The organism is Hyalangium ruber, assembly GCF_034259325.1.
GTDB lineage: Bacteria > Myxococcota > Myxococcia > Myxococcales > Myxococcaceae > Hyalangium_A > Hyalangium_A rubrum.
This window is the reverse complement of the sequence record NZ_JAXIVS010000011.1, coordinates 173,015-230,111: the sequence shown is the minus strand read 5'-3', so window position 1 is coordinate 230,111 and position 57,097 is coordinate 173,015. Positions and strand designations below refer to the sequence as shown.

The window sequence follows — 57,097 nt, the reverse complement described above, 5'->3', positions numbered from 1 at the left end:
CGCTGTATCGACGAACAGGCGTCTCGGATTCAGCTCTGGACCCACGAAACCGGGACTCCAGAGATGGTCGGTAAGTACTTCTCCGTGCGTGACATGCGCATCGACAAGACCAAAGTGGGAAGCGCCAAGGTGTTTCGTCCTGAGGGTTGGACGGTCGTGCTCATCGTGTCCGAGGAGATCAAGGACGCACTGGAGCGCATGGGCGCCACAGGAACGAGGTTCGACGAGGTCTAACTCCGCTACCTCGCGCACGGTGAGGAGCGGCACCACCGGCCGCACCACGGCCAATCGAAGCCGTGGAAACGGTGCTAACCGCCGACGTCTCCCGCCTCTGAGGCGCACCCGTCTTTTCCGCAGGTTGCGAACCGGTGCCAAGGGCTGCGAGCCCTTGCCAACCCACCCGGCTCATAACCAATGGGTCCCTGGTTCGAATCCAGGAGGGCCCACTCCCCTTCCCTCGTGCCTCCGCCGGGCCTTCTCAGGCCCGCGCTGGAGACTTCGAGGGCTCCTCCTCGTCGCGCCCATGCACGGTCGCCACCGGGCTGGTGGCCTCTACCGCGCTGAATGGCTCGAGGATCTTGTAGGTGTGGCTGGCGCCTCTCGGGACGAGCCAGGAGTCACCGGGGTTGAGCAGCAGCACCTGCCCCTCGAGGTGCAGCTCCGCGCGGCCCTTCAGCACGTACCCTACCGTCTCGTACTCACGCGCGACGGCGGGCTTGGGCTCGCCCGGCTGCTCGTCCTCCCACAACCTCATGGACACGCGGATGCCCGAGGCGAGGTACTTCTGCCCCATCTCCCCTCGGGGAGAGTGGCGTGCTTCAACCTTCTTGACGCTGGTGTCCCCCATACCTCGTCTCCTTCCCGGTCACGGTGTCGTCTGCTGAACGCACTCGATGGGAAGGTAAGGAAGGCGGGAGGAAAGGTACGGCGAAGGGTGCCCGGCTGCTCCCTCCTCGGAGGAAGGGAGCAGGGGCTCGACCTTTAGAACCCCTCAGGCAGCGGCTGCGGTCCGGGGATGATGCCGGCGATGTCCGGATCGACCCCCTCCTGACCGGGCTGCGTGACGCGCTCGGACTTCTCCTTCTTGCGCTGCTCGCGCCGAGCGTCCTTCTCCTTGTTCTTCTCTTTGCGGGCCAGTTCCTTCTGGCGCTTCGACATTCCGGGATGTTGCGGCACGGTGCCCTCCTTTGAGCGGCGCTGCGTCGATAGAAAACAAGAGGCCCAGCCCTTCGGGAGGGCCGGGCCTCGGTAAAGTAAGGCCGGAGAGTGCCGGTTATCAGCCGATAACGCGAACGTTCTCTGCCTGGAGGCCCTTGGGGCCGCGCTTCACGTCGAACTCCACACGCTGCCCCTCGGCGAGCGTCCGGAAGCCGTCAGCCTGGATCGCGGTGTGGTGGCAGAACACATCCTCGCCGCCCTCCTGCGCGATGAAGCCGAAGCCCTTGGAATCGTTGAACCACTTCACAGTACCAGTTGCCATTGCTCTTCTTCTTTCTGCTGAGTCACGGCCCAGAATGCCAGGCCGCCGTCGCCGCAGCGGACAATCGCCACGGCACCGCCCCTGTACCACCCGGGCGCCGAGATTGTAACCCCTTACGTCCCCCCACCATTCCTTTTCGGACCACCCGGTCCACCCCTTCACACTTCTTCACCGGGGACGCGGAACGCCCTTCACACCCGCTCTCTACCTTCTGCTTCGCAAACACGATGAACGGGCGCTCGGTCGCCCGCTCTCCTCAAGGAGCAGAACATGTTCGGATTCCTCTTCGGTACCGCGTGCCTGGCCGGCCTCTTCTACACCCTGCGCGGAGGCCCCTGGCGGCACCGCCACCACGGCCGGGGCGGCGGCCGCTGGGGCATGCGCGGCAACATGCGCTGGCTCTTCGAACGGCTGGACACCTCACCCGGCCAGGAGAAGGTCTTCGTCAAGGCGGCGGATGAACTCACCGAGGCCTTCGCGAAGCTGAAGGATGAGCTGGGCCCCTCTCGGACCGCCATCGCCCAGGCGCTGCGCGGTGAGCAGTTCGACTCCAGCAGCATGCGCGAGGTGAACGCGCGCCATGACGCGCTCATCGAGAACCTGCGCGAGACGCTGCGCACCTCGATGTCGCAGATCCACGAGGCGCTGGATCCGCGCCAGCGCCGCGAGCTGGCGGACCTCATCGAGCACGGCTGGGGCTACGGCTACCGGGGCCATGGCGGCGGCTGCGGCGGCTGGCGCGGCGGGTACCGGAACTGCTGAGCCCTCGTCACCCAACGAAACCTTCCAGGAGACATCCCCATGCGTCGTCGAATCCTCATTGTCCTGCTCGCCCTGGGTACCGTCGGAGGCTACGCCTCCGGCATCGCCAGCCTTCGCTACCGCTCGCACTGCCGCCGCGCCTGGATGGAGGCGCGCACGCCCCACCAGTGCCCTCCCTGCTCCGGCAGCGCCGAAGCCCCCGCGCCCCCGGGCCCGCGCTAGAGTCCCGTGCCTGCCATGGCGACCCGCGTCCTCCTCATCGACGATGACACCCGGATGTACGAGCTGCTCGCGCAGTACCTCGGGCAGAACGGCATCACGGTGGCCCACGCGCCCGACGGAGGACGCGGCCTGGCCGCGCTGGAGGCCAACGCCTATGACGCCGTGCTCCTGGACATCATGATGCCGGGCATGGACGGCCTGGAGGTGTGCAAGCGCATCCGGGCCAAGCGCCAGATTCCCATCCTCATGCTCACCGCCCGAGGCGATGAGACCGACCGCGTGGTGGGCCTGGAGCTCGGCGCGGACGACTACCTCGCCAAGCCCTTCAGCCCGCGTGAGCTGCTGGCAAGGCTCCGGGCCGTGCTGCGACGCGCCCAGCCCACCGCCGTGGCCGACCGGCTGGAGTCCAGCGGCGTCTCCATCGACGTGTCCGGCCGCGAGGTGCGCGTGAGTGGCAAGCTGGTGGAGCTCACCGGCCTGGAGTTCGATCTGCTCGTGGCGCTGGTGCGGCGCGCGGGCCGCGTCATCCCGCGCGACGCGCTGCTGGGCGAGGCGGGGCGCGGTGACACCGTGGTGAACGAGCGCACCGTGGACGTCCACATCTCCCACTTGCGACAGAAGCTGGGCGATGAGGGCTCACGCCTCATCAAGACGGTGCGCGGCGTGGGCTACGTCTTCGCCAAAGAGGGCCCCTGATGCACCCGCACTTCCGTGGCGGGCCCGGGCGCATGAGGCACATGCGCCACCCGCATGGCCCCTGGCGAATGACCCGCCTGGGCCACTACATCCGCGCGCGCCTGCACCGGCGCATCTTCATCCTGTTCGGGCTGTCCATCCTCGTCACGGGCCTGCTGGTGGCCACGGTGATGAACCTGGTGGGTGGCTCCACCTGGCGCCAGGAGATGGAGCGGGCGCGCACCTTCGCCAGCAACCGCTTCGCCGAGGTGTGGGACGTCCCCGAGCGGCGCGACGCGCTCGTGCAGGGCATCTCGCGCGACATGGACGTGGACCTGGAGCTGAGGGACCCATCCGATGCACTGCTGATCCGCACCGGCGAGCCCTGCGAGCGGCCGGACCTGTCCGTTCCCGTGGTGCGGGAGGGCACTCGGCTGGGCCAAGTGCGGGCCTGCTACTGGCGCACCCGCCCCCGGAACCCGTGGCGCAGCATCCTGCCCCTGATGCTGGGTGGCGCGGTGCTGTGGATGGCCTCGGGTGCCATCGCCCGACGGCTGACGCGGCCCATGGATGACCTGGTGCGTGCCGCCAGCGCACTCGGCGCGGGAAAGCTGGAGACGCGCGTGAAGCTCGGCAGGGGTGCCAGCGGAGAGATGGGCGTGCTCGCCGAGGCGTTCAACGACATGGCCGCGCGCATCGAGCGTCAGATGGCGGATCAGCGCGAGCTGCTCGCCGCCGTGTCCCATGAGCTGCGCACCCCGCTGGCCCGCATGCGCGTCCTCACGGAGATCCTCCGCGACGGGGGCGGTGATCCGAAGACCTTGGACAACGTGGACCGCGAGGTGGTGGAGCTGGATGCGCTGGTGGGCGAGCTGCTCGCCAGCTCCCGGCTGGACTTCGGCCAGGTGACGCCTCGCCCCCTGGACGCCAAGGAGCTGGGAGCCCGCGCCCTGGAGCGGACCGGGCTGCCGGCCGAGCTGCTGTCGGCGGAGGCCTCGGACACGGCGCTGGTGGGCGACGCCACGCTGCTGGGCCGGGCGCTCGCCAACCTCCTGGACAACGCGCGGCGGCATGGCACGGGCGCGGAGGCGCTGCGCATCATCGAACACGAGGGCCTGCTGGCCTTCTGCGTGGACGACCGGGGTCCGGGACTTCAGCCCGGCGAGGAGACGCGCATCTTCGCGCCCTTCTACCGGAAGGACCGGGGCGGCGAGGCGCGCGAGGCGGGCTCGCTGGGGCTGGGGCTGGCGCTGGTACAGCGGATTGCCCGGGCCCATGGCGGCGAGGCCTTCGCGGAGAACCGTCCCGGCGGCGGGGCGCGCGTGGGCTTCAGCGTCCAGCGGGCCGGTCCGCCCGCATTAGCCGGCCCTGGGACAGCGTGAGCGGCGGGCAGTACAGCCCCAGCTCGCGCCGAGTCCACCAGTCTCCCGTGGCCCGCCACTGGGCGAAGTCCGTGAAGTGGTAGTCGAAGAGGCGCGTGCGCACGTAGCGCGGCGGTGAGGCTGGGAAGGAGCCCTCGCGGAAGAAGCCGCGAACGCCAGGAGCGCCTTCGAGGAGCTTCTGCTGGAGGCGCAGGAGCCAGGGGTTGTTCTCGCAGACGGAGAGCGCGGCGAACCACATCTGCCAGTCGAGCCGAGGCTGGTGGGGCGCCACGAAGCGGGGCATCTCGTCCACGGACCCGGGCCGCCACTTCAGCAGGTACTCGCGCCACGTCTGCCCGTCGTCACTGCCCTCGATGAGAATCTCCCGCCGCTCCGTCGTCATCACCGCGAAGAGGCCGTAGGTGTTGACGCTTCGCAGGCCGGCGATCTGGTCGAGGGTCCACGACACCGGCGCCGGCGGCGTTACTTTGGCCCCGCGCTCCACATCGAGCGACAACCCAAGGAGGGCATACACGGCCGCGAAGCCCACGAAGGCCACCGCCCTCGCGCGAGGATGGCGCGGCGGTGGGGCCGGCACGGTCGTGAGCCGCTGGAAGACGCGCCAGCGCGCCAGCACGCCGTCATCGAGCGCGGAGAGACACAGCACGAGGCTCAACAGGTTGAAGAACCCGTAGTTGCCCGTGGCGAGGATGCCCACTTGCAGCAACGCGAGCGCCGCGCCCGCCGCGAGTCGGAAAGGCCTCGGAGCGAAGAGGAACAGCGGCGCCCCCAGCTCGATGGCGAGCATCCCCGCCACGCTCGCCCGCTGGAGGGCCGCCGGCAGCTGATGGACGAAGTACGCGAAAGCGTTGGGCAGCGGCTGGGTCCAGTAGTGGAACTCGAGCGCCGTGAGGTTGCGCCACGTCGCATCCCCACTGACGAGCTTCACCACGCCGGACATGAACATCAGCCGCGCCAGCAACAGGCGCACGAGCAGCATGGCCCCTCGACGGGGTTCCTCCACGCTCCCGGGCGGCCGCAGGTGGCCGGGCGCCAGCGGCAGAGAGACGAGCGCGACCTCCAGCAACAACACATCCCACTGGAAGCTGAGGAAGGAGCCTCCCAGGGAGGTGAGCGACAGGTAGCAGGCCCACGCCCCCACCAGCGCCCAGCGCGGCGCCACGTTCGCCACGAGCAGCCCTCCGCACACCAGCCCCGCCACGCACACGCCCTGGAGGGCGAGCGAGCTCGCGCCGAAGAGCCACAGCAGTGTCGGCACCCGCAGGAAGCGCTCGGCGCCGAGCTCCACCCTTCCCCACTCGAGCCACCCGGCCGCGGGCTCCAACCCCTCGGGGCCCAGCAGCCCCGACAGCTGCGGCAGCAGCGAGGCGAAGGCCAGGCAGAAGACGAGCCCGAGCCCGCGCAGGTACACCCACCGCACCCGCGCGAGGCTCCTTCTCTCTCCCATTGGGCTACTCATGCGCCGGAATCCTGAACGCGGCAGGGCGTCGAACAACAGCCCTTTGGTTCGATGGCCGAAATGAAGGGTTGGGTACACGTTGGCCGCGACCGTCAACGGACCTTGCGTCTCCCCCGAGGCGCCGCGTCCGGACCCGGCTGGATCCTCCTTCCAAGGCACCTCCGATGTTGGACTTCAATCATCACCGCACCCAGGGCCTCGCGATGTCCTCCGTCCTGTTCCTCCCGCTCATGCTCGCGGTGGCCTGCGCCCCGGACGACTCCGGGGAAGAGCTGCTGCCCGAGGACCTGCGCCCTCCACCGGGCACGTACGACCGGGCCCCACCCGCCCTGGTCGGCAAGCTCCGCTCCGTCGGGGAGTGGGAAGAGCTGTTCCTCAACATCTGGGGCAGCAGCCACACCTCCGACTACCTGCCCATGAGCACCTCGGACGACAGCTGGGAGTTCTACAACCTCGCCTACGCCATCGACGGCAACACCGCCATGTACCGGGCCACGGGGAAGACGCCGTACCTCGACCGGGCCCTGCTCTACGTCAACAACATGGTCGGCAGCGCGGATCCCTCGTCGACCCTGCGCAGCAACTTCAACGACGCGTACCGGGGCTGGAAGACACAGCTCCCGAAGTCCGCGGGGGAGGAGGTCCCCCTCTTCGAGAGCTACTGCTGGCGCTATGTAACGCGCCTGCTGCGCGTCATCCGTGAGACGCCCGCGCTGTACACCAACACTCGGTACCGCTCGCAGTACGACCGGCTGCTGGCGTTCTCGGAGCTGCACATCTTCGAGAAGTGGTACCGGCGCGGCGCGGACGCCTACATCTATCGGGACCGCACGCACATGGCGGCGCACTGGGCCGCCATCGCGATGGACCTGTCGCTCATGACTTCGGACCCCACCCGGAAGGCCACCTACCTGAGCGTCTTCAACAACATCAACCGGCACATGCCCAACACCGCCTCTTCGCTGCGAGACCAGCTACGGACGAGCCGCGTCAACCCGGAGGCCTACTTCTGGAGCCACGTCTGGGGCGAGGAGGCCCGGCCCGGCCAGGACGTGGCCCACGGCAACGGGGTCATGGCCTTCATCGTCGAAGCGCACGACGCGAAAATGGAGTGGACGGAGGATGACATCCGCCGGTTCACCGCGACGTTCGACTCGGTCATCTGGCCCAAGTCCGGCAAGTACTCGGACTACGTCGACGGCTCGGGGACCGGGATCGGCTGGTTCACCGACGGCTTCATGAAGCTCGGCCGCTACGACGCTTATCTCCAGTACCGGCTGGAGAGTCACTCCGTCGGGCAGAGCACCCAGTTCTTCGGCAACGGGGCGCTCAACATGCGGCTGCTGTCCGAGCGCTCCCAGCGCTAACCCGCGCTCAGAGCGCCTTGTCGGTCGCGGTGAACTCGAAGGCGGCCTCGCTCACGGCCTCCTTCTTCACGGTGACTTCCGCCGTCTTCGTGCCGAACGTCTCGTGCCAGGCCTCGAGCGTGTACGTCCCCTCGGGCACGCCCTCCATGGAGAAGGCGCCGTCCTCGCCCGTGGTGGCGAAGTACGGGTGCGGGCTCACGGAGATGTAGCCCCGCATCCACGCGTGGACATCGCACTTGAGCTGCAGCAGCTCCACCTCGCCGGGCATCGGCTTGGTCACCGGCGGCGCCGAGGGCGGCTGGGCCAGGTTGAAGAGGGCCCGGGTGCCCGCCATGCCGCGCACGTTGTGCATCGTCCCGTCGCTGTTCTTCACCAGGAGGGCCTGGCCGGACACCGCCCCCTGCACGCGCGGCAGGTAGGTACACTTCGACTGGTCCACCACGACAGGCTCGGTGGGCGCCGCGGGAGCTCCCGGCACCGCGCCACGCACGCGCACCAGCACGTTCTGGAGCTTGCCGTCCTTCACCAGCACCGCCTGCTCCTTGAGCACCATGCCCTCACAGGCCGGATCCGAGCTGGGGGCGATGTCGGCCATGGCGGGCGGCTGGCCGGTGAACTTCACCACGCCGCGCACGGTGCCACGCCCGGAGACGGCCACGGGCGCCGGCGCCGCGGGGGCGGGCTTCGCGGCCTCGCCGGTGGCGCTGGCGCTGGCCGGAGGGGTGGCCGGCGGAGGGGGCGCTTCATCCTTCGTGCAGGCCGGCAGGACTCCCAGTCCCGCCGCCCCGAACAGGGCGAGGCCAAGCGTGCGCAGCTTCATGTCGGGACTCCTCAAAGTGGACTAGCCGTTTGCCTGGCTGTCGAGCATCAACGCGGCGAACAGGCCGGTGAGGTACAGCAGCGAGAAGAAGAACGTCTGCCGCGCCCAGGGTTTTCCCAGCTGCCGGAAGAACCCCCACGCCCCCATCGCCAGGAAGGCCAGCCCCAGCAGCGCCGCCACGCCCAGGTACCACCCGCCGGCGATGTGGAGCTGGTAGGGCAGCATCGTCATCGGCACCAGCGCCACCAGGTACAGCACCAGCTGGGCCCGGCTGGACTCATCCCCGCGCTCGATGGGCACCGACTTGAGCCCCGCCGCCGCATACTCCTCCTTGCGGAACAGGGCTATCGCCAGGAAGTGGGGGATCTGCCACAGGAAGAGGATGGAGAAGAGGACGAAGCCGGCGCTGTCCACCTGTCCCGTCACCGCCGTCCACCCCATGAGCGGCGGCAGCGCTCCGGGCACCGCGCCCACCAGCATGGCCGCCGAGGTGCGCGCCTTGAGCGGCGTATAGACGAGCACGTAGCTCAGCAGCGCCAACAGGCCCAGGCCCGCGGTGAGCAGGTTGGCGCCCAGGGCCAGGGCCGGCAGCGACACGCCCGCCAGCGCCAGGCCAAACCCCAGCGCCACGCCCGGCTCCATACGCCCGGAGGGCAACGGGCGGTTCTGCGTGCGCGCCATGAAGCGGTCGCTCCGGCGCTCCAGGTAGCAGTTGAGCGAGTTGGCCGCGCCCACGGTGCCCGCGGTGGACAGCAGCGTCACCAGCACCCGGGCGATGCTCAGCTCTCCCGGCGCCAGCCACACGCCTCCCGCGGTGGTGGCCAGCACCAGGCTCGAGAGCCGAGGCTTGGTGAGGGACATCAGGTCTGACGCGGTCGTCGACAGGGACACGGCACGCGCGCTCACGCAGACTCCGGGGTGGGGCTCGACAGCCTTGCTGCCGGCGCGGTGGAGGCCGGGTAGGACACCCTCCCCTCCCCGGCCGGCCCTCCCATACAGCCATCGCGCCTGGGCGGCAAGCCGGCTGTATCAGCCCGGCTTTTCGCAGACAACGGGGCGACTACCCGCCAGAGGCCAGGCGCTGCGCGTCCGTGGCGTGCGCGCCCTTCGGATCCCGCCGCAGGTACTCCTGGGCGAGCATGCGCACCTTGTCCGTCTGCTTGCGGTCCTTGCTGAGGGCCGACGCGTAGAAGAAGTAGGCCGGGCTGTAGTTCTCGTCGGCCTCGAGGGCGCGGCGGAAGGCGTCCTCGGACTTCTCCACGTCACCCTTGCCCTGGTACACGCGGCCCAGCTCCGTGAGCGCCTCGGCGGCGCGGTCCGGCTGGCCGACGAACTCCTGCACGGCCTTCTCCAGGTGCTCCTGCGCCTTGTCCCACTCGGAGCGCTCCCGGTAGATGGTGCCCATGGCCATGCGCGCCTCGGGGTTCTTCGCCTTGGGGTCCTTCACCGCGCGCTGGTACTGCGTGAGCGCCTGGTTCATGTCCCCCAGCCGGCGGTAGGCGTTGCCCAGCATCACCACCAGCTTGGGGCTGTCGCCCATCGTCTTCAGGGCGGTGGTGAGCGCCTCGGCGGCTTCCTTCTCGCCGCCCTGCTTGGCCATGAGCGCCTTGGCCAGCTCCACATGGAACTGGGCGCGCGAGGCGTCCATCTTGATGGCCTTGCGAATCTCCTCGGCCGCGGTGTCCGGCTGGCCTTCCAGCATCAACCGGCGACCCTTGATGAGGTGCAGCTCGGGGTTGGCCTTGTCGAGCGCGAAGCCGTCCTGCTCGGCCTTCACCAGCAGCGCGCGCGCCTTCTCCTTGTCCACCGGCACGCCCGTGGCGTCCGCCAGCTTCGTCTGCTCCTCGGGCTTGCGCGTGGCCAGCGCCGCGTTGACGCGGCTGATCAGCAGCGAGCGAGCCAGCTGCGCGGCGGCGAGCTGACGCGGCGACGGGGGCGGATCGGCCTCCAGCAGCTTGGTGAGGTTCTTGGCCGCCAGCGCGTACGCCTCGTCGGTGGGCGCGTCCTGCTCCAGCATCAGCAGCGACTTGCCCAGCAGCGACTCGGGGTGGTCCTTCTCGTAGCGCAGCGCGAAGTCGTACTTCTGCCAGGCAATCACGTCCTGGCCCAGACGGCGGTACACCGCGCCCAGGCTCGCGTAGATGCGCGGATCGTCCGGCGCCAGGCCCTGCGCCTTCTCCAGGTTGTCGCGCGCGTGCTCCATGTCGCCCGCGTTCATCTGCACCAGGCCCAGGGTGAGGTACAGCAGCGAGCTGGCCTTGCCCTGCTCGTCGAAGGCCTTCACGCGGCCCTCGAGCTCGGCCAGGCCTTCCTTGCCCTTGCCGCCATACGTCTTGATGAGCGCCTCGGCGGCATAGAGGTGCGAGCTGACCTCGTTGCCCTTCTTCGCCGACTCCAGGTGCTCCTCGGCCCTGCGGCGCGCATCGTCACCGCCGCCGTGCTCACCCCAGCGGATGCCCCAGGCGTAGGCCAGGTAGCCGTGCGCGGCGGTGGCGTCCGGGAGCACCTCGAGCGCCTTGTCGGCCGCCTCGCACGCCTTCTTGTAGGAGTCGAAGGAGTCGTGCTTGAGCTGCTCGGTGGCCGCGTCCAGGTGCTTCTTGAACTCGCGGTTCCGCGTCTTCGTCCAGTTCGCGTACCAGCCGTAGCCGATGGCCGAGACCAGCAGCGTCACGAACAGGCCCAGGGTGATGTACTTGCTGACGTTGGGCTTCTGCGGACGGCGACGCCCCGGAGCCTCGTCCTCATCCTCGTCGTCCACATCCTCGACGATGACGGGGCGACGGGGCTGCGGGCGCGGCTGCGTCTCCGCGCGAGGCTGATTGCTCACCGGGCGAACCGCCGGCGTCCCGGAGGACGAGGGGCGGTGGGCCGGCGTGGGGCTCGCGGTCGCCACGGGCGCCGCCACCGGAGCGGTGGACGCCGGAGCGGCGGCCACGGGCGACTGGGGCGCGGGCGCGGCGGCCACGGGAGTCGGCGCGGGCACGGCGGCCACGGGCGCGGCCTTCTTGGGAGGCTCGATCTTGTACTGCTGAAGGAGGGTGAGCGTCTCCGGATCCTCGGGATCCTCCTCCCACGCCTTCAGGAGGTTGGCCTTGCCAGGCTCGGCCTCGCCCGTCTTCAGCTGGAGCGCGCCCAGCATGCGCAGGGCCGGCCTGTCGGCTGGCTGCACCTGGAGGGCGCCTTGCGCCTCCTCGATGGCTTTCTTGTCCTTGCCTTGCTGGGCGTACACCCGGGCAAGCAGGAGGCGAGGGTCGGCCGCGTTGGGATGGGCCTTGATGCCCTTCTTGCAGACGACCATCGCCTCCATGAAGCGGCCCATACCGAGATAGGCCTCGGCGAGCGGCTTGTAAGAGTCGGACGACGGATCGGCGGCGAAAGCGTGCTCCAGCTTTGCGAGCTCGGCCGGGCTCAACGTCTTGATGGGAGAGGTAGACATTTCCGGAAGATGCGCCTCAGAAGGAGGGTTTTTATGACACCCGAGTCGATGCGCGTCAAATGGGAGAATGCGACTTCTATGCTGTCGCTTGACAGCACCCCAGGGCTCCGGTATCTCGCGCATCCACTTCGGTCGGCCCCAAACCGATCCGAAGGGCGATATACGTCAGTACCGGTTGTGGGGGTGTAGCTCAGTTGGGAGAGCGTCGCGTTCGCAATGCGAAGGTCACCGGTTCGATCCCGGTCACCTCCACCAGGAAGTACCAGAGGGCCTCACTGGAGACAGTGAGGCCCTTTGCATTTGGGCCACAAGCGAATTGCAAAGGCCCCCGGCTTTGTTATCCGGGGCCGATGACCGAACAGCCTCAGCTTTCGTTCTTCGCGCGCCTCTGGCTGGCGTTCCTCTGCTTCTGGCGCGTGCTGGTCTCCCGCCCTTTCGCCCAGGCTGTCCACCCGCTGAGTGCGGCCTATGACGCGGGGACGTTGGGTGCCGGCACGAGCGCGCCCGCGCTGCCCAAGCCCGAGCCCAAGCCCGAGCCGAAGAAGCCCGAGCCGGTGGCCTTGCCGCCCGAGCGCGAGCACGCCAGCGCCCTGGCGCTCATGTCCATGCTCCAGCGCGAGGGGCGCCTCATCGACTTCCTCCAGGAGAACGTGGCCAGCTTCTCGGACGCGGAGGTGGGCGCCGCCGCGCGCATCATCCACGAGGGGTGCCGCAAGGTGGTGCGCCAGTACCTCACGCTGCAGCCGGTGCTGCCGGACTCCGAGGGGGCGCGCGTCGCGGTGCCCGTGGGGTTCGACGCGCAGCGCATCCGCCTCACCGGCAATGTCGCCGGCCAGCCGCCCTACTCCGGCTCACTCAAGCACCACGGGTGGGTGACGACGGAGGTGAAGTTCCCCTCGGTCAGCCCGGCGATGGATCCGCGCGTGCTGGCCCCCGCTGAAGTCGAGCTCGCCTGAGCCCGCTCTCTTCATCCTTATAAGGAGCTGACGCCCTCCCATGGCTCGCTACGCGATCGGCATCGACCTGGGCACCACGCACTGCGCGGTGTCGTACTTCAATCTGGAAGAGGCCCGGCCCCGGGGCGCGGCCCAGTCCATGCTGCCCATCCCGCAGCTCACGGCTCCGGGGACAGTGGAGGCGCGGCCACTGCTGCCCTCCTTCCTCTATCTGCCCAGCGAGCAGGAGTTCCCCGCCGGCAGCCTGGGGGTGCCCTGGAAGCCGGACACCACCGCCATCGTCGGTGAGTTCGCCCGCTCCCACGGCGCCAAGGTGCCCACGCGCCTCGTGTCCTCGGCCAAGAGCTGGCTGAGCCACCCGGGCGTGGACCGGCGCTCGGCGATGCTGCCGTGGCAGGCGCCACCGGAGGTGCAGCGCGTCTCGCCGCTGGAGGCCTCGGCGCGTTATCTGCGCCACCTGCGCGAGGCGTGGGACCACACCTTTGCCCGCACGCGCGAGGAGGCCGGCAGCGCCCTGGCCTCTCAGGACGTCATCATCACCGTTCCCGCTTCGTTCGATGCGGCGGCGCGCGAGCTGACGCTGGAGGCCGCCCAGGCCGCTGGCATCCCCAACATCACCCTGCTGGAGGAGCCCCAGGCGGCGCTCTACGCATGGCTGGAGGCCCAGGGTGAGGGGTTCCGCAAGAAGGTGAAGCCTGGCGAGGTCATCCTCGTGGTGGACGTGGGCGGCGGCACCACGGACTTCTCCGTCATCACCGTGCGCGAGCGTGGGGGCGAGGTGGAGCTGGTGCGCGTGGCAGTGGGCGACCACATCCTGCTGGGCGGCGACAACATGGACCTGGCGCTGGCGCACACGCTGGGCCAGAAGCTGACCGCCGAGGGCAAGAAGCTGGATCCGTGGCAGTTCAACGCCCTGACCTACGGATGCCGCCAGGCCAAGGAGACGCTGTACGCGGATCCGAAGATGGCGCGCGCGCCCATCTCCATTCCGGGCCGAGGCTCGTCGCTCATCGGCGGCACGCTGCGCACGGAGCTGGCCCGCGAGGAGCTGGACCGGCTGCTCACGGATGGCTTCTTCCCGCCCACGCCGGTGACGGAGCTGCCGCGCACCGCGCGCCGCACGGGTCTGGCGCAGATGGCGCTGCCGTACGCACAGGATGCGGGCGTCACCCGGCACCTGGCCGCGTTCCTCACCCGGCAGGCCCAGGCGCTCACCAGCTCGGCGGACGCACCGGTGAACGTGGGCGGCAAGGCCTTCCTCCACCCCACCGCCGTGCTCTTCAACGGTGGCGTCTTCAAGGCGGGCCCGCTCAAGTCCCGCGTGATGGAGGTGCTCAACGGCTGGCTCACGGCGGACGGCGGAGCGCCGGCTGAGGAGCTTGCGGGAGCGGACCTGGATCTCTCCGTGGCGCGCGGCGCGGCCTACTACGGCTGGGTGCGCCAGGGGCACGGGCTGCGCATCCGTGGCGGCACCGCCCGCGCCTACTACGTGGGCGTGGAGACGGCCATGCCCGCGGTGCCCGGCATGGAGCCTCCGGTGAAGGCGCTGTGCGTGGCGCCCTTCGGCATGGAGGAGGGCACCCAGGCGGACGTCCCGCCTCAGGAGTTCGGCCTCGTCACCGGCGAGCCCACCCGCTTCCGCTTCTTCGCCTCGTCCGTGCGCCGCGACGACAAGGTGGGCGTCATGGTGGACGACGTCGAGGGCCGCGAGGACCTGGAGGAGCTGGCCCCTATCGAGACGACGCTGCCGGGACAGCCCCAACCCTACGGGGACCTGACGCCGGTGAACCTGCAGGCGGCGGTAACCGAGGTGGGCACCCTGGAGCTGCGCTGCCTGGAGAAGAGTGGCGAGGGGCGCTGGAAGCTGGAGCTCAACGTGCGCATGAAGGAGTAAGAAGCGCGGGCGGCACGGGAGGCTTATGCGCATCGTCGGCATCGATCTGGGAACCACCCACTGCGCGGTCGCGTCCGTGGACCCCGCACGCGGCTCGGGGGCTCCCATCGAGGATTTCCCCATTCCTCAGCTCGTCCGGCAGGGCGAGGTGGCCCCACGCTCGCTGTTGCCCTCGTGCGTGTACGTGCCCGCGGGCCATGAGCTGGCCGCCGAGTCGCTGAAGCTGCCGTGGGGCGAGGCTGGGCCCAACGTGGTGGGCGAGTTCGCGCGGTGGCAGGGCGCGCGGGTGCCGGGGCGGCTGGTGGCCTCGGCCAAGAGCTGGCTGTGCCACCCGGGCGTGGATCGCTCCGCGCCCATCCTCCCGTGGGGCGCGCCTCCGGACGTGGCGAAGCTCTCGCCGGTGGAGGCCAGCGCCCTGTTGCTGTCGCACATGGCCCAGGCGTGGGCGCACGCGCACCCGGACATGCCGCTGTCCCAGCAGGAGGTCGTCATCACCGTGCCGGCCTCCTTCGACGAGGCGGCGCGCGCCCTCACCGTGAGCGCGGCGCGCAAGGCGGGCCTGGAGAAGTTCACCCTCGTGGAGGAGCCGCAGGCGGCCTTCTACGACTACACCGCGCGCCACCGCACGGACCTGGCCCAGGTGCTGGCCAATGTGCGGCTGGTTCTGGTGGTGGACGTGGGCGGCGGCACCACGGACTTCACCCTCGTCCACGCGGGCGTCTCGCCAGAAGGGCCCATGCTGCGGCGGCTCGCGGTGGGCGACCACCTGATGCTGGGCGGCGACAACATGGACGCCGCGCTCGCCCGTCGGGTGGAAGAGAAGCTCTTCTCGGATGGCCGGCGCCTGTCCGCTACGCAGTGGACGCAGGCCATCCAGGCCGCGCGCACCGCCAAGGAGGCCCTGCTGGGCACCAACCCTCCCGAGCGCTACGGCGTCTCTCTGGTGGCCGAGGGCAGTCGGCTGCTGGGCGGCGCGCTATCCACCGAGCTATCGCGGGCGGAGGCGGAGGGGCTGGTGCTCGATGGCTTCTTCCCGCAGTCCAGCCCGGGGGAGCGGCCTCGGCGCGCGGCGCGCATGGCCCTGCAAGAGCTGGGGCTGCCGTATGCCCAGGACGCGGCGGTGACGCGCCACCTGGCCGCATTCCTCCACCAGCACGCGGCGGCGGGCTTCGCGGCGCTCGGGGAGACACCTCCCGCCGAGGGCGCCCTGCCCCGCCCCGATGCCATCCTCCTCAACGGTGGCGTCTTCAACTCGCCCCGCATCTCCGAGCGGCTGGTGGACGCGCTCTCCGCGTGGTGGCCCGGAGCACCGCGCATCCCCCTGCTGCGCCATGACTCGCTGGAGAAGGCAGTGGCGCGCGGGGCGGCGTACTACGGGCTGGTGCGGCGCGGCCACGGCCTGCGCATCGGTGGCGGCGCGGCACGTGCCTACTATGTGGGCCTGGAGCGCCCCGCCGACAGTGGCGAGCAGCCCGTCCTCTGCCTCATCCCCCGAGGCTTCGAGGAGGGCCAGGCGGTGGACCTGGGCGAGCGCCCCTTCACGCTCACGCTCGGGCGACCGGTGCAGTTCACCCTGTACTCCACCACGAGCGACCGCATCGACAAGCCGGGCGACATCGTCCCCCTGGCCGAGGACCTGAAGCCGCTGCCGCCCATCCACACGCTGCTCAAGGGGGCCTCGGGCAAGACGGCGGAGGTGCCCGTTCACCTGCGGGCGGCGCTCACGGAGATCGGCACGCTGGAGCTGTTCTGCGTCTCCAACGTGGCGGACGAGCGCTGGCGGCTCGAGTTCGAGCTGCGCGGCTCGAATGCGGGGCAGGACATCACCGTCACCGAGTCCATGCCCGCGCGCTTCGCCGAGGCGAAGGAGAACGTGGAGCGCGTCTACGGCAGCAAGCCGCTGCCCATCGGCCCCAAGGACGTGAAGCAGCTGTCGAAGACGCTCGAGAAGGTGCTGGGCCCGCGCGAGAGCTGGCGGGTGCCCGTGCTGCGCGAGCTGTGGAGCGCACTGCTGGCGGGGGCCAGCAAGCGCCGCCGCTCGGAGGACCACGAGCGCGTCTTCTACAGCCTCACCGGCTACACGCTGCGCCCCGGCTTCGGCTATCCGCTGGACCACTGGCGCGCGGAGCAGACGTTCGGGTTCTTCGACCAGCTGGTGCAGTTCCACACGGACAAGGCGGTGTGGATCGAGTTCTGGGTGATGTGGCGGCGCATCGCCGGCGGCCTCACCGAGGCGCAGCAGGCGAAGCTCTGGGCCTATCTGGAGCCGCACCTGGCCCGCCGTGTGCCGCCGGGCCCGCCGCCTCCGGGCAAGCTCAAGGGCATCCAGCCGGAAGGGCTGGACGAGATGGTGCGCGCGGCCGCCTCGCTGGAGCACCTGCCCGCCGCCGAGAAGGCCAAGCTGGGCGGCTGGGTGGCGGCGCGACTCAAGGCCGAGGCGAAGTCCGGAGGCCCCTGGGCTTGGGCGCTCGGTCGGCTCGGCGCGCGCGTGCCCCTCTACGGCAGCAGCCACAAGGTGGTGGACGTGGCGACCGCCGAGGCGTGGCTCACACTGCTCCTGGAGTTGGACCTGCGCCGCATCGACGGAGCCCCCTTCGCGGCGGCGCAGTTGGCGCGGCTTACTGGCGACCGCACGAGGGACATCGACCCTGCCCTGCGCGCCCGCACGGCCCAGGCGCTCACCGCGGCGAACGCCGCCGAGACGTGGGTGCGGATGGTAAACGAGGTGGTCGCCCTGGAGGCCGCTGACGAGGCCCGGGCGCTCGGCGACACGCTGCCGGCGGGCTTGCGGCTCTCGATGTAGACCGGGAGCCGCTGGGAAGCGGGCGGCTCACCCCACCTGGGTGGAGATCCACCAGGTGTTCCCCGCCGGATCCTTCACCCCGCCACGTCGGTCGGGGTCCCCCTTCTGCTGGGGCTCCTGGACGGAGATGCCCCCCGCAGCGAGGGCGCGCTGATACGTCGCATCCACGTCCGGCACGTAGACGTGGAGCCACACCGGGAAGGCGGGGAAGTTGCCGCCGCCATCGGAGATCATCACCACCGTGTCATCGATGCGAACCTCGGCGTGCATGATGGTGCCGTCGGGATTGTCGTAGCGGCGCAGGTCCTTCGCGTCGAACGTCTTCTTCAAGAAGTCGATCACGCGCTGGGCGCCGTTCGCCATCACGTAGACAGAGACGCTCGCGTACCCCTCGGGCTTGTAGACTCGGCTCACGGTTTCTCCCTCCTGGCGCGCAGCCTATGCGCGCCACGGACGGGCATGGCGACGAATCCGAGGCCTGGTCTGTCGTGAACAGATCCCTCCCGGCAGGTCGGAGCGGGCTCCGACCTCGGGGGATTTCAGGCCTGGGGGCGATCAGCCCTCGGACGACGTAGGTGCCGAATTCGCCAGGGGCTCGCCGTCCATCACGGCGTCGGCGAACACGGGCTCACCCGGCGCGGCCTCGAGCACTTCCGGCTCAGGAACCGCGCCCTCGGCGGCCACCACCTGGAGAGCGGCCGTGGACTCCTCGGTTGCGGGAGTCGCCTCGGCGGTGGCGGCGCCACCCTTGGGCTTCTTCGTCCCCGCCCCCGAACGGCACCCGCGGCACCAGGGCTGGTTGCGGATGGCACCGTCAGCCATCTTCCGCAGGCCGAACTGGGCCAGCGGCTTGAGCGTCCGGCACTTGAGGCACATCAGCGAGATGAGCACCTCATGGCCTTCGGCATCATAGACGGCCGACTTGCGCCGCTTGCGCGGCTGCCCCGGTTCGCGCGGCTTGGCCTTCTCAGGCGCCGGCGGCGCCATCATCGGGGTCACCTTGTAAAGCATGTCCATCCCTCCCGGACTACCGGCACGCGCCAGGCCTCCCAGGCTCGAGCAGAGCCCTCCGACCAAGCGCGGCATGCCCTAGAGTAAGGAGGAAATCGGGAGTTGAAAACTGCTCCGAGGCCGAAAAATCGGCCCTCGGTGCGATTTCGCTGAAATCTCGCTGACTTGCGGGAGTTTGCCGGGGGGTTGATCCGCCCCGGAACCTACCTCACGGGGCGTATGGGTCCCTCAGCGCGCCGGGGTGGCGGGACACTCGCCCCCGCGATCCACGTAGGCGATGCGCCCCAGGGTGGGGACGGTGATGGGCTTCTTGCGCGCCTGCCAGTACGCGACCAGCTCATCCCTCAGGGTGCCCGGCCGTGTCAGCCCCAGATCAATCCGCCCGGGGGGGAGCGGATCCAACGCGGGGCCCAGTCCATCCCCGCCCCGGGCCAGGAAGTCGGGCATGACGACGCGGTAGAGCTTGCCGGGCTCCAGCTTGCGACCGTTGGGGAGGGTGGCGCCCTGGAAGCGCTCCGGCCCCGGGCAGCGGGCCAGGGTCACCTTCAGCCCGGAGACCTGGAAGACGCCCTTCTTCTGGCCATAGACGAGTTGGAGCAGGCGCTTGAGCTCGTCGCCCGACATGGTGACGAACGCCACGGTGTTGTCGAAGGGCAGCACCTCGTACACATCGCCAAAGGTGAGCGGGCCCGCATCGATGTCCGCGCGCAGGCCGCCTGGGTTCAGCAGCGCCACGTCCGCGCCCACGGCCTCCCGGAACGAGTCGGCGAGGAAGTCTCCGAGCACGCTCTCGGCCTCGTAGTTGCGCTTGAGCGGAACCGGAATCTGGACCCCCAGCTCGCGGCGCTGCTCCTGCTCCACGCGCTCGAGCGCCGGGGCGATGAGCGCCGACACGGTGGCGTCCGGCTCCACGGGCTTGCCGAGGAAGGTGGCGGGCACGAGCTTCACCTCCGCCTGGTCCCGGAGCTTGCGCCCATCACAGCTACCGCTTGCCGCGTCCACCTGGACACAGAGCGGGACGGCGGCGTGGATGGCCGTGCGCTCCTGCAGCACCTTGCGGCTCACCGGGTCCACGAAGAGCTCGATGTAGCCGAAGGAGCGCCCCAGCCCGGAGGTCTCGATGACCGGCACGCCGTGGATGAAGTGGCCCATGACCTGGTGGGTGTGCCCCGCCACCACCGCGTCCAGGGTGCCCGGGGGCAACTCCTCGAGGGCCCCGTAGATCTCCCCGTCCTTCCAGTCGCAACTGGACGTGTCCCGGGGGTTCTCCAGGCGCGGGCACCGGCCGCCGGCGTGCGCCACGCCGAGGATCACCTCCGCGCCGCGCTCGCGCAGGCTCCGAGCAGCCTCGGGAACCGCCGAGGCGAGGGGCTCGAAGCGCAACGAGGCCACGTTGGTGGGGTTGGTGGTGTGCGGGGTGGAGGGCGTCGTCAGCCCGATGATGCCCACCTTCACGCCGTCGAGGGTGACCAGGTGCGTGCCGTCATTGCCGAGCCACGCCGGGCGCTGGCCCCCTTCGGCCTCGCGGATGTTGGCGGAGAGGATCGGAAAGCGCGCCTGCTGGAGGCGGGCCTTGAGCGCGCCCAGCGGATCATCTCCTGGCTTCGTCGGCACGGGCGACGGCCCCACGGGGCCATAGTCGAACTCGTGGTTGCCGATGGCGGCGGCCGCGTAGCCCAGGTGGTTGTACACGTCGACAACGACGGCACCCTCGGAGAGGTTGGAGGCGAGCGTGCCCTGGAAGAGATCGCCGCCATCGAGCAGCAGCACCCGACCTGGGTTGTCCTCGCGCAGCCTGGCGACGTAGCCGGCGAAGGTGGCCGCGCCGCCCTCCCGGATCTCCACGCCTCCCTGGAGGGAGGTGCGGTGAGGGGCGATCCAGCCGTGCAGATCATTCGTGCCCACCACGGTGAGCCGCAGAGGCTCTGGGGGAGCAGCGGGGGCTGCCGGCGCGGCCGTGGCCGCTACGGGTTCCGAGGTCTGAGGAGCGCTACGGCACGCAGAGGCGCCGAGGGCCATCACCGCGAGGGAGAGTGGGAGTCGAAGCATGAGGGCGGGCACTTCAGCGCGGCGCACGCCCGCTGGCAACCCGCATCAACCGCGCCGCCTGCGGCCACGCAGCGCGAGCCCCACCACCAGGAAGAGCACGGTGCCGGGGACGGACGCCGCGGCACAGCCACAGCCCCCCTCCTCCGAGGGGATCGAACCGCCCCCACCGCCCGAGCCGCCGCCACCACCGCCGGGCTTCCCTCCATCCGTCCCGCCATCGACGCCTCCATCCGGGCTGGGCTGCGCACTGCTCCGGAGCGGCGGAGAGAACGCGCTGGCGACGCTCTGCCAGGAGACGAGCTTGTGGTTCTGGGTGGGATCGTTCTGCGCGTCATGGACGACCACGATTCCCCCGGGGAAGGCCGTCCCCAGCGCGCGGGAAGAGACCTCGATGGAGTTCGGGCCCGTCACGGCGTCGATGGTGCCGCTGGCCTGGACGCTGAAGGCGCCCACGATGTCGTGCGGGGGCTTGCGCTGGAAGAGGACGACCCGGTTGCCCCCCGCGCTCGCGGCGACGAGGTAGCCGTCTCCATCGGCCAGGGCGTAGAGCGATAGCCCGCCCAGCGGTACCTCGAGGAACCCATTGCTGGGGGTGGCCACCCGCTCGCGCGTGGAGCCCCCATTGGGCTCGGCGGAGTAGCGCCAGATGCCCTCATTCTGCTGGGCCACGAAGAGGGCGCCCTGCTGATCGTCCGCCACGGCGCCGGAGACCGCGCCGCCCACATCGAAGTTGCGCACCGCCGCGCCCTCGACGCCACCGTCCTGGTTGGCGCTCAGCTCGAGCTGCTGCACGGTGCCAGCGGCGTTGACGGCGAAGGCATAGAACCGGCCGCTGGAGGCGCTGCGGTAGAGGGCTACCGTGCGCGGCTCGAAGTTCGGAACGCGCAGCGTGTCCATATCCACCCGGCGCAGTCCCAAGGTGAGCGGATCCACCACGTACGCGTTGAGCGCCCGTGACGCATTGGCCACCACGATCAGGGGCGCGTTGGCGCCCGGGAGGGCGAAGCTGTCGTGTACGTCCACTCCGAACGACACCCCCTCGCCCAGGCGTACCTCCTGCTCACCTCCGTCCAGCTTGTAGGTGGTGAGACCCACGGTCGGGTCCGACACGATGAGGAGGCTGCGCTGGGGAGCCGCGGAGTTGGGCCAGAGCGCGACGTCCAGATCATCGACACCCCCACGGGGGACGACTTGCGTCTCACCCGCGGGATTGACGGCAACCGTCTGCGCACCAGCGGAGAGGCCCGCCAGGGACGCGAGCACGACGAGGAGAGTGGGAACACGCATGACGGCCTCTTGGGTAGGGTAACTCGCCACCCAGGGGGTGGCCGGTGCAATCGATCCGCGCTCGGGAGGGTTGGCGCAAGGAAAACCGTCGGGTACAACCGCGCCCCTTTCGTCCAGGGAACACTCAGCATGACCACCTATCGCGCGCTCATCATCGACCCCCCGGCTCAGAACGGCGACTCCGGAGCGAGGAACGCCCTCTCGGCGGGTGGGCGCTAGATGCGGATCCTGGTCACGGGAGCGGACGGGTTCGCGGGGCGCCATCTGTGCGCGCTGCTGCGCGCGGCGGGAGACGAGGTGTTGGAGGCGCATGGTCCACGCGCCGAGGGCGTGAACAGCCACGCGCTGAACTTCGACATCACGGACGAGGCGGCGGTGCGGGCGGCGATGGAGCGGGCGCGTCCGGAGGGCATCATCCACCTGGCGGCGTTCAGCTCGGTGGCGCGAAGCCATGGCAACCCGACGCGGGTCTTCGCGGTGAACGCGATGGGGACGGTGAACCTGCTGACGGCGGCGCGGGAGAGCGCCTCCGAGGCGCGCGTGCTGCTCATCAGCTCGGGCGAGGTGTACGGGCCGGTACACGAGGGGGCGCGCGCCACTGAGGAGCAGCCGCTTGCGGCGCTGAGTCCCTTTGCCACCTCGAAGATGGCGGCGGAGACCGCGGGCCGCCAGTTCCACCGCAGCTACGGGCTGCGGGTGGTGGTGGCGCGGCCCTTCAATCATCTGGGTGAGGGGCAGGATGCGATCTTCGCGGTGCCCTCCTTCGCCGCGCAGCTTCGGGCCATCCAGAAGAGCAAGGGAGAGCCGGTGCTGCGCACGGGCAACCTGGACTCCATCCGCGATTTCTCCCATGTGGGAGACGTGGTGGCCGCCTACCGCCTGCTGCTGACGGCGGGAGAGCCCGGGCAGACGTACAACATCTGTAGCGGCGAGGGCCGCACCATCCGCTCCGTCTTGGAGGAGATGCTGGTGCTGTCTGGCGTCTCGGCGCGCATCGAGCAGGATCCCGCCAGGATGCGCCCCTCGGAGATTCCCTACTCGGTGGGCACGCCGGACAAGCTGCGGGCCCTGGGCTGGGAGCCCAAACGCACGGTGACGGAGGCCCTGCGCGAGGTGCTCGGCCCGACCGGGCTCTAGCGCCTACTGCTGCTCGGACGTCTCGGGGCGCCGGGGTGGAAAAGAGGGCCAGTAGCACCCGTTCTTCCACTCATACGCGTTGTCCCCGCACGGAGGCGTCGCATCCCGAAGGCCCACCCAACACCCTCCGTAGATCTCCGTTTCCGGTTTCTTGCACGGCGGTCGGCGCTGGCCGGGAAACGGCTTCTTCGGCAGGTCGAGACCGAAACCCGCCCGCTTGGACTCTGGCATTTCCGTCGCCCCACGCACCGTGGCCGCGACGTCCCCGAGGGCTGAGGTCCCACCATCTCCATCGCGCGCTATCTGGGCCACGTGCGCGGGCCGCCTGACCGGCTCCACGGTGCCCGCCTCCCACGCCCGCACCGCCAGCCCTCCGCCCATGGCCGCCGCGGTGAGCCAGCCCATCCACGGCAGCTCCCGGCGCAACTGGCGGACCCACACCCTCTCCGCAAGGGGCTCTTTGGGTGGATGAGCGCTGATGGGCTGATCCGCCTTGCGCCCAGCCTTCCTCACCGCACGTTCGAGGGCCTGTGCCACCTCCGTCGCGGTGCCCCGGTCCGAGGGCTTCTCGGAGAGCAACTGGCGGATGAGCGCCGCCAACTCCCGGCTCACCGTCACCTGGGCCTCGGGACGCAGCTTCTGCGCACACACCAACTGCGGTGTTTCCTCTCCCGGCTTCCAGTCCAAGGTCTTGGGGTAGTCGCCGGTGACGAGTTTGTAGGCCATGACTCCCAGCGAGTACATGTCGTCCGCCGGCTCCGAGGGGTAGCGCGCCGACTCCTGGTCTCGGAATCGCCACTGGTGCAACTGTGCCTGCGGGCTCGCGTACTGAGGTGTCCCCGGCGCCTTCGACTGCCGGGTCAGCATGCGCGCTCCGGGGTACCACGCCGAGCCGAAGTCCATCAGCATCGCCTTGCCCCGGATCGTCACCAGGACGTTCAGCCCTTTGACGTCCCGGTGGACGCCTCCCACCTCATGTGTGGCCTCCAACGCTCGCGCCACCTGCGCCAGCAGCTTCATCGCCTCACGGGAGGTGAAGCTGTTGTGCCAGCGCCATTGGTACAGCGGCTCTCCGCTCACCCACTCCATCACCAGATAGGGGTAGGAAGCGCCGTTGGGCAGCGTCCACTCTCCCGAGTCCAGGAGTCGCGGCACATTCGGGTGGCGGAGACGCGACAGCATCTCCACCTCGCGCTCGAAGCGCAGGTCCCCGGCATAGCGCGCGACCTTCAGGGCGAAGGGCCCTGAACCTCGCTTCCCCACGGGATCAGCGTGATAGACGGCGCCGTAGGAGCCACGACCGCGCCAGCGCACCGTCCGCCAGTTCCCCACCTCGGTGCCAGGCGGTAGGTCGGAGGGATCCACCGCGCGAAATCTCTCCATGGGACTGCTCCTATAATCCATTCCGCAGCAGCGCTACACCCTCTTCCTACCTGATTTGTCTTCCGTGAGAAAGACGACCTCTGGGATGGGATGCGGGTTGGCCGCACAGGGATGCCTGGCTGAAACTTGGCCGTCCTTCCTTCCTGGCGAATCCCGCCCGTTCGTCCGACGGCGCCGGTCCTGTCTTCTCTCACAACACCAGTGTCACGCTCGGACATCATGTCCCGCTTCATCCCCGTGGTGCTGCTGCTCCTGCTGTCCTCGGCGCTGCTGGGTTAGCAGTTGCAGCGACGAGGAGGCTGTCGCCGTTGAAGAGCTGCGCCGGGACGTGGCGCCTCCCTTCGACTACAGCCTGTACTGCGACCCTCAGGGGAAGCTGGTCGGAGAGCGCTCCGCCGTGCTGCTGGTGTACCGCTCCTCCCACCTGGAGCGCGTGTATGCGGACGCTCAGCTGGGCACCGCGCGCGCCCTGACCCTCTTCGCCCAACTGGAACACACCGTCCAAAGCTCGGGTGAAGTGCTGGCCAATCGTGCCTCGGGACTGGTGTGCCACTCGCTGCCTGCCTGCACTGTGAAATGGCACTTCCTGGAGGAGCTGATGCCCTCACGTGGGCCTGGAGGCATGCGCCTGCGCCAGCTGATGGCCGACAGCTTCTCCCGTCAGGCCAGGCTTCAGAACGTCAAGAATGCGGTCATTGCTGGGGCACTGACGGTGTTGCTGTCAACCACCGTGGTGAAGGCCAGTGCGGCGGGCGCGGCGGAAGCCGAGGCTGGCGCAGCGGAGGCAGGCGCAACCGCAACGGAGGCAGCACAACTCGCACGGCAGGTCTCCCTCGATCCCAGGCTGGTGCTACCGAGGGGAGAAGCCCGCCTGGCAGTGGAGGAAGTCTCCGCGCTGGAGGCCCGGCTGCCGGAGGCGCTGAAGGCTGCGGCACGCCACCCGCCCCAGGTGGAGGTGCTTGCGCGCTTGCGGCCCTCTCTGGAGCATCCACCCGTGGGGATGTCAGCGAATGCCCCACGGTGGATCCGATACGTGGAGTACTGGGAGCGGCGCTACGAGCACCTCGCAAGCCACTCTGGGCGGACCGAACTCAAGTCACCCCTGACGTGGGAGAGCTACTCGACCCTGCTCGGTCGCTTCCAACGGGCACTGGAGTTCCAGCGCAGTACCACCCAAGCGCTCCAGCAAGAGGCACTGGCATCAGGGCAGCGCCAGTGGCTTCGCGGAATGGAGCGTCCCATCGTCGCGGAGAACGTGGGCCTGGCACATGAGGGCACCTCTACCCTCAGCTACGTAGACCAGCTCGTCGTGGACCAGGCTTCTCTACGTCCTGGCATGCGCCCTTCGCTCCACACCTTCAGCAACAAGCAGCACCACTTCTCGGCCGTGAACGAGAGGGATGCCATCAAGCAGGTCCGACTCGACATCTCCGAAGCTCAGACCAAGTATGGCGGAACTGTGGAGGTGCGCAGGCCCGGTCACCCACTCTTCGGGCGCAAGGTTGTCGTCTCCCGGGTGCATCTCGTCTATGACGGAACGGGCATTTCACCCGCGTTCATGGAGACGCTCTCCGTGGAAGCGCGTACCCGCGGAGTCTCACTCCATTTCCATGTCCCCTGACGAATGGAACAGGTCTGACCGTTTCCTTCTTCGCCTCTTCTCTTCCGTCAACCCCATGGACCGGGGTTTTGAAGGGCTGGAGCCCGTGCTCGAGGTCTTCGAGTCACTGCCTGAGGACCTCCGGCCAGACAGGATGGCTCACACTCGGCGTGGGCTGAAGTACTCGCGCCAAGCGCTGCGCAAGCGACTTCATGAAGCGTCCCTCGGCAACACCTTTGACCTCATGCTGGAGCGCTCCCAAGCTCCAGAGATCCTCCTCTCCCTCACGAGCAGGACGGACGACGAGGGCGTCCTCTGCACGATCAGATTCTCCATCAGCCCCCTCTCCTTCTTCAGGGAAGCCAATCGAGCCGAGCACCTCGTCTCGTTCGTTCGCGCGCTCGCCACCCGCCTTCCGCTCTCTTTCGCGCTGGGCCACAGCGCTACCGATCTCTCCCTGGGTACCGACCCACAGGGAATGGACACGAGCACGTCTCAGAGCGTCCATGAGGCCTTCTGGCTCAACGTGTACGGCCCACGCATGGTGGAGGAACTTGGCCGTCAGCGCGTGCTGTCCACCCCGGCGGCCCTCATGGAAGAACTCTCCGGAGGCGCCATCCTCTGGCTCACCCGCCCCACCCCCGCGGACTTCGACTCCGAAGAAGCCCGCGTGGCGCAAGCCCGCGCCCTCGTCCACCTTCGCCCCGAACTCAGCTTGGAAGCGACCCTGGACACCTTGCGCCAGCGCTCCCTGGCCTTCTCTCCAGTCCCCATCCAGTTCGATCCCGACGTCGCCGACATCCTCCTGCGCGCGGTGGACTTCCTGGGACTGGCCGAACGGCGCAAGAACGTCGAGAACTTCAACCGCTATCGTCCTCCTCCCGTCTCCGAGTGGCTTCCTGCCTCCCAGGCCCCTGCCTCCGATGTGGACGATGCGAAGGCCGCCATCGACACCTATGAGGGGCTGTACGCCGAACAGCTCATCGCGCTGTTCCACACCGAGGAGCCCTCGCTCATGGAGAGCTCCTTGGAGGCCCTGCCGCGCGTGGACTTCCGGCTGTGGCACTTCCGCTGGGCCAAGAACCTCTCGGAAGAACAGCGAGAAACCCTGGTCGCGGCCCTCGGCGCCTGGCTGGGCCGCCACCTCGTGCATTTCCTGGGCGGCCGCTGGGTGCCCCGGCGCAAGCTGGAAGAGTCGGCCGTCATCATCGGAGACCGAGCCTGGCTGCCGTTCCTCCGCGCCCGACATGCGCTCCAGAGCCCGGAGTCAGCCCTCGACTCCTCCTGCTCCCAGTTCTTCCGCACCGCCCAGCGCCTCGCCAAACCCCAGGCCCACTGAATTCTTCAGCGCTCCCGAAGCGCGGCCTCGTACGCCGCGAGCGTCTGGTCCGCCGCGCGCTTCCAGGTGAAGGCCTCCGCCTGGCGCCGGCCCTTCTCCGCCCATTGCCGCCGTTCCTCCGGAGCGCGCAGGAGCCGGTCGATGGCCGTCGCCAGCCCTTCCGCGTCATCCGGCCCCACGGCGGGCGCCGCATCGCCACACACCTCGGGCAGCGAGCCTACGTTCGAGACAATCGTCGCCGTCCCCAGCCGCATGGCCTCCAGCGGTGGCAGCCCGAACCCCTCCCCTCGCGACGGGAAGACGAACAGCGCCGCGCGCCGCATCAGCTCGTAGAAGACTGGCGCCGACTGGTACCCCAGCGGGCGGATGTCGAAGCCCTCGGCCCGCATCCGTCCCACCCGCGTCTCCACCGCCCCTGAACCGAACCAGCTCTGCCCCGACAGCACGAGCGGCACACTCCGCCCTCGCGCGCGGAGTCGCTCCATTGCGTCGAGCACCAGCCCCACGTTCTTGCGCACATCCAACGAGCCCGCGTACAGCACGAAGTCCTTCGGCAGCGCCAGCGTCCGCACGAAGGTCTCCCCCGTGGCATCCAGGCGCTCGGCATCCACGTGGTCCACGCCGTTGTGGACTACCACCGTGCGGTCGGCGACCTCGGGGAAGCGCGCGAGCAGCTCGTCCCGCGTATGGGCGCTCACGCACACCACCCGGTCGGCGATCATCAGGCTGCGCGTCAGCCACAGGCGGAACTGCCACCGGAACGCCGTGGACACCGTCTCCCGCATCGTCAGCGGAATCAGGTCATGCACGGTGAGCACGTACGCCTTGCCCGGCACCCGCGTGAGCGGCAGGTTGAAGTTGCCCAGCGCATGGAAGAGCCTCGCCTCAGAGCCCCGCAAGTCCCTCGGCAGGCGCGCGAGCGTGTAGCCGGTCCGGCCCATGTGCCCCCTCGGGTGCTCGCCCGAGAGCCGGGCTCCAAAGCGCTCCAGGGAGGCGCCCTGTTCTTCCAGAGCCGAGGCCAGACAGCGGGTATACAGGCCGATACCCGTGGTCGGCTCGTCCCAGAGGCTCGCGTCAAAAGCAATGGGGCCGATGGACACGGTGCGCCTCATACCACGGGCGTGTGATAGGCAAGGCAGCCCATGGCGGTCCACCAGTTGATTCCCAGCTTCGTCCCGGGCGACGCCACCGGACAGGCCGCGTTGCACCTCCAGCTCCTGCTGCGCCGGATGGGTCATGCCGGCGAGCTCTACGCGGGCGAGGTGGGCGCGGGCCTCGAGTCGCTGGCGCACCCCGTCTCCGCCCTGCGCCCGGCCCCCGACGACTGGGTGCTCTACCACCACGGCATCGCCTCGCCGCTGAGCGGCCGGCTGATGCACCTGCCCTGCCGCCGGGGCCTCGTCTTCCACAACATCAGCCCGGCGCGCTTCTACATGGGCACGCCACTGGCTGAGGCGCTCGTCTCCGGGCGGGCCCAGCTCGCCGCCATGGCGCCCTTCGTGGAGCTGGCCATCGGCGTCTCGGACTTCAACGCCGCGGAGCTGCGCGCCGCCGGCTACCGCAACGTCCACACCGTTCCCCTCTTCATCGAGCCGGAGCGCTTCTCGAAGGGCTACGCGGACCCGGCCCTGCTCCAGCGCCTGGAGGGCCCCGGCCCCGTGGTGCTGAGCGTGAGCCGGGTGGCCGCGCACAAGCGCTTCGAGGATCTGCTCGCGCTGCACGCGGAGCTGGTGCGCATCCGCCCAGACGCGCGCCTGCTGCTGGTCGGCGGCTACGAGCCCGGAAGCCGCTACTTCAAGTCCCTGCGGCGCACCGCGCGCGAGCTGCCCGGAGTCCACTTCCTGGGGCGGCTGAACCACGCGGAGCTGGTGGCTGCCTACCGCTCCGCCCACGTCTTCGTCTCCATGAGCGAGCACGAGGGCTTCGGAGTGCCGCTCATCGAGGCCATGGCGGCCGAGGTGCCGGTGCTCGCCTTCGGCGCCGCCGCCGTGCCGGAGACGCTCGGGGGCGCGGGCATCGCCTTCGATCAGAAGCACTTCGCCTTCCTCGCCGAGCTGGCGGCGGAGGTGAGCGAGAACACCGAGTTGCGCCAGCGGCTGCTCGCCGGCCAGGCCCGCCGCCTCGAGCACTTCTCCGCGGAGAACAGCCAGCGCGCCCTGGAGAAGGCCCTGGGCGAAACCGCCCCGCCCCGCCGCCCCGCGCGCAAGCCCAAGCGCCCCCGCGTGGCCATCGTGGTGCAGCGCTACGGAGAGGTGACGGGAGGCGCCGAGCGCCACGCCCAACAGATCGCCGAGCACCTCTCGCCCCACTTCGCCCTCACGGTGCTCACCACCTGCGCCAAGAACCACCTGAGCTGGGAGAACGTCTTCCCGCCGGGTCCGGACCGGGTGGACGGACTGCCGGTGCTGCGCTTCCCGGTGACACGCACGCGCAACATCCGCCCCTTCAACGGACTGTCGCGCGCCGTGTTCGACAAGCCCAACGAGCGGCTGCGCGAGGAGCACTGGGTGGCCGAGCAGGGCCCGCTGTCCCCGGGGCTGCTCTCGCACCTGGAGACGGCGCGCGCGGACTACGACGGCTTCATCTTCTTCACCTATCTCTATGCGCCCACGGTGTGGGGGCTGCCCATGGTGGCGGACCGGGCGATGATCGTCCCCACCGCGCACGACGAGCCGCCCATCCGCTTCGGCGTCTACGCGGACGTCTTCGAGCGCCCCCGGGTGCTCATGTGCAACACGCCGGAGGAGATCTCCCTCATCGAGCGCTTCTACCCGAACCACGCCAGAGCCCGGGTGGTGGGAGTGGGCGTGGACCGGCCCGCCGCGAAGCCGGAGCGCTTCCGCGAGAAGCACGGCGTGCATCGCCCCTACCTCCTCTATGTGGGGCGGCTGGAGGCGGGAAAGGGCATCCCCGAGCTGCTCTCGCACCACCGAGCGCTGAAGGCGGGCTACGCGGACGCGCCGGATCTCGTCCTCGCGGGCGAGGCCCACATGGAGCTTGCCGGCGAGGGCGTACGCTACGTGGGCCGCATCGACGAGCAGGACAAGCAGGACGCGCTGGCCGGAGCGCTGGCGGTGGTGGTGCCCTCGCGCTTCGAGAGCCTGTCGCTGCTCACGCTGGAGGCCTTCGCGCAGTCCACGCCGGTGCTCGTCAACGGCCACTCGGAGGTGCTGCGCGGGCAGGTGGAGCGCAGCGGCGCGGGTCGGACCTACGAGAACCTGGACTCGTTCATCTCCGGCCTGCGCGAGGTGGGCGAGCAGCGCGGCCCCATGGGCAAGAAGGGGCTGGCCTACGCGAAGAAGCACGCGTGGCCCAAGGTGGTCGCCGCCTACCAGGAAGAAATGGATCGCATCCTCGAGGAGAAGCGCCGATGAAGCTGTTGGGACGGGACATCCCCGCGCGTGAGCTGATCGCCCGCATCGAGGAGCGCCTGCGCGTTCGCGGCCTCCCCACCTCCGAGCCCGCGGACGTGCCCGAAGAGGGCGTCGAGCCCCGGGTGGATCCGCTCTCCTTCCACCTCCAGGCGATGGAGGAGCACGCGGACCCGACCCGGCCGCTGCCCCTGCACACGCACCGGGGTGGCGTGGGCCAGCTCGTCCTGGTGGCTAAGTGGGCCTTCCGCAAGACGGCCCAGGTGCTCATCAACGAGACGCTCGGCCGCCAGCGCGTCTTCAACGGGCACGTGCGCCAGTCTTACGCGGAGCTCTCCGCCGAGGTGCTCCGCTTGCGCCGGGAGGTGGAGCAGCTCAAGTCCGCGCAGGGCTCCGCCTCCCCGCCTCCCGAGCAGCCTGTCGTCCCCTCTCGTCCCCGTCGTCCGAAGTCGAAGTAGCATGCGCGCGCCCCCGGGCTCCCTATGACCAGGCCATCGAAGCAGCCGCGGCTGCTCATCTTCGTCATCGCCTACTACGCCGAGTCCACCCTGCGCTGGGTGCTGGAGCGCATCCCCGCCTCGGTCTTCGAGACGTACGAGTGCGAGGTGCTCGTGGTCGACGACGCCTCCGAGGACCGCACCTTCGCCATCGGCCGCGAGTACCAGGAGCACCACCCGGACATCCGGATGACGGTGCTGCGCAACGAGCACAACCAGGGCTACGGCGGCAACCAGAAGGTCGGCTACTCCTACGCCATCGCCGAGGGGTTCGACTTCGTCGCCATGGTGCATGGCGACGGGCAGTACGCCCCCGAGGAGCTGCCCCGGCTGGTGGAGCCGCTGCGCGAGGGCCGCGCCGAGGCCGTCTTCGGCAGCCGGATGATGGACCGCTTCGGCGCGCTCAAGGGCGGCATGCCGCTCTACAAGTACGTGGGGAACAAGATCCTCACCACCGTGCAGAACGCGCTGCTGGGCACGCGCCTGTCCGAGTTCCACAGCGGCTACCGCGTCTACTCGGTGAAGGCGCTCGAGCGCATCCCCTTCCCGCTCAACTCCAACGACTTCCACTTCGACACGGAGATCATCCTCCAGCTGCTCAACGCGAACGCGCGCCTGCTGGAGCTGCCCATCCCCACCTACTACGGGGACGAGATCTCCCGGGTGAACGGGATGAAGTACGCCCGGGACGTGATGCTGGCCACGCTGCGCAACGTGTTCCACCGCGCGGGCCTGCTCTACCAGCGCCGCTTCGACCCCATCAGCCAGGCCAACCACCACTACGATCTCAAGCTCGGCTACGCGAGCAGCCACTCCTGGGCGCTGGACGCGGTGCCCTCCGGGGCGAAGGTGTTGGACATCGGCTCTGGTCCTGGCGGCCTGGCGCGCGAGCTGGTGAACAAGGGCTGCACCACGGCGGTGGTGGACCAGCACCCTCCCACCGAGCCGGACCCGCGCATCCAGGTACACCTGCAGAACCTGGACGAGCCGCTGCGCTTCGACGTGCATGACTACGACCACCTGCTGCTGCTGGACGTCATCGAGCACATCAAGGACCCGGAGCGCTTCCTGGCCGAGCTGCGCCAGCAGTTCGACTACACCCCTCGGAAGCTGGTGCTGACGACGCCCAACGTGGCCTTCATCGTCCAGCGCCTGATGCTGCTGGCCGGGCAGTTCAACTACGGCAAGGCGGGCATCCTGGACCGGACGCACACCCGCCTCTTCACCTTCCGGAGCCTGCGTCACCTGCTGCGCGACAACGGCTTCCGCATCAAGGACGTGCGCGGGGTGCCCGCGCCCTTCCCCAAGGTGCTGGGCAACGGGGTGCTGGGCAAGGCGGCCGTCGGCGCCAACCTCGCACTCATCCGACTGAGCAAGACGCTCTTCTCGTACCAGATCTACGTCGAGGCGGAGACGACGCCCGACGTGAGCTTCGTGCTCAAGGACTCGAAGGAGCGGAGCGCCCTTCGGGACCAGCAGGCGAAGGCGACGCCGCAGCCAGCGCCACACACAGGGCGCCCACCACGAAGTAGTAGTAATTACTGAAGGCCTGTTTGTTGAGCGCGAAGAAGACGCAGTAGACGAAGGCCAGCGCGGCGGCGAACCCCGCGGGAGTGCGTGGCGCCCGCCAGAGCGCCAGCGCGAGGGCCACGGCAACGCCCGCGAAGGCGATCCACACCGGCGGCTGCGGGTGGCCTTGGGACACCCACCACGACAGGTAGCTCAGCGAGTCCATCCGGAAGGGCTGATGGAGTTGCAGCGTCACCACGCTGTGGATGAACGCGGAAGGGTTGGCGAGGACGAGCGGCAGGCTCACCCCGAGCCCGGTGGCTCCCGCGCGCCAGAGCAGCCCCCAGAGCGCCCGCCCTCGCAGAGGGGTGAGCAGCAGCACCAGCGGCACCATGAAGACGGTGTACTGCTTCACGGCCAGCAACAGGCCGAAGACATAGGGCAGCGCGCGCGGAAAGCGGCACGCACAGAAGACGCTGGCGGCCAGCAGAAGGATTAGAAAGGGCTCGGTCCACGCCTGCTCGAGGACGAAGAGCCCACGCGGTGTCATCAAGAGCAGCGCCGCCGCTCCCACTCCCAGACGCCCTCCGCGCGCGAAGGCCATGAGGCCCGCGGCCAGCGTCAGGGCCACGAGCTGGGCCCAACGGGGATCTCCTCCCAGCACCTTGCCCAGCACGGAGAAGTAGAGGCTCAGCGGCGGGTACGGGAAGCCGAACAACAGCCGTCCATCCCGAGTCAGCCCCTCTCCATAGAAGAGGCCATGCCCATAGATGTTGGGGAAGGTGATGGCGTACGGGTTGGTACCCTTCAGCAGCGCCTCCACCGCCTGGCTCTCGAAGATGAACACGTCGATGTAGGGCGAGGGCGAGATGCGCAGCATCCAGGCGCCCAGGAAGAGGTGCAGCCCCAGAAGCACGAGCACCAGCACGCGCCGAAGCCGCTCGGAGCCGGCGAGCATGGCTCCCACCACCAGCGCCTCCGCGGCCAGCCCCCAGTAGAAGGGCGCATAGGGCCAGGGGCCGTTCAGGTTCAGGTACATGCCCGGGTGCTCCAAGGCCATCACCCGGAGCTGGAGCAACAGGGCCCCTCCCAGCAGCGCCGCCAGCACGGCCTCCACCCGGGGCGTCCCGCGGCCCAGGCGCCACCCCCACACGGCCCCCGCGCTCAGCACCAGGGTCACGGAGAGGCCGACGAGGGCATCCGACCGCAGGGTGCCGTTGGTGAGCTGCAGCGTCAGCCCCATCACCGTGGCCGCCACCAGGCAGCAGGCGGAGAGCCACCAGCCCTCGACGGGAGGGGGAGCCAGGGCCACCTCCACAGGGGGAGAGGGGGCGGGGGCTTTCTCGGAAGGCACGTTCACTTCGGGTATTTCCGTAGGCAGGGCGCGCCTTTGTAGCACCCTCCCCGCCTGGAGGACCCCTGGCGACGGAAAAGCGGGCCCTATCGCTCCCATCGCCTCGGCAGGGGGTAGGCCCTCCTGCACGCTTGCATTCCAGGCAGTGGCCCGCGAAATAGGCGCGTTTCAGGAGCCGTTTCCCAGGGTTCCTCCTTACACCACCAGTGACATGCGCCCCTTGACCGCCCTTCCGACCGACTCCGCTCCCACGTTGACCCTGGGCCTGCCTGGGTTCACCTTCGAGGACCTCTACCGTCCCCGCGGGCTGCGCCGGCTCTCGGAGCGCTTCGACGCCTGGCTCACCGAACACGAGCCCGAGCTCTTCCAGGCCTTCGAGGCCTACCGGAAGTCCGGTGGCACCAGCCCCTCGGGCCCCGCGGAGTCGGAGCTGCTCATCCGCGTCTCCCGCCACGTGTCCCGCTTCGTGGCCCGCCTCTTCAACCTCGACACGGAGACGGAGGGGCTGGCCAGCCGCCTGAAGGGCGAGCTGCCCCTGTTCGACTTCAAGCGCGACTTCATCACCCGTCGCGTCTTCAAGAAGGGCGCGCCGGACCGGCCCACGCTCGCGGAGTACCCCTCTCTGGACGCGCGGATGCGCCTGCTGCTGCAGCTCGGCTTCCCCGAGGACATGGCGCATGGCGACGTGGAGCGCGGCCTGGCCGAGTCCGTCCTCACGCTGATGGACCTGGAGCGCCTCTTCGGCGGCAGCCTCCCCGCTGAGCAGCAGTCGCGCGCCGAGGGCCTGCGCACCCGTTGGGCGGCCCTGCGCACCGCGCTGCTCTCCACGCCCGAGGGCCGGGAGGCCTTTGGCTCCAGCCTCGTCACCCAGGGAGACGACGCGGCGGAGCTGCAGTCCGTCCGCGCCCTGCTCTCGCTGGCGGACCGCTGGACGTACGCCCGTGCGCTGCACCCGGAGGCCAAGGAGCTGTTCCACGCCTGGCCCACGCACCGCGTGCCCAAGCCGCTGGTGTTCGACCAGCTCGTGCAGCTCCACCGCCCGGACCCGAACCTGCCCGAGGTGGCCGAGGGCCCCGAGCATCACCTGCGCCACCGGGATGGCTTCAAGCTCACGGACCGCCGGGGCACCCCGCGCGACGTGATGAACGAGGTGGACTACTGCGTCATCTGCCACGAGCGCGAGAAGGACTCCTGCTCCAAGGGCTTCAAGGCGAAGGACCCGGTGGCCGAGGGCCACAGCTTCAAGAAGAACCCGCTGGGCATCCCGCTCACGGGCTGCCCGCTCGATGAGCGCATCTCCGAGGCGCACGCCCTCAAGCGCGAGGGTAACTCCATCGCCGCGCTGGCGATGGTCGTCCTCGACAACCCGATGTGCCCGGGCACTGGCCACCGCATCTGCAACGACTGCATGAAGGCCTGCATCTTCCAGAAGCAGGAGCCGGTGAACATCCCACTGGCGGAGACGGCCACCCTCACGGACGTGCTGAACCTGCCCTGGGGTTTCGAGATCTACGGCCTGCTGACGCGCTGGAACCCCATCAACGTCCGCCGCCCGTACGCGCTGCCGTACCGGGGCCGCAACGTGCTCGTCGTGGGCCTGGGGCCCGCGGGCTACACGCTGGCGCACTACCTGCTCAACGAGGGCTTCGGCGTCACCGGCGTGGATGGCCTGAAGATCGAGCCCTTCGACGACGCGCTGGTGGGGCGCAACGGCAAGTCGCTGCAGCCCATCCACAACTGGAACGCCCTGACGCGCGAGCTGGACGAGCGCGTGCTGGAGGGCTTCGGCGGCGTGTCCGAGTACGGAATCACCGTGCGGTGGGACAAGAACTTCCTGACCCTCATCCACCTGACGCTGGCGCGCCGGGAGAACCTGCGCATCTACGGCGGCGTGCGCTTCGGTGGCACCCTGACCGTCGATGACGCCTGGGGGCTGGGGTTCGACCACATCGCCATCGCGGCGGGCGCGGGCCGCCCCACCATCATCGGGATGAAGAACAACCTCATCCGGGGCATCCGCAAGGCGAGCGACTTCCTCATGGCGCTGCAGCTCACGGGTGCCTTCAAGCGCGACTCGCTGGCCAACCTCCAGGTGCAACTGCCGGCCATCGTCATCGGCGGCGGCCTCACCGGCATCGACACGGCCACCGAGCTGGCGGCGTACTACCCGGTGCAGGTGGAGCGCACGATCGATCGGCACGAGAAGCTGGCCGCCGACATCGGCGAGGAAGCCATCCTCGCCCGGCTGGACGCGGAGGAGCGCGCCACCTACCAGACGTTCCTGGAGCACGGCCGCGCGGTGCGCGCCGAGCGTGAGCGGGCTCGCGCGGAGGGCCGTCACCCGAACTTCATCAAGCTGGTGCGCGACTGGGGCGGGGTGAGCCTCGTCTACCGCCGCAGCCTCACCGAGTCGCCCGCCTACCGCCTCAACCACGAGGAGGTGGTGAAGGCGCTCGAGGAAGGCATCCGCTTCATCGAGCGGATGAGCCCGACGGAGGCCCTGCCGGACGCCAGCGGCGCGGTGCGGGGCATCCGCTTCGAGCGGATGGTGACGAAGGAGGGTAAGCTCAAGGGCAGCGGAGAGTTCTTCGAGCTGCCCGCGCGCACCGTGTGCGTGGCGGCGGGTACCTCTCCCAACGTGACGTACGAGAAGGAGTACCCGGGCACCTTCCAGCTCGATGAGAACCGCGAGTACTTCCAGGGCTTCGAGCTGGTGGAGGCTGGGGAGAGCTTCGACCTCGCGCCGGTGCCGGCCAGCGAGGACCTGAACAGCAAGACGGGCTTCTTCACCTCGTACCGGAAGGACGGGCGCTTCATCTCCTTCTATGGAGACAACCACCCGACCTACGCGGGCAACGTGGTGAAGGCCATGGCCAGCGCCAAGGACGGCCACCCGGAGGTGTCCCACCTCTTCGCGCGGGAGCTGGCGGCGACGGACTTCTCGGATGAGTTGGCCCAGCGCAAGCGCGAGGAGAAGCTGACTGACCACTTCGCGAAGCTGGACGAGGCGTTCACCGCCACGGTGGTGGCCGTCAACCGCCTGACGCCCACCATCGTGGAGGTGGTGGTGCGGGCGCCCTTCGCGGCCAGCCACTTCGAGCCGGGCCAGTTCTACCGGCTGCAGAACTTCGAGCGGCAGGCCCCGCTGGTGGAGGGCACCCGGCTGACGATGGAGGGCCTGGCCCTCACCGGCGCGTGGGTGGACAAGGAGAAGGGGCTGATGGGCACCATCGTGCTGGAGATGGGCTCCTCCTCGCGCCTGTGCGCAGCGCTGCGGCCCGGCGAGCCCGTGGTGCTCATGGGCCCCACGGGGACGCCCACGGAGATCGGCCACAACGAGACGGTGGTGCTGGTGGGTGGAGGCCTCGGCAACGCGGTGCTCTTCTCCATCGCCCGCTCGCTCAAGGCCGCCGGCTGCCGCGTCGTCTACTTCGCCGGCTACCGCCAGAAGGTGGACAGCTTCAAGCAGGACGAGATCGAAGCCGGCACGGACCAGATCATCTGGAGCGTGGATGGCGGTGAGCTCATCGAGCCGCGGCGACCGCAGGACTCGGCCTTCCGGGGCAACGTCGTCCAGGCCATGATCGCCTACGCGGAGAACAAGCTGGGCCCCCAGCCGCTCATCGCCTTCAGCGAGGTGGACCGCATCATCGCCATCGGCTCGGACCGGATGATGCGCGCGGTGCAGCAGGCCCGCCACGGCGTGCTGCAGCCCTTCCTCAAGCCTGGGCACGAGGCCATCGGCTCCATCAACTCGCCGATGCAGTGCATGATGAAGGAGATCTGCGCCCAGTGCCTCCAGAAGCACGTGGACCCGCTCACGGGCAAGGAGACGTGGGTCTTCTCCTGCTTCAACCAGGACCAGAAGCTGGACCAGGTGGACTTCGTGAACCTCAACCAGCGCCTGCGCGGCAACACGGTGCTGGAGAAGGTGTCCGACGTCTTCCTGGCGCGGCTCCTCCAGAAGGTGCCTCAGCTCAAGCGAGTCTGAGGCGCCCCGCCGCCTACTTGCGACCGAAGGTGCTCAGCATGTCCTGGTAGTTCTTCGCCAGGTCCGCCTCGCGCGTGAGCACCATGTCCACGTTGGCGTCGCCGTGGGTACGCCGGGCCTCGGTGAGCTTCTGGAGCTCCTCGTTGCGCTCGCGCATGGTGGCCAGCTGCGGCGCCAGCTCCTCGCGCTGCTCCGGCGTCAGCTTCGCCTGCAGCTCCTCCAGCTTCTTCAGCTCCTCCTCGGACTGGAGCGCCTGGGCGAGCTGCCGCTGGCCCATGACGTCCGTCACCACCTCGGAGAGGCCGTTCACGTCCTGCTCGGAGAGCCCCGCTTCCTTGCGCGCGGCCTCCTCCGCCTTCGCCTTGCTCTCGATGAGCTTCATCGAGGCGTTGAGGTCGGCCTTCATGTCCGAGCCGCCGTCCTTCAGCCGACCCTGTACCCCGGCCATGTCCTTGAGGAGCGCGTCGTAGGCCTCCAGCAGCTTTCGCTGGTAGCCCACATAGGCGTCGAGCTTCTCCTTCGTCACCGTGTACGCGCCGGGGGCGAACTCCGCGCCTGGCTCCTCTGCCTGCTCGCCCTCTAGAGGAGCCTCCGAGGGCCGGGCTGCCTCCGCGGGACGGGGCGCTTCTGACGCCTGCTCCTTCTTGCAGCCTGAGAGAAACAGCGCTGCACACAGCACCCACAGCGACCGACGCATGCCCACTCCTGTCGGGTAATGCCTCCCGAGGCGGGCAGTATATGCTGCGCTCCGAGCGTGCGGGTTCGGCGCCTCCTCGCCAACCTGGCGGGGGGGATCCCCGGCACTGAACAATCGCCGCATTACCTTTGACCAACCCGGCCACGGTCGTGTACGAACCCCGGTTCGTTGTCGTGAGCGGTGGAGGGACTTTGAGGATTTTCCTGGTAAGGCACGGTGATGCGGACGCGGAGATCCCCGAGGGTCTCGGCGACGAGGCACGCGCCCTGACCGCGAAGGCCCGCGCAAATACCGCCCAGCACTTCGCCTCTTTGTCGGAGCGCATGGGCCCCGTCTCGCTGATCCTGACGAGCCCGCTGGTGCGCACGGTGCAGACGGCGCAGTTGCTCTCGTCGGTGGTCAAGCACGAGGGTCTGTTGCGAGCCCACCGGTGCCTGCTGCCGGACATGCCCGTGGGCGCCGTGGAGCCGGTCATCCACGAGCACTCGGACCAGAACCTCGTGCTGGTGGGGCATCAGCCCTCGATGGGAGCGCTGGCCGCTCACCTGCTGGGCATGCAGTCCTTCCCCAAGCCCGTGAACCCGGGCACCGTCATCGCCCTGGAGCGCGGCGAGGGGGAGACCCCGCAGATGAAGTTCCTGTTCTACGCCGCTCCTGGTCAGCCGGTGCTCGACGTCATCCAGTGAGATGATGGACGAGGCCCGCTACAACCAGCTCGTCGCCGCCGTCTTCAAGCGACTGCTCGCCGCCGCGGATGCCATCGATCCGGACGTGCTCGAGGCCGACAGCACCGGGGACATGCTCACCCTCACCGCGCCCTCGCGGGAGAAGTGCATCGTCAACACCCAGCGCGCCGTGCGGCAGATCTGGGTGGCTGGCAAGAGCCAGGGCATCCACTTCTCCTACGACGAGGCCACCGGCACCTGGAAGGACGACAAGGGCCGGGGGCTGGAGCTCTTCTCCTTCGTCGCGGACGTGGTGCGCGACATCAGCGGCGCGGAGCTCGCCTACCCAGGCTGAGCCGAGGACAGCTGCGCGGCCACCAGCTTGGCGTAGATCCCTCCTGCCGCCAGCAGCTCCTCGTGTGTGCCTCGCTCGCAGATGCGGCCCTCGTCCATGACCAGGATGAGGTCCGCGTCCCGAATGGTGCTCAGCCGGTGCGCGATGATGATGCGGGTACATTGGAGCTTCGCCAGGTTCTCCTGCACCGAGCGCTCGGTCGCGGCATCGAGGGCGCTGGTGGCCTCGTCCAGCAGGAGGATGCGCGGGTTGCGCAGCAGGGCACGCGCCAGCGCCATGCGCTGCATCTGCCCGCCTGAGAGAGAGGAGCCGTTCTCGGCCAATAAGGTGGCGTAACCCCCTGGAATCTGGCTGATATCGTCGTGGATGCAGGCCAGCTTCGCCGCTCGCATGACGTCATCCAGGGAGGCGGAGGCATCCCCCCCGGCGATATTGCTCCGAATGGTCTGCTGGAAGAGGAAGGGCTGCTGCGTGACGACGCCGCACTGGCGTCGCAGCTGGGACAAGTCGTACTCACGGATGTCCACGCCGTCGAAGCGGACCGTCCCCTCCTCCGGAACGGAGAGGCCAATCAACAGCCGGGCCAGGGTCGTCTTCCCCGAGCCCGAGCGCCCCACGATGGCCACGAACTGCCCGGGCTCGATGCGCACGGACACGTTGCGCACCACATAGGGCGAGAAAGTGCCGTACCGGAAGCTCACGTTCTCCAGCTCCACCCGGCCCTGCAGCTTGGGGGGCTCCTTGAGCCCTCCCGGACTCTGTTCTGGCTTGGCCAGGAAGGCATCCTGGATGCGATCCAGATGCGCGCGGACATAGTTGAGTTCAACGGCGGTGCTGACGAACGACCCCAGCGGCGTAAGGAACCCCACCGCGAGCGCGAAGAGCCCCAGCATCATTCCCAGGGAGAGCTGCCCGTTGAGCACGAGGTGCGAGCCGTAGCCCAACACCACGAGCGGAGAGCCGTACTGGACTGCCCGGAGGAAGCCATCCAGCAAGCTCTCGATCTTACCGCGGTGGAGCTGGGCGTTGAGCAGCTCAGTGAAGCGGTCCGACCACTGCTGCAGCGCCTGGAACTCCCCTCCCATCGCCTTGAGGGTCTCGATGCCCCGCATCATCTCCGCGGCCAGCGCGGAGGCTCGCCCCTGAAGGTAGAGCTCGGAGTCCAGCAACTGCTTCCGGGTCCGGAGCGACAGCACCAGGCAGAGCACCTGGAGCAGCCCGAGTCCCAGGACGAGGAGCCCCGCGGAGGCGTCAACGAGGACGAGCACTCCCAGATAGAGCAGGGTGAAGAGGCCATCCAGCAGGGAGGCCACCACGGTCGCCGAGAGCGTGTTCTGGATGTGGGTGGTGCTCTGGAGCCGCTCGTGAAGGTCGCCGACCGAGCGCACCTGGAAGAAGGAATAGGGCAGGCGTAACAGCCGATCCATGAACTCCAGCTTGAGCCCCAGACTCATGCGTATCCGGAGATAGAGCACGAGGAACTGCCGGACCCAGCCTGTCGCCAGGTGAAAGCAGAAAAGGATGGCCGCGCCTCCCATGAAGAGGAGGAACAGCTCGTGGTCCGCCCGGGGAAGGATGCGGTCCACCACCACGGTGGTGTAGGCGGGGACGAACAGCGCCAGCAGCTGCAGGAGGATGGAGACCACCATGAGCCGGCCGAGCGTCCCCGAGCTCACGACCAGGTGCTGGATGATGTCCCAGGGGCTGCGCGTGGCCTTGGCTGGCCGGAGCGCCTCGGTGGGCTCGAAGAGGATGCCGACCCCCGACAGGGAGCGACGGACCTGCTCGAGCGGCACCTTCCTGCGCCCCACCGCCGGGTCGACGACCCGGATGCCGTCCTCCTCGTGCCGCTCGAACACGACATAGTGGTTGAGATCCCAGTGGAGGATGGTTCCGGGCTCGAGGAACTCCAGGTCCTTGATGTCCAGCGCCACGCCCCGTCCGCGGAGTCCGAACAACCGGCCCGTCTCCAGCAGATCCCGTGCGGACACGCCTGCCCTGTCCGGGGTGACCGCCTCTCGCAGCTCCTCGAGCGAGGTGGGCCGGCCCAGATAGGAGAGCACCATGGCCAGCGAGGCGAGGCCGCACTCGTTCCCGCTGTTCTGCTGGATGACAGGGATGCCGCGCGCCCCCTGCATCAGCCGCTTCAGCGCGGGAAACCGCTCGACGAGCGCAGCCAGACCGTGGTCGGACTCATCCCTCATTCGAGAACAGCTCCCTCAGCCAAGGAAACATCACCAGGATGATGCGCTCACGACGCACGGGGATGTCGGCGCGGCCCATCATCCCGTCGTAGAACCGCAGTTGCAGCCCATCCGCCACGAAGGACGTCTCCTCGAGCGAGGCAGTCACCATCACCTGGGGGCCAGAGAACTCGACGGCGTCCGCCATCTCGGGCCCCAGGACGCGGCGCACCTCCGCGGGCCCGAGGATGACATTGCCCACCTCGCTCGTCACCAGGGAGTGGTAGTTGTAACGAAACCCGGCGAGCTCGAACCGCAGGGGACTGCCCGGCTGCAGATAGGGGCGCTGGTGGCCGGGAAGCAGGGCCACCACCGAGAACCGCGTGCTCTCCCCCGCGACGGTCAGCGCGACTTCACCTGGGGTGAGGTGCTGTCCCGGACGGACGCGCACATCCGAAACGACACCGGCCGAGGATGCCCGAAGCGTCCGTTCCTCCAACAAGGCCCGAGAGGCTTCTCGCTGCCCGGCCAGCGTGGCGAGCGCCTCGCGAGCGATGGCGTTCTCCGGCCTGCTCAGCGTCTTCATGAGCTGGACCTGGTACTCGCGCTCGAGCCGCTCATGCTCCGCCTGCTCGTCACCCGCATGCAGGCGCACCAACGGCTGCCCGCGTTGGACCTCGTCCCCCGGTGAAACGAGGACCGCTACCACCATCCCCTCCCGGCTCGCGGCCACGGGGATGAGCCCTTGCGCCCGGACCATCGAGGGGCCCGTGGCATATTGGTTCAGCCGGCCGAACACGAGCACCACGGCCGCCACCAGGAACGCCACCGCCAGGAGCCAATAGGTGTATCCCAGCCAGGCCGGGGACAGCCGCACCACCTGTCCAGGTGCGCTCTCACCCGCATAGAAGGCCTGCAGCGCCTCCTCGCGGTAGAGCTTCTTTTGAGGGCCGGCTGTCACTGGGCCGTCTTCTCCTCGAGCTGCTTGCCTGCCACGGCGCTCTGCTCGGGCTGAAGCTGTACGGCCGGCCCCGCCTCCAGCTCCGGAGCGCCAGGTGACGGCAGCATGACTTGAACCGGTGTCCCGACCCACAACGCGGCCCCTGGCCAGGAAGGCAAGGGCGCGCTGGCCTCGACGAACACCTGGCGCGAGGCAATGTCGACCTCGGGCCACACCGTCTCGACAGTGGCCTGGATGCGGGTGTCAGGAGTAGGCCCCAGCACCTCGACCCGCGCTCCAGGCTGGAGCCGGCCGGCGATGTGCTCCGGCGCCGCGAAGCGGACGCGGAACTTCTCCTCCTGCAGGAGGAGCCGGATGACCGCTTGCCCCTCCCCCACCTGTCCTCCGACGGGGACGAGGACCGCCGCCACCTGACCGCCAAAGGGCGCGCGAAGCTCCATGTATCCCAGGCGGAGGGACAGCAGTTCCACACGGGCGGACTGCTCGGCCACACGCGCGGACGAGATGGCCACCTCGGTGGAGGCCAGCTCCTCCTGAAAAGTCACGTTCTCGAGCTCCGCGCGGGAGACCTGCTCTCCGAGCACCTTCACGCGCTCCACTTCCACGCGCGTCTGCCGCTGCCGGATCTCCGCCTTGCGAAGCTCTGCCTGCTGCGCGATCAACTGCGCGTGTGCCACCTTCAGCTCCTGGCGCGCCTGCAGGACATCGAGTGCGGCCAGCACCTGGCCCTGCTTGACGCGATCTCCCACCCGGACGCGCACCTGCTCGAGCCGCCCCGCTTGCTGGAAAGCCAGGCTCACATCGGTCGAGGCGACGACCACGCCCACGAACAGCTCCGCCGACTCCGGAGGCCTGGGCGGAGCGGTGGATACCCCGCTGCGCTCGGGCCTTCGCACCTCGTCCCCGTCACTGAGACGGTCAACGCCCCAGGCCAATACGGCCGTGCCTGCCCCCAGGGCGAGCAGGCGGACGATCGAGGGGCGGAGGCTACGTCTCATGGCGCGCTGTGGAGTACCCGAGCCCTGACGTGCATCACGGCGAGGGCCGCGTCTCCGTCGTGCTCGGCCCACGCAGCTTAGTCAAGGGCCACGGACCTGTCCACGACTCGGCCCGCGTCCTCGCGGCAATGCCTTGACTGGGTACACCACCCCTCATGTATGGATGAACCCCCTCATGCCCTGAGTCTGGCCCGTTGCATCGTGTCGACTTCGCTGGGACCTCGAGGCGCGGGAGTTGCGTTCATGGGCAGCAGTGGCACTGGCTTCATCGTATCGCCCTACCTCGTCTCCATTGACGACACCGTCGTGGACGATTGGGCCTTGAGACGTGCGCCGCTTGCCGGACAAGGCATGTTCTACGACCTGCTGGCGATGCGGCTGGTGGTGACGTCTCGCGAGGACAAGCGCCAGCTCGAGCGGTTGCGCCGCAATCCCGGGGAGGTCGCCGCGCTCGCGGTGGCGTCGCCCGAGACCTTCCAGCGCCTTGCCACTCGCGAGGTCCTGCTGCCGGAGTCCGAAGCGTTCCGTCGGCATCGGTACACCTGCGTCGAGATCGAGATCAACCGCCACTGCAACTTCCGCTGCTCGTTCTGCCCGGTCGAGGCCGCCCCCAAGCCCAAGGCCTTCATGAGCCCGGAGCTCTACGCGCTCGTCGTCGATCGGGTCCGGGAGTATGGGGCGCCGTCCATCTCGTTGAACCACTACTCCGAGCCCACGCTCGACCCCACGCTGCTGGAGCGTGTGCGGCTCGCGAAGGAGCACGGGCTGCAGGTGCGTCTGCACACCAACGCCAGCCTCCTGAACGCGGAGAAGATCCGAGCCCTGGCGGAGTTCGGAAACATCCACCTCGTCATCAACCTGCCCTCGGTCGACCGTGCCGAGTACGAGCGCATCACTGGAGCGAAGCTCTTCGACCGGGTCCTCGCGAACCTGCGCACCATTCATGAGCACGGCCTCCCGGCGCGGCTGTCGATCAACTCCCCACGCGAGTCCGCGGACGAGAACGTCCGGCGCATCAACGAGATGTTCGCCACGATGTTTGGCGACTCGGTCGCATGGCCGACGGACAATCGCGCCGGGCTGCTCCAGAAAGAGGAGTACGCGGCCGAAGTGGAGCACCTCGGCCTCCTCTCCGGCTGCACGTACGCGCTCAACCAGCTCAACATCGCGCACGATGGCAAGGTGTTCCTGTGCTGCCAGGACTTCAACCAGGAGTACGTGTTCGGGGACATCCGGCAGCAGAGCCTGCGTGAGATCGCGGAGAGCGACCGCATGGTGCAGCTCCGGCGCTGGATCTTCGGCCATGAGAAGCCCCCCGAGCGCTTCATCTGCTCGCAGTGCTCGTGGACCACTTCCCTGAAGGCCGAACCCGGACCGCTCAACGTCGGCTCCGACGCGCGCCGCACCCAGCGGCTGCCTCGGGCCGGCAGCCATCCGATGCCACCCTGGCCCATCGCCTGGGCGGTCGAGGCCCCCAGGGTGGAGGCGTCCGCGGGGTAGTGCGTGCTCCCCGAGCCCTCAACCGTCGATGCGGATGGGCTGTCCGTAATGGGCCGGCAGGAGCCTGGGACGGGTACATGACCGCGCCAACTCCTGCTCCAGCCGCTCCAGGTCCGTGATGCTCATGGAGTTGATCGGGATGTAGAGCGGATCGCCCGGCAAGAGGCGGAACCAGGGCGCCGAGCCTCGGGCATACGGAAAGAAGTGCTGAAGGTTGGCACGGCGAGCCAGCCGCTCCAGCTGGGCATAGGACACGTTCGTGACCTGCACGGGCTGGAACATGCTCCAGAGTGGCGCGTACCACGAGTAGAGCCGCGCATCGTTGTACAGCTCCGTCGAGGTCAGTCCGTCCCGCCAGCCCGGCCCGGTCTTGCGTTCCAACGGAGCACCGGCCAACAGCGTCAACGGTCTGGCCGTCCCGCCGAGGCGCGAGCTCAGGAACTCCTCCTCCTCGCGCGCGAGGCGCGAGTCGGCGAGGCAGGCGAGCGCGGAGCGCTCCGTCTCCAGGAGATAGCAGTTCCACGTATGAGGGAGCGCGGGCGGCATCTCGCCGCGGAACGGGAACGCCGTGACGCGAATGCCTCCAAGCTCCAACGTCTCGCCATGCGCCAGCACGCGGATTTGACGCTCGGGGCCGAGCACCTTGCGAATGAGCCCTTCCAGATCCACCTCCCAGGGGTGCTCGGGAGAGCGCCGGGGAACGACGATGGGGACGTCATCCGGAAGGGTCATCAGGACGCCAAGATCGATGTGATCGACGTCCTGGTGTGTGATGCACACCGCGTCTGGCAGGGGCAGCTCGTAGGGCGCGAGCTGTGGCGCGCCGGGACCGTAGGGCTCGAACAGACGTGCCTCGGCATGGCTCGGTGAGAAGACGCGCCCGAACTCGTCCTGCTTCCACACCATGTGAGGAGACAGGAGCGGATCGATCCAGACGGTCTTTCCCCCGGACTGAAAGAGCGCCGAGGCGTGACCGAGCCAGGTAAAGCGATCGCCGCGTCCGGCCTGGAACTGGGGAGCGGTGCGCTCCTCGGCTGAGCCCAACTCCTCGAGCACGCGCCGGGCAATCAGTCGATCGAGCATCGCTTCGAGGTTGGCGACGTCGCCGCCAGCAACCGTCGTGAGCGCCTGGCGTGAGGCCCCCGATCGGAGCGCCGCGAGCAGGCGAGCCACGACCGGCGTTGCCTTGCCCGTGGACAGCGTGACTGTCGACTGCGGCGTGCGCAGGCGCCCATCCGGAAACGCCACGGCGAGCCGGTCGACATCGAGTGACAGGCCATCGCGTGCGTGGGCTCTTTCCCTGGCAACGAGCTTGCCGCGCACATGGGTGAGGTCCACGAGGCTCCGCGCGAAGGGAATGCGGTCGTAGACGTCCAACACCTGCTCGATAGAGGGCCGAGCCCCCTCCGAGCCACGCGTCTTGTTCAGCAGCAGGTTGAGATACTCGACCAGCCCTTCGAGATACTGGAGCCGCTCTGGCGCCTCCTGCATGTTCTGGGGCACCAGCTTGCTCGAGCCGTGCAGGAGCTGTGGCAGTGAGTACGAAGACAGGCGAAGCACGCCGCGTCTCCGTCTGCGATCTTCTCGTTGCGTGCGGTTCATCAATCGTCCAGCCCGCCCGATTCGCCTTCGACAAGGGGGCAGGGCTCTCCAGTTGCCACTCCTGATACGCGGATGCAATATGCGCCGCCATGCGTGCGGCACGCCGTCGGCAATCAGCAGAGCCCCAGACGATTACCTCCCTCATCGGTGAGCTCTACACCCAATACCCATTCCCTCGAGTCACGGCCCTGCACCGGGTCGAGCCGGTCCACTTCCATCTCAATCGGATGAACTACCAGCTCGGGCGTCGCCGCGAGGATGCGCTGCGTCCCGACTCACGCATCTGGGTGGCCGGCTGTGGGACCGAGCAGTCGATCCTCACGGCGCTGCGCTTCCCCGAGGCGACGATCCTCGCGACAGATCTGTCGCCGCGCTCACTGGAGGTGTCCAAACGCCTGGCGGGGCAGCTGGGCATCAAGAACGTCGAGTTCCAGCACCAGAACCTGCTGGAGTCGACGTTCCGCGACGACTTCGACATCATCTTCTGTACCGGCGTGCTCCCCGTCCTGGAGGACCCGCTGAAGGGGATGCGGTTGCTACGGCAGGCGCTCCGGAGCGGCGGCGCGGGCCTCATCATGGCGTACAACGAGCAGCACCGGCATTTCTTCCGGCAGTTCCAGCGCGCGGTCGAGACACTGGCGGGCGGACCGCGCAACCTGAAGCGCAAGCACGAGCTGGCCATGCAGCTGCTGCGCGCGGTACGCGCCTCCGACAAGTGCGGAGGGATGGCCCAGACGCTGCGGATGCTTGGCAATGTCGAGGATGACATCCCCACGTTCGCCGACACGCTGCTGCAACCCTACGAGATCGCCTACGACATCGACTCGCTGTACGCGCTGGTGACCGATGCGGGGCTGCGCCTGTCCTGGCCGACGCCGCACGTGTGGGACCTGGCACGCTACGTCGACGACCCCGCGCTCCTCGCCGCGTGGCGCAAGCTCGATGCGCGGGAGCAGCAGCGAGTCGTCAACCTGCTAGCGGCCGAGCGCGCGCCGTTCTTCGGCTTCTATGTCGAGCATGCGGACAGACCCGCGCCCAAGCCCTACTCCAAGGCGGAGCTGCGAGGCATGCGGCTCATGCACCGCACGCGGCACACCGTCTATGAGATCCAGGACGAGCGCGTCGTCGCCACGCATGAGAGCCGCCCGTACCAACGCTCCCGCGACAGGCTCGTCGAACCGCCGCTGCTACGCCGCCTGACCCCGACGCGCAATGAGACCTGGGTCCTTCCCGCGGATGTAGAGCCGGTGCTCGAAGCGTGTGATGGAACCCGCACGGCGGGGAAGATCGCGGCGGCATTCGCCGATCGCTACTCCTCCGAAGAGGTGATGACGCTGCTCTCGCAGCTGCTCTCGCCGCGCATCGGACTGCTCGCTCCCGTGTTCCAGTAGAGGCACGCTGGGTAGGGGCAACCCCCTACCCCCTCGGCCTCGAACGAGCAGACTGGGAGTCGTAGAAGCGACTCAGGAAGTCGTAGAGCACCAGCTCCTGCTCCCTGGCGTGGGCCCGCAGGAGCCGGTTGGTGAACATGTGCATGTAGCTGCTGGTGAGCTCCTCGAGGGACACGGAGAGATGTCCCGAGCGGGCGCGTTCCCGTAGCCGGGAGACGATGGGCGCGATTTGGGCGCCACGCCGGTCGAGGAACTCCATCCCGCCACGGAGCAAGGCGGGCGGCCCCCCAGAGGGCGCCAGCAGCTCCTCGATGGTGCGGCGCTCACGCCGGTATCGCATTCCCAGTCGGTGCTCGAACTCAGGGGGTAGCTTGAAGAGCGCTCCCAATTGCTCGCGCGCGGTCCGGACCACGGCATGCCGCTCTTGGGAGTCGAGTTCGAGATCGAGCAAGAGCCGATGGATGCCATAGAGCGCGAGCTGCCACCGCACGCGGAGCCCCAGCTCGCCCGGCATCGCCTCTAGAACGGCCACGACCGCCTCGCTGTCCGCATGGAACAGGGACTCGGCAAGGAGCGTCCCCTCGAGGCCACCGTACCGCTCGACTTCGCGCTCATACGTGTCGAGCTGGACACGGTGGAGGGTGCCCGCCTCGATCAATGGCGCGAGCGCATCGTGAAGGGCTGGGAGTACCTCGAACGCGAGTCGGCGCGGCGAGCCGTGCAACCGCAGCCGGACGTGCCAGTCCGGATCCGCGTACCGGATGAAGAACCATTGGTCGGCCGCCCCCGAGGCCAGCGCACCCCTCGCGATCGGGGCCACCACCTTCCGGAGCACGTCATCCGCGCTCGAGCGTCCTGTGTACAGCTTCGCGAAGAGCCACTCCGAGCCCGGTGCGAAAGTACGTGAGGAGGGCGACACCCGCGCGCCTGAAGGGCGAGGGGCAAGGGGGACGCTGGGAGACCGCTGCCGGACGAAGGGCACGAGAAGCTCGTGGACGAACCTGCCCTCCGGCCCCACCACGCAGAGGTGTTCAGGGTCGGGAAACATCTCGAAGAACGCCGCGCGCTGGACATCCCCCAGGAGCTGAACGGCATTCTCGACGCAGAGGGCGTTGTCCAAGTCGACCGGGAAGAAGTCGGTGCCCTCCGAGAAAGTGACGTAGCGCGGCATCCCCAACCCCGCCCTTAGACGCTGCAGGCGCTCGTACCGCACCGCCCCTCGCGCTTCGAAGATAGGGCGCCACTCCTCTGGCTGTAGAATCCAGCGCGCGCGCGACAGCACGAGGCGGCCCGACACCACCCGGGGCAAGAACGCCGCGTGCCGGAGCGCTCCCCAGTTCCACCGCAGGTTGGACGCCTGTGCCTGCTCCTGAAGCATCCCTAGGAACCTGTAGAGACGGAAGAGCCTCTGGTCGCGGAAGTTGTGCGCGCACGTCAGTCGCGGAATGACCTCGCGGCCGAGTCGCTCCGAGCGCAGCACGAACCGCCCCTGCTCCACCGACAGCCACAGCTCACCGACCGAGATCTGCCGCTCCTCCGGTACGCCGGACCTGGAGAGGTAGGGAATCTCGTGCGAGCGCAGCGTCGGCCGCAGCACGACGTTGCCGACGCGGCTATCTCCGAGGAAGGCAATCTCGGCGAACACCGCGTCCGGCCGTAGCGCCTCCTCCGACCGAAGGTGGCGCTCGACGTGCTGGGTCAGCTCCGGGTCCGCGTGGCAGAAGCGTCCCAACAGGGTCGCTCCGGAGGGGCCGTAGACGCTCTCGATGAGGAGCTGGAAGTCCCCTTGCGCCAGCGCCTCCTGGGAGCGCGCCGCGAGCGCGGCATGAACCGAGAACGCATCAGGCAGCGGCAGCCGACCAGGAGTCTCGAGCGCAGCAAGGTCCGCTTCCGTGAACTCGATCTGCCGCGCCCCACTGACCCGCGCACTCTCGAACTTGCGCAGGAGCACGGCTTCTCGCTGGTTGGCCGGCACGAGCTCATCCGGCTTGGACTCCGGGAAGGGAAGGTCGGCGAGCAGCTGAGCCGCGTCATGACGCAGATGCTGAGCCGAATCGATGCCGAACCCGCCGTCCTCGTCGAGCGCCTCCATGAGGGGAACAGCCCGATCACCGTACCGACGCACGAACTCCGCCCGAAGGCCTCCAAGCCCATCCGTCTGCGCTGAGCGGGAGATGCGGTACAGCAGGTGGACACCGCGGCTCATCTCATCGAGCACCTGCCGGCCCAGCGTCGCTCCCGCTCCCGGCTTGTGCATATCCACTTGCAGCGTCTGAGCCTGCCCGGGGTCGCCAGGCAGCTCCAGGAGCGACGCCGCGATGGCCTGATACCGCTCAGAAGAAGCGCCCGGCCCGGAGGCATTCAGCTCCGAGAGCATCTGGCGCACGCGCACCAGCCGCGGCAAGGCCTCATGTTCTTTCGACAACGCCTCGAGGCGGCCAATGAGGTGGTCGAGTGGCTCGGTCCCGGTCGCTGAGAGCGCAAGCTCCGACTGGAGTACCTGCCGGCGGATCAGCTCGTCGACATACGCCTCCGCCTCACCCTGCTCTACCTCATGTTCCTGCTCGAGCGCGGCAGCCAGCGCTGCTCGGCTCGCACCGCGGGCCGCTCGCGCCAGAACGGTCCGCAACGGAGGCGTGGAGCGGATGCCCACCTCGCGGTGCGTCCACGCGACACCCGTGCAACGCGCCTCGATGTACTGCAGCCGGTCGGCGGAGTGGGAGGAGACCGTGGTGTTCGGGTGGTACCGCAAAACCGCCTGGAGCCGAGCGTCCTGGGCCAGAGTGTCCGCCAAGGCCATCGCATGGTCCGTGTCCAGCCGGACCTTGCGACGATAGCCATCCCTCCCAACCATGGAGAGTCGTGTCTCCGCGCCGATGACGCCCACCGACATTCCGGCGAAGAGTCCGAAGGGCGTAGGCCTCCCCATCATCCGGGAGAAGTATCGGACCAGGGCGCGTTCGACCTTGGTCCCGCGCTCACTGCCTGGGTTGTCCCTCCAGTCACCGAGCTGCGCATACAGGGAGGGCGAGGCCACGAAGATGGCCTCATCCAGCTCGGGGCGAGCAAGGAGCTGCCGCAGCCGGGAGCGCAGACGCTGCCGGTCCGCTTCGAGCGCGAACTCCAGCCGGGTCAGCTCTCCCGTCGTGCTCGGCGCTTCCAGTCCTTCGCCCCAGCGCTGGAACTCATCGAAGGCCAGGACCGGCGTACGGAAGACGAAGAACTCCGAGACCAGGGCCCCTGGCGTCGCGGCTCCCGAGGGCGGCTTGTCGCTGTCTGAATGGCTCATCGCTCGAGTTCGCTGAGGTATCGGAGGGTGTCATCGGGTGTTACGCGCCGCTCGGGCATCGAGTCGACGTAGTCCGTCGTCCCCTGGAGGAGCATCTCCGTGAGGTTGTCCAGCAACGGCTGCCGGGTCTCCCGCTCGATCCACAGCCACTGTCCCGCCGGATTGATCTCGAGGAGGACATAGTCCCCATCCGGGGTGAGAATGAGATCGAGCGCCCCGAAGGCGAGCCCCAGGCTCCGTGTGAAGGCACGGCACCGCTCCTCAATAGCTGGAGGGAGTTCGTGCGCCCTGAACTCGAGCCCACGATCCTGCCCTCGCCTCCAGTCCACTCGGCTCTCCTCGACCTGCTGAGAGTCGACGAGCGTCGCGAAGACCTTCCGGCCGATGACATTGACCCGAAGCTCGGAGCGCTTCGGGATGTACTCCTGGAACAACCCGGGAGCAGCCACCAGCCGCTCGACCTCGGCCAGGTGTCGCGGCGTCAGCTTCGTCGTGTACAGGACCCGCCCATTCTGGAGAACACCGGGAATGGCGACCCCCGAGACCAGCTTGTAGATGACCTCTCCGCCACAGCTCCGGTAGAACGCCTGAAGCTCCTGCGGGTCGTTGGTAAGCAAGGTTCGGGGCACGCGGAACCCGAGCGCGGAGGCCACTTCGAGCTGGTGGACCTTGGAGAGCGCCAGCTCTCGCTCGTGCCAGGGGGGGTTGACCCAGAACCGATCTTCCAGGTGAAGGAAGAGCGCCCTGAGCCCCTCTCCGGTCTCTTGTTGGCTCTCCAGAACGAGCTGGGGGTCGAGCCCCGCCGGGTATTGCATGGGCTTGGGCTTTCGATGCCACACCGCCCGGATGTCATCGAGGGCGATCGTCTCCCCTCCCCTCCCCAGCGTGCCGCGCGGCCGGGCTCCTCCGGGCCGGAACGCCATCTCGAGCGTCGGGGGATGATCGTCGATGTACCACGTGCGGAAGGCCACGCCCTTCTTCTCGAAGGCACGCTCCGCGGCCAGCGCGTGTGCATCGCCTCTGCTGGTGACGATCAGGATCATGATCGATGAATTCGAGCCGCTCCAGGAGCGAGGCCCCGCGCCTCAACGCAGGGGGCCGCTGTACTCCTTCGGCACGTACTCGAAAAAGACCGATGTCGAGGTGCAGCCAGCGGCCAGCCGATCCCGGAAGTGTGGAACCTTGATGCCCTCGAAGAAGACGCCGTCCCCGCGCCGCTGGAATACAGGCACCACGCCGCCCGAGCCTGGCTCCAGACAAAGCGGCCAGGGCGAGCGATCCGCACTCTCGGGCGTGTAATCGACCAGGAACGAGATGCTGTAGTGCGAGGGCTCCCGATCGAGGTGTCTCTCGAGCACCGCGCCAGGCCGATAGGTACGGAAGTACGTGTATGACGGCTTGATTTCCCTGCCGACGATCCTGCCCACCAGCCCCGAGAGCTGATGGTGCAGGTACCGGCAGACGCCCTCGTTGTGGGCGCCGTAGCACACCGTCTCTTCCTTCGTCAGCTCGGCGTGTCCCTCCGCGACGAACTCTCGAAGGTAGTGGCGCAGCGCCACGAGCTGCAGGGGGTGCAGCAGCCCCTCGACGTTCACGAAGCCATCCGAGGCGAAGCGTCGCCGCGCCTCATCACACGTCCGCTCCCACTCCTCCGCGCGGTGTGCCGCGAAGCCCCTCGTGACCAGGACGTTCGCGCGCCTCAAGAGCCGGCTCGTCTCGGCCGTCAGCGAGGAGGGCGGAGGCTCATCGGGCCGGAGCGATGCGACGATCGACTCGAGGTGCGCTGGAACACTGAAGACCGCCAGGATGCGCGTGCCGGGATCCTCCACCCAGAGTCGTCCACAGCCTGGCGCGAACCAGCTCTCCGGAGCCCCCCACGCGAACTGCTTCTCGAGCAACACCCGCTCTCGCAGGACGTCGGGCAGCGCTGTACCGGGCGGCTGGTACACGAGGACGGGTGCGCCGACGAGATCTCCCAGGTCCGCGTCCTCGTGCGAGGCGTGGCCCGCGCGCTCGCCGCTTTCGGGTTCGGTCAACCAGCAATGGAAGACCACTGGGCGGGAGACCTCGGCGGCGCCGATCAGCACCCCCAGGCGGGTGAGATCCGCCTCATGACGCGCGATGCAGTCCGCGTCGATCTCCCCCGACTGGACGATTTCCCGCACGGCCTCGAACAGCGAGGGGTTGTCGCTGTTGACGACCTTGATGCGCAGGTCCCGCCCTTTGATGGGCGAGGCGAGAAAGATCGACTGCCACTGCTCCCCGTCGCGTCTCACCGCGACCCGCATGTTTGGATTGAGTATCAGGGTTTGAGCTTCCATTGCCTGCAAGGGATCGTAGAGGGCCCCGACTCACTCTCGCAAGGAGGGCTCGGCAAGCGAGATGGCCCGACAGCGATACAGGTGCTCGAGCAGTGGGATCACCGCTTCCGACACCGGACGCCGCTGGCGCACGAAGGCGGAGACCGGAACCGGAAGGCCCTGGTTCAATCGCTTGAGCACGCGCACCACCACCGGCTGGAACGAAGTCGTCAGCGCCCGTCCGTTGGCCGAGAGCACGAGCTTGTCGCCCGCGCGCGCCCACAGGATGGGATACCTCTCATCCCCACGAACGACGTCCTCGTGCGAAATCGTCCGGGACGGTAGCAGCGACGGAATCGGCTGGAAGCCAAAACCCGTCTGCCGGCTCAGATCCGCGGCGAGCAGCCTGCACTCCAACTCTCCATCACGCATCGACTCACGCAGCATCTTGACCGCGGCCCGGAGCGACTTCGCGAGGGGCACGGGCTTACTCCCAGCAAGGGCGAGTTCGCTGCCTCGCTGCTGGACAGCGCTCGAGGGCGGCATCCGGGCGCTCAGCACGCCACGAACAGCGGAGGCAACGACCTCGGCGGGGGACATCATGGGAGTGGGGTTCGCCGCCGTTCCGCCACGGGTCCCCAGTGCGACGTTCAGTGTCAGCGAGAGGCCTTCGGACTCTCCGACGTGCCAGTGGCCCGCTGGCCAGTACACGAAGTCACCGGCTTCCGCGCGCGCGCTGGTCGACCGTGACAGGAGTGGCTGGTACGCGTGTCGGTGGCGCACGACCTCGGGGAGCTCAAGCGCCGTAGGCTCCCAGAAGCGCATGGTCTTGCGCCCTCGCAGCACGAACATCATCACGTCGACCTGGTCCTGATGGACGCCGAACGCCGTGGACTCGTAGTTCCCGAAGAAGATCCCCGCCTCCGCCACGTAGGGCGGAACACCGGTGGCTTGATAGAAGCCGTGCAGGAACTCACGAAGGCGGGACCAGAGCGCGAAGCTGTGCCCCTGGATCGCGTTCACGATGAGCCCGAACTTGCGCCCTTGCAGAAGGCGCTCCAGACGCTCGACGTAGGCGTCGAGCGAACCATCGGTACGAGCCGGCAGGTAGGAGGTGTCCGGCACGAGCGCATCGCCGATGTAGAACCGCACCAGACCCGAGGCAGAGCCCCCCTGAGAGGCCTCACTCGCCGCGACCAGCGCCGCGAAGAGCTCGTCGGGGGTCAACTGAAACGGAACCCGAGGCTGCTGCTGGTGCAGCGGTGACTCGAGCCAATGACGAGCGCTGAAACGGCGCCAGAATGCGCGCGAAGGCGCGGAACGGTTCATGGGGAGTGGATCGACTCGGGCGACCTGACGTCCTTCGCGCGGTCTACGAGTCTGGAGCCTTCAACCCGAACCAGCAGCGGACGCCTCTCGAAAAAACGCTGGCCCCGGTTCCGAGGCCAGCCAACTACCATTGCTCACGCTTCACGATATGCAGCGCGGAGCCCCTGGGGCGCCGCGCTCCTCACATCAGAAGGCGCGAGAAGGGCTTAGTAGCCCCAAACGACGTCGCCGCCAGTGTTGCTGGAGATGGGGATGGCGCCGCCGGAGACGTTGGCCAGGTCCGTGTCCTCGATGAACTCGAGGGCGAGGGGCTGCTTCTTGGCCTTGTCGTTGTTCTTGGTGGTGACCTTCTTCTGCTCGGACTTGTTCGCCATGATGTCTCTCCCTATTCGTCTTCGAAGGTGCTGCGCAACGTCAATTCAGATGAAGATGCCGCGCAATGCCAATTCGAACCGACACGCCGTGCACCGGCACTTGAATTGACGAGGCGCGGAGTCTCAAGGGAGCTGCCAGGCTTGTCAAGCCATTGATGCCCGCCATCCAGGGAAGGTGCGCTCTCTCCAATTCCGCTTCGCGACGCGCATTCCGCCCCGTTAGATTCGCGCGCTCCGAGCCTCTCCCGGTGGAGGGGAAAACCCATGAAATACCTCGTCCTCGCACTCGTCCTTCTCACCGCCTGCTCCGCTCCCGTTCGCCAGACCGTCGGAGCCCCCTCTGCCCAGACCGCTGCCGCGCCCGAGGCGGCCCCCTCCGCACAGAGCGCTGCGCCAGTCCCTCCCACGTCCACCTATGTGTTCGAGGGTGTGGAGGTGTTCGGCTCGCACAAGGTGCCCAAGGAGAAGCTGCTCGAGCTCATCGGTCTGCCCGCCCCGGGCACTCGCTTCGATCTCGAGAAGGGGGAATTCACCCCGTACCTCATCGAGAGCAAGCCCCGCCTCCTGGCCGCCTACAACTTCCCTTTCTGCCGGTACTCACTCGTCGCCTACCCGCCGACCCATACTTTCCGTGTGACCGTGGATCTGGTCGATCCCGGAGACGAGTGGCGCATGCGCTTCTCCCCCGAGCCGCAGGGCGACATCCCGGATCCAGAGGGCCTCCTCGCCGCATGGGGGGACTATCAGAAGACCTACTGGAAACTGAGCAGTGAAGGCGCGGTTCCCGAATACAGCAAGGGCAGCTGCCGTGCCATCAACTGTTACGGCGGCTTTGATCACTCCGAACTCGTGCCCCTGGAACAGCGCTTCATCGACGGAGTGCCTCGCAACGCCGAGGCGCTCACGCGCGTGCTGCGCGAGGACCGTGACAGCTCCAAGCGGATGACCGCGCTCATGCTCCTGCCCTACCTCCACTCGCGCGAGCAGCTGGTGCGGATCATCCTCCCGTCGGTGCGCGATTCCTTCGAGGGCGTGCGCAACGAGGCGCTTCGCCTGCTCGGTACGGCGCAGGCGGGCCAGAAGCGCGTCATCATCCCCCTCGAGCCCGTCCTGGAAGCGCTCTGGTATCCGCTCGTGACGGACCGCAACAAGGCGGCCTGGGCACTCGTTCGTATCGTGGAGACCGAGGGTGCCGCTCACCGCCAGCAGATCCTCGACAAGGCGGGCGCGATGCTCGTGGAGATGGCGGGCATGCAGCAGAAAACCGACGCCGAGCCCGCTCGCAAGGTGCTCACCATCCTGGCGGGGAAGGATCTCGGCGAAGATGCGGCGGCCTGGCGCCAGTGGGTCGAGCAGACGCGCGGCGCGGAGAAGGCCCGTCGGTAGAACGCCTCAGCGAAGAGAGGGCCGCTCCAACGACAGCTGCCCTCGCGAGAAACACGCCGCGTCCCCGGGGCTCCACTCGGGGACCTCGGTGGTGATGTTTCGGCGCTTCAGCTGCTCGCGCAGCAGTCCGTTGCAGGCGGCTTCAGAGGGCTCACCACTGCCCCAGCCGATGTCCGTGATCGGCTTGCCCACCCCCTGGAAACCGTTGGCATAGGCGAGAAAGTAGCGGGACCCGGCCGCGCCACAGGCCTCGGCGATCCCCTGGGTCCCGGCTGTCGTGTTC

Annotated in this window: 46 protein-coding genes and 1 tRNA gene (2 of these 47 cut by a window edge); 22 read left to right on the top strand and 25 right to left on the bottom strand. The window is 68.7% G+C overall.

Features of this window, described 5'->3' with window-relative positions:
- Nucleotides 1-234, top strand: partial view of an imm11 family protein gene (locus SYV04_RS29170; protein ID WP_321549221.1) — the 3' end only. 330 nt of this gene lie to the left of the window's left edge; the window shows 234 of its 564 coding nt (coding positions 331-564); its start codon lies off the left edge, out of view; its stop codon occupies nt 232-234.
- A gap of 244 nt (nt 235-478) precedes the next feature.
- On the opposite strand, the gene SYV04_RS29165 is transcribed toward SYV04_RS29170, so the two are convergent.
- The 3 genes from SYV04_RS29165 to SYV04_RS29155 all read right to left on the bottom strand — a co-directional run bounded on the left by SYV04_RS29165 (nt 479) and on the right by SYV04_RS29155 (nt 1,480).
- Nucleotides 479-847 carry a cupin domain-containing protein gene (locus SYV04_RS29165; RefSeq protein ID WP_321549220.1) on the bottom strand — a complete coding sequence of 123 codons (369 nt, stop codon included), beginning with the start codon at nt 845-847 and terminating at the stop codon, nt 479-481.
- A 134-nt stretch (nt 848-981) separates the two neighbouring features.
- Nucleotides 982-1,176, bottom strand: coding sequence for a hypothetical protein (locus tag SYV04_RS29160; RefSeq protein WP_321549344.1), 195 nt, complete (start codon nt 1,174-1,176; stop codon nt 982-984).
- Between the two features lie 100 nt (nt 1,177-1,276).
- Nucleotides 1,277-1,480, bottom strand: a complete 204-nt coding sequence (locus SYV04_RS29155) for a cold-shock protein (RefSeq protein ID WP_321549219.1) — start codon at nt 1,478-1,480, stop codon at nt 1,277-1,279.
- A 270-nt stretch (nt 1,481-1,750) separates the two neighbouring features.
- On the opposite strand from SYV04_RS29155, the gene SYV04_RS29150 reads away from it, so the two are divergent.
- The 4 genes from SYV04_RS29150 to SYV04_RS29135 are packed head-to-tail and all read left to right on the top strand — an operon-like array spanning nt 1,751 to nt 4,521.
- Nucleotides 1,751-2,242 (top strand): periplasmic heavy metal sensor, encoded by a 492-nt coding sequence (locus tag SYV04_RS29150; RefSeq protein WP_321549218.1) that lies wholly within the window; start codon nt 1,751-1,753, stop codon nt 2,240-2,242.
- Between the two features lie 39 nt (nt 2,243-2,281).
- Nucleotides 2,282-2,464: a hypothetical protein gene (locus tag SYV04_RS29145; RefSeq protein ID WP_321549217.1), complete on the top strand. Its 183-nt coding sequence runs from the start codon at nt 2,282-2,284 to the stop codon at nt 2,462-2,464.
- Nucleotides 2,465-2,479: 15 nt separating this feature from the next.
- Nucleotides 2,480-3,160 (top strand): response regulator transcription factor, encoded by a 681-nt coding sequence (locus SYV04_RS29140; protein WP_321549216.1) that lies wholly within the window; start codon nt 2,480-2,482, stop codon nt 3,158-3,160.
- Nucleotides 3,160-4,521: a HAMP domain-containing sensor histidine kinase gene (locus SYV04_RS29135; protein WP_321549215.1), complete on the top strand. Its 1,362-nt coding sequence runs from the start codon at nt 3,160-3,162 to the stop codon at nt 4,519-4,521. Before SYV04_RS29140 ends, SYV04_RS29135 begins: the two co-directional genes overlap by 1 nt.
- Here the strand turns inward: SYV04_RS29135 and SYV04_RS29130 are convergent.
- On the bottom strand, nt 4,469-5,968 hold the full coding sequence (locus SYV04_RS29130) for a lipase maturation factor family protein (protein WP_321549214.1): 1,500 nt from the start codon (nt 5,966-5,968) through the stop codon (nt 4,469-4,471). The genes SYV04_RS29135 and SYV04_RS29130 overlap by 53 nt on opposite strands.
- A gap of 176 nt (nt 5,969-6,144) precedes the next feature.
- Between SYV04_RS29130 and SYV04_RS29125 the strand changes: the two genes are divergently transcribed.
- A complete protein-coding gene (locus SYV04_RS29125) occupies nt 6,145-7,347 on the top strand; it encodes a hypothetical protein (RefSeq protein WP_321549213.1) in 1,203 nt (400 codons plus the stop codon).
- 7 nt (nt 7,348-7,354) lie between these two features.
- Here the strand turns inward: SYV04_RS29125 and SYV04_RS29120 are convergent, their stop codons facing one another.
- From SYV04_RS29120 to SYV04_RS29110, 3 genes are all read right to left on the bottom strand, one after another.
- Nucleotides 7,355-8,167 carry a TonB-dependent receptor gene (locus SYV04_RS29120; RefSeq protein ID WP_321549212.1) on the bottom strand — a complete coding sequence of 271 codons (813 nt, stop codon included), beginning with the start codon at nt 8,165-8,167 and terminating at the stop codon, nt 7,355-7,357.
- A gap of 21 nt (nt 8,168-8,188) precedes the next feature.
- Nucleotides 8,189-9,073 (bottom strand): heme o synthase, encoded by an 885-nt coding sequence (cyoE, locus tag SYV04_RS29115; protein ID WP_321549211.1) that lies wholly within the window; start codon nt 9,071-9,073, stop codon nt 8,189-8,191.
- 154 nt (nt 9,074-9,227) lie between these two features.
- Nucleotides 9,228-11,603 (bottom strand): tetratricopeptide repeat protein, encoded by a 2,376-nt coding sequence (locus tag SYV04_RS29110; protein ID WP_321549210.1) that lies wholly within the window; start codon nt 11,601-11,603, stop codon nt 9,228-9,230.
- A 179-nt stretch (nt 11,604-11,782) separates the two neighbouring features.
- Between SYV04_RS29110 and SYV04_RS29105 the strand changes: the two genes are divergently transcribed.
- From SYV04_RS29105 to SYV04_RS29090, 4 genes are all read left to right on the top strand, one after another.
- Nucleotides 11,783-11,858, top strand: a tRNA-Ala gene (locus SYV04_RS29105).
- A 95-nt stretch (nt 11,859-11,953) separates the two neighbouring features.
- On the top strand, nt 11,954-12,559 hold the full coding sequence (locus SYV04_RS29100; protein ID WP_321549209.1) for a DUF2760 domain-containing protein: 606 nt from the start codon (nt 11,954-11,956) through the stop codon (nt 12,557-12,559).
- 40 nt (nt 12,560-12,599) lie between these two features.
- Entirely contained in the window at nt 12,600-14,453 is a 1,854-nt protein-coding gene (locus SYV04_RS29095) for an Hsp70 family protein (RefSeq protein ID WP_321549208.1), read from the top strand.
- A gap of 25 nt (nt 14,454-14,478) precedes the next feature.
- On the top strand, nt 14,479-17,256 hold the full coding sequence (locus tag SYV04_RS29090; protein ID WP_321549207.1) for an Hsp70 family protein: 2,778 nt from the start codon (nt 14,479-14,481) through the stop codon (nt 17,254-17,256).
- A gap of 27 nt (nt 17,257-17,283) precedes the next feature.
- Here the strand turns inward: SYV04_RS29090 and SYV04_RS29085 are convergent, their stop codons facing one another.
- From SYV04_RS29085 to SYV04_RS29070, 4 genes are all read right to left on the bottom strand, one after another.
- Nucleotides 17,284-17,670 carry a VOC family protein gene (locus SYV04_RS29085; RefSeq protein ID WP_321549206.1) on the bottom strand — a complete coding sequence of 129 codons (387 nt, stop codon included), beginning with the start codon at nt 17,668-17,670 and terminating at the stop codon, nt 17,284-17,286.
- 141 nt (nt 17,671-17,811) lie between these two features.
- Nucleotides 17,812-18,267, bottom strand: a complete 456-nt coding sequence (locus SYV04_RS29080) for a hypothetical protein (RefSeq protein WP_321549205.1) — start codon at nt 18,265-18,267, stop codon at nt 17,812-17,814.
- Between the two features lie 228 nt (nt 18,268-18,495).
- Nucleotides 18,496-20,316, bottom strand: coding sequence for a bifunctional metallophosphatase/5'-nucleotidase (locus tag SYV04_RS29075; RefSeq protein ID WP_321549204.1), 1,821 nt, complete (start codon nt 20,314-20,316; stop codon nt 18,496-18,498).
- A 45-nt stretch (nt 20,317-20,361) separates the two neighbouring features.
- Entirely contained in the window at nt 20,362-21,603 is a 1,242-nt protein-coding gene (locus SYV04_RS29070; protein ID WP_321549203.1) for a myxosortase-dependent phytase-like phosphatase, read from the bottom strand.
- 219 nt (nt 21,604-21,822) lie between these two features.
- Between SYV04_RS29070 and SYV04_RS29065 the strand changes: the two genes are divergently transcribed.
- Nucleotides 21,823-22,740 carry a GDP-mannose 4,6-dehydratase gene (locus tag SYV04_RS29065; protein WP_321549202.1) on the top strand — a complete coding sequence of 306 codons (918 nt, stop codon included), beginning with the start codon at nt 21,823-21,825 and terminating at the stop codon, nt 22,738-22,740.
- Nucleotides 22,741-22,743: 3 nt separating this feature from the next.
- On the opposite strand, the gene SYV04_RS29060 is transcribed toward SYV04_RS29065, so the two are convergent.
- Nucleotides 22,744-24,123 (bottom strand): serine/threonine protein kinase, encoded by a 1,380-nt coding sequence (locus tag SYV04_RS29060; protein WP_321549201.1) that lies wholly within the window; start codon nt 24,121-24,123, stop codon nt 22,744-22,746.
- Nucleotides 24,124-24,451: 328 nt separating this feature from the next.
- Between SYV04_RS29060 and SYV04_RS29055 the strand changes: the two genes are divergently transcribed.
- Nucleotides 24,452-25,744: a hypothetical protein gene (locus SYV04_RS29055; protein ID WP_321549200.1), complete on the top strand. Its 1,293-nt coding sequence runs from the start codon at nt 24,452-24,454 to the stop codon at nt 25,742-25,744.
- 133 nt (nt 25,745-25,877) lie between these two features.
- Complete coding sequence (locus SYV04_RS29050) at nt 25,878-27,062, top strand: hypothetical protein (protein WP_321549199.1); 1,185 nt, start codon at nt 25,878-25,880, stop codon at nt 27,060-27,062.
- Nucleotides 27,063-27,067: 5 nt separating this feature from the next.
- On the opposite strand, the gene SYV04_RS29045 is transcribed toward SYV04_RS29050, so the two are convergent.
- On the bottom strand, nt 27,068-28,162 hold the full coding sequence (locus tag SYV04_RS29045; protein ID WP_321549198.1) for a glycosyltransferase family 4 protein: 1,095 nt from the start codon (nt 28,160-28,162) through the stop codon (nt 27,068-27,070).
- 42 nt (nt 28,163-28,204) lie between these two features.
- Here SYV04_RS29045 and SYV04_RS29040 point away from each other — a divergent pair, with 42 nt between their 5' ends.
- The 3 genes from SYV04_RS29040 to SYV04_RS29030 are packed head-to-tail and all read left to right on the top strand — an operon-like array spanning nt 28,205 to nt 32,475.
- On the top strand, nt 28,205-30,436 hold the full coding sequence (locus SYV04_RS29040; protein ID WP_321549197.1) for a glycosyltransferase family 4 protein: 2,232 nt from the start codon (nt 28,205-28,207) through the stop codon (nt 30,434-30,436).
- Complete coding sequence (locus SYV04_RS29035) at nt 30,433-30,891, top strand: hypothetical protein (RefSeq protein WP_321549196.1); 459 nt, start codon at nt 30,433-30,435, stop codon at nt 30,889-30,891. Before SYV04_RS29040 ends, SYV04_RS29035 begins: the two co-directional genes overlap by 4 nt.
- A 24-nt stretch (nt 30,892-30,915) precedes the next feature.
- Nucleotides 30,916-32,475, top strand: a complete 1,560-nt coding sequence (locus tag SYV04_RS29030; protein ID WP_321549195.1) for a bifunctional glycosyltransferase/class I SAM-dependent methyltransferase — start codon at nt 30,916-30,918, stop codon at nt 32,473-32,475.
- Here the strand turns inward: SYV04_RS29030 and SYV04_RS29025 are convergent.
- Nucleotides 32,369-33,793 (bottom strand): hypothetical protein, encoded by a 1,425-nt coding sequence (locus SYV04_RS29025; RefSeq protein WP_321549194.1) that lies wholly within the window; start codon nt 33,791-33,793, stop codon nt 32,369-32,371. The genes SYV04_RS29030 and SYV04_RS29025 overlap by 107 nt on opposite strands.
- Before the next feature lie 211 nt (nt 33,794-34,004).
- On the opposite strand from SYV04_RS29025, the gene SYV04_RS29020 reads away from it, so the two are divergent.
- A complete protein-coding gene (locus SYV04_RS29020) occupies nt 34,005-37,784 on the top strand; it encodes an FAD-dependent oxidoreductase (protein ID WP_321549193.1) in 3,780 nt (1,259 codons plus the stop codon).
- Nucleotides 37,785-37,797: 13 nt separating this feature from the next.
- Here the strand turns inward: SYV04_RS29020 and SYV04_RS29015 are convergent, their stop codons facing one another.
- A complete protein-coding gene (locus SYV04_RS29015; protein WP_321549192.1) occupies nt 37,798-38,481 on the bottom strand; it encodes a hypothetical protein in 684 nt (227 codons plus the stop codon).
- Between the two features lie 191 nt (nt 38,482-38,672).
- Here SYV04_RS29015 and SYV04_RS29010 point away from each other — a divergent pair, with 191 nt between their 5' ends.
- Nucleotides 38,673-39,167, top strand: a complete 495-nt coding sequence (locus SYV04_RS29010) for a SixA phosphatase family protein (protein ID WP_321549191.1) — start codon at nt 38,673-38,675, stop codon at nt 39,165-39,167.
- A gap of 1 nt (nt 39,168) precedes the next feature.
- On the top strand, nt 39,169-39,501 hold the full coding sequence (gene cyaY / locus SYV04_RS29005; protein ID WP_321549190.1) for an iron donor protein CyaY: 333 nt from the start codon (nt 39,169-39,171) through the stop codon (nt 39,499-39,501).
- Here cyaY and SYV04_RS29000 read toward each other — a convergent pair.
- Genes SYV04_RS29000 through SYV04_RS28990 form a run of 3 tightly spaced genes read right to left on the bottom strand, consistent with a single transcriptional unit; the run spans nt 39,489 to nt 43,643 of the window.
- Nucleotides 39,489-41,705, bottom strand: a complete 2,217-nt coding sequence (locus tag SYV04_RS29000) for a peptidase domain-containing ABC transporter (RefSeq protein ID WP_321549189.1) — start codon at nt 41,703-41,705, stop codon at nt 39,489-39,491. The genes cyaY and SYV04_RS29000 overlap by 13 nt on opposite strands.
- Nucleotides 41,695-42,645, bottom strand: a complete 951-nt coding sequence (locus SYV04_RS28995) for an efflux RND transporter periplasmic adaptor subunit (protein ID WP_321549188.1) — start codon at nt 42,643-42,645, stop codon at nt 41,695-41,697. The genes SYV04_RS29000 and SYV04_RS28995 overlap by 11 nt, the downstream gene beginning before the upstream one ends.
- On the bottom strand, nt 42,642-43,643 hold the full coding sequence (locus SYV04_RS28990) for an efflux RND transporter periplasmic adaptor subunit (protein WP_321549187.1): 1,002 nt from the start codon (nt 43,641-43,643) through the stop codon (nt 42,642-42,644). The genes SYV04_RS28995 and SYV04_RS28990 overlap by 4 nt, the downstream gene beginning before the upstream one ends.
- Before the next feature lie 243 nt (nt 43,644-43,886).
- Here SYV04_RS28990 and SYV04_RS28985 point away from each other — a divergent pair, with 243 nt between their 5' ends.
- Nucleotides 43,887-45,143, top strand: a complete 1,257-nt coding sequence (locus SYV04_RS28985; RefSeq protein ID WP_321549186.1) for a radical SAM/SPASM domain-containing protein — start codon at nt 43,887-43,889, stop codon at nt 45,141-45,143.
- Between the two features lie 18 nt (nt 45,144-45,161).
- Here the strand turns inward: SYV04_RS28985 and SYV04_RS28980 are convergent, their stop codons facing one another.
- The gene (locus SYV04_RS28980; RefSeq protein WP_321549185.1) at nt 45,162-46,703 is read right to left on the bottom strand and encodes an MBL fold metallo-hydrolase; all 1,542 of its coding nucleotides are present in this window, start codon (nt 46,701-46,703) and stop codon (nt 45,162-45,164) included.
- Between the two features lie 131 nt (nt 46,704-46,834).
- Here SYV04_RS28980 and SYV04_RS28975 point away from each other — a divergent pair, with 131 nt between their 5' ends.
- Nucleotides 46,835-48,136, top strand: coding sequence for a class I SAM-dependent methyltransferase (locus tag SYV04_RS28975; RefSeq protein WP_321549184.1), 1,302 nt, complete (start codon nt 46,835-46,837; stop codon nt 48,134-48,136).
- 25 nt (nt 48,137-48,161) lie between these two features.
- Here SYV04_RS28975 and SYV04_RS28970 read toward each other — a convergent pair whose 3' ends face one another.
- The 5 genes from SYV04_RS28970 to SYV04_RS28950 all read right to left on the bottom strand — a co-directional run bounded on the left by SYV04_RS28970 (nt 48,162) and on the right by SYV04_RS28950 (nt 55,428).
- Nucleotides 48,162-51,425: a lantibiotic dehydratase gene (locus SYV04_RS28970; protein ID WP_321549183.1), complete on the bottom strand. Its 3,264-nt coding sequence runs from the start codon at nt 51,423-51,425 to the stop codon at nt 48,162-48,164.
- Nucleotides 51,422-52,468: an MvdC/MvdD family ATP grasp protein gene (locus tag SYV04_RS28965; protein WP_321549182.1), complete on the bottom strand. Its 1,047-nt coding sequence runs from the start codon at nt 52,466-52,468 to the stop codon at nt 51,422-51,424. Before SYV04_RS28965 ends, SYV04_RS28970 begins: the two co-directional genes overlap by 4 nt.
- A gap of 42 nt (nt 52,469-52,510) precedes the next feature.
- Nucleotides 52,511-53,701, bottom strand: a complete 1,191-nt coding sequence (locus SYV04_RS28960) for a hypothetical protein (protein WP_321549181.1) — start codon at nt 53,699-53,701, stop codon at nt 52,511-52,513.
- A 75-nt stretch (nt 53,702-53,776) separates the two neighbouring features.
- The gene (locus SYV04_RS28955; protein ID WP_321549180.1) at nt 53,777-55,054 is read right to left on the bottom strand and encodes a JmjC domain-containing protein; all 1,278 of its coding nucleotides are present in this window, start codon (nt 55,052-55,054) and stop codon (nt 53,777-53,779) included.
- A 206-nt stretch (nt 55,055-55,260) separates the two neighbouring features.
- On the bottom strand, nt 55,261-55,428 hold the full coding sequence (locus SYV04_RS28950) for a hypothetical protein (RefSeq protein WP_321549179.1): 168 nt from the start codon (nt 55,426-55,428) through the stop codon (nt 55,261-55,263).
- Between the two features lie 264 nt (nt 55,429-55,692).
- On the opposite strand from SYV04_RS28950, the gene SYV04_RS28945 reads away from it, so the two are divergent.
- Nucleotides 55,693-56,814: a HEAT repeat domain-containing protein gene (locus tag SYV04_RS28945; protein ID WP_321549178.1), complete on the top strand. Its 1,122-nt coding sequence runs from the start codon at nt 55,693-55,695 to the stop codon at nt 56,812-56,814.
- 6 nt (nt 56,815-56,820) lie between these two features.
- On the opposite strand, the gene SYV04_RS28940 is transcribed toward SYV04_RS28945, so the two are convergent.
- Nucleotides 56,821-57,097: the 3' portion of an MBL fold metallo-hydrolase gene (locus tag SYV04_RS28940; RefSeq protein WP_321549177.1), read on the bottom strand. 1,082 nt of this gene lie beyond the right edge of the window; the window shows 277 of its 1,359 coding nt (coding positions 1,083-1,359); its start codon lies beyond the right edge, outside the window; its stop codon occupies nt 56,821-56,823.

Excerpts from the sequence above, each read along its gene's own strand:
- SYV04_RS29165 (WP_321549220.1), bottom strand. The coding sequence starts at position 847 with ATGGGGGACACCAGCGTCAAGAAGGTTGAAGCACGCCACTCTCCCCGA.
- SYV04_RS29155 (WP_321549219.1), bottom strand. The coding sequence starts at position 1,480 with ATGGCAACTGGTACTGTGAAGTGGTTCAACGATTCCAAGGGCTTCGGC.
- SYV04_RS29150 (WP_321549218.1), top strand. The coding sequence starts at position 1,751 with ATGTTCGGATTCCTCTTCGGTACCGCGTGCCTGGCCGGCCTCTTCTAC.
- SYV04_RS29145 (WP_321549217.1), top strand. The coding sequence starts at position 2,282 with ATGCGTCGTCGAATCCTCATTGTCCTGCTCGCCCTGGGTACCGTCGGA.
- SYV04_RS29140 (WP_321549216.1), top strand. The coding sequence starts at position 2,480 with ATGGCGACCCGCGTCCTCCTCATCGACGATGACACCCGGATGTACGAG.
- SYV04_RS29135 (WP_321549215.1), top strand. The coding sequence starts at position 3,160 with ATGCACCCGCACTTCCGTGGCGGGCCCGGGCGCATGAGGCACATGCGC.
- SYV04_RS29130 (WP_321549214.1), bottom strand. The coding sequence starts at position 5,968 with ATGGGAGAGAGAAGGAGCCTCGCGCGGGTGCGGTGGGTGTACCTGCGC.
- SYV04_RS29125 (WP_321549213.1), top strand. The coding sequence starts at position 6,145 with ATGTTGGACTTCAATCATCACCGCACCCAGGGCCTCGCGATGTCCTCC.
- SYV04_RS29120 (WP_321549212.1), bottom strand. The coding sequence starts at position 8,167 with ATGAAGCTGCGCACGCTTGGCCTCGCCCTGTTCGGGGCGGCGGGACTG.
- SYV04_RS29110 (WP_321549210.1), bottom strand. The coding sequence starts at position 11,603 with ATGTCTACCTCTCCCATCAAGACGTTGAGCCCGGCCGAGCTCGCAAAG.
- SYV04_RS29100 (WP_321549209.1), top strand. The coding sequence starts at position 11,954 with ATGACCGAACAGCCTCAGCTTTCGTTCTTCGCGCGCCTCTGGCTGGCG.
- SYV04_RS29095 (WP_321549208.1), top strand. The coding sequence starts at position 12,600 with ATGGCTCGCTACGCGATCGGCATCGACCTGGGCACCACGCACTGCGCG.
- SYV04_RS29090 (WP_321549207.1), top strand. The coding sequence starts at position 14,479 with ATGCGCATCGTCGGCATCGATCTGGGAACCACCCACTGCGCGGTCGCG.
- SYV04_RS29080 (WP_321549205.1), bottom strand. The coding sequence starts at position 18,267 with ATGCTTTACAAGGTGACCCCGATGATGGCGCCGCCGGCGCCTGAGAAG.
- SYV04_RS29075 (WP_321549204.1), bottom strand. The coding sequence starts at position 20,316 with ATGCTTCGACTCCCACTCTCCCTCGCGGTGATGGCCCTCGGCGCCTCT.
- SYV04_RS29070 (WP_321549203.1), bottom strand. The coding sequence starts at position 21,603 with ATGCGTGTTCCCACTCTCCTCGTCGTGCTCGCGTCCCTGGCGGGCCTC.
- SYV04_RS29065 (WP_321549202.1), top strand. The coding sequence starts at position 21,823 with ATGCGGATCCTGGTCACGGGAGCGGACGGGTTCGCGGGGCGCCATCTG.
- SYV04_RS29060 (WP_321549201.1), bottom strand. The coding sequence starts at position 24,123 with ATGGAGAGATTTCGCGCGGTGGATCCCTCCGACCTACCGCCTGGCACC.
- SYV04_RS29050 (WP_321549199.1), top strand. The coding sequence starts at position 25,878 with ATGGCTCACACTCGGCGTGGGCTGAAGTACTCGCGCCAAGCGCTGCGC.
- SYV04_RS29040 (WP_321549197.1), top strand. The coding sequence starts at position 28,205 with ATGGCGGTCCACCAGTTGATTCCCAGCTTCGTCCCGGGCGACGCCACC.
- SYV04_RS29035 (WP_321549196.1), top strand. The coding sequence starts at position 30,433 with ATGAAGCTGTTGGGACGGGACATCCCCGCGCGTGAGCTGATCGCCCGC.
- SYV04_RS29030 (WP_321549195.1), top strand. The coding sequence starts at position 30,916 with ATGACCAGGCCATCGAAGCAGCCGCGGCTGCTCATCTTCGTCATCGCC.
- SYV04_RS29020 (WP_321549193.1), top strand. The coding sequence starts at position 34,005 with ATGCGCCCCTTGACCGCCCTTCCGACCGACTCCGCTCCCACGTTGACC.
- SYV04_RS29015 (WP_321549192.1), bottom strand. The coding sequence starts at position 38,481 with ATGCGTCGGTCGCTGTGGGTGCTGTGTGCAGCGCTGTTTCTCTCAGGC.
- cyaY (WP_321549190.1), top strand. The coding sequence starts at position 39,169 with ATGATGGACGAGGCCCGCTACAACCAGCTCGTCGCCGCCGTCTTCAAG.
- SYV04_RS29000 (WP_321549189.1), bottom strand. The coding sequence starts at position 41,705 with ATGAGGGATGAGTCCGACCACGGTCTGGCTGCGCTCGTCGAGCGGTTT.
- SYV04_RS28990 (WP_321549187.1), bottom strand. The coding sequence starts at position 43,643 with ATGAGACGTAGCCTCCGCCCCTCGATCGTCCGCCTGCTCGCCCTGGGG.
- SYV04_RS28985 (WP_321549186.1), top strand. The coding sequence starts at position 43,887 with ATGGGCAGCAGTGGCACTGGCTTCATCGTATCGCCCTACCTCGTCTCC.
- SYV04_RS28975 (WP_321549184.1), top strand. The coding sequence starts at position 46,835 with ATGCGTGCGGCACGCCGTCGGCAATCAGCAGAGCCCCAGACGATTACC.
- SYV04_RS28970 (WP_321549183.1), bottom strand. The coding sequence starts at position 51,425 with ATGAGCCATTCAGACAGCGACAAGCCGCCCTCGGGAGCCGCGACGCCA.
- SYV04_RS28965 (WP_321549182.1), bottom strand. The coding sequence starts at position 52,468 with ATGATCCTGATCGTCACCAGCAGAGGCGATGCACACGCGCTGGCCGCG.
- SYV04_RS28955 (WP_321549180.1), bottom strand. The coding sequence starts at position 55,054 with ATGAACCGTTCCGCGCCTTCGCGCGCATTCTGGCGCCGTTTCAGCGCT.
- SYV04_RS28950 (WP_321549179.1), bottom strand. The coding sequence starts at position 55,428 with ATGGCGAACAAGTCCGAGCAGAAGAAGGTCACCACCAAGAACAACGAC.
- SYV04_RS28945 (WP_321549178.1), top strand. The coding sequence starts at position 55,693 with ATGAAATACCTCGTCCTCGCACTCGTCCTTCTCACCGCCTGCTCCGCT.